General features: G+C 41.9%; 50 protein-coding genes and 5 tRNA genes (2 of these 55 cut by a window edge). 35 read left to right on the forward strand and 20 right to left on the reverse strand.

All coding sequences use genetic code 11. The features are described from left to right. From tssC to MTF70_RS15405, 12 genes are all read left to right on the forward strand, one after another. On the forward strand, nt 1-260 hold the 3' portion of the coding sequence (gene tssC / locus MTF70_RS15350) for a type VI secretion system contractile sheath large subunit (RefSeq protein WP_025767712.1). 1,252 nt of this gene lie to the left of the window's left edge; 260 of the gene's 1,512 nt are visible here — the last part of the coding sequence; its start codon lies beyond the left edge, outside the window; the stop codon is at nt 258-260. A 10-nt stretch (nt 261-270) separates the two neighbouring features. After that, complete coding sequence (locus tag MTF70_RS15355; protein WP_017635622.1) at nt 271-1,065, forward strand: type VI secretion system accessory protein TagJ; 795 nt, start codon at nt 271-273, stop codon at nt 1,063-1,065. A 7-nt stretch (nt 1,066-1,072) separates the two neighbouring features. Then, on the forward strand, nt 1,073-1,537 hold the full coding sequence (tssE, locus tag MTF70_RS15360) for a type VI secretion system baseplate subunit TssE (RefSeq protein WP_017635621.1): 465 nt from the start codon (nt 1,073-1,075) through the stop codon (nt 1,535-1,537). Next, complete coding sequence (gene tssF / locus MTF70_RS15365) at nt 1,534-3,357, forward strand: type VI secretion system baseplate subunit TssF (RefSeq protein ID WP_025767713.1); 1,824 nt, start codon at nt 1,534-1,536, stop codon at nt 3,355-3,357. The genes tssE and tssF overlap by 4 nt, the downstream gene beginning before the upstream one ends. Beyond that, nucleotides 3,354-4,319 (forward strand): type VI secretion system baseplate subunit TssG, encoded by a 966-nt coding sequence (tssG, locus tag MTF70_RS15370; protein WP_025767714.1) that lies wholly within the window; start codon nt 3,354-3,356, stop codon nt 4,317-4,319. Before tssF ends, tssG begins: the two co-directional genes overlap by 4 nt. A gap of 10 nt (nt 4,320-4,329) precedes the next feature. Beyond that, nucleotides 4,330-6,897, forward strand: coding sequence for a type VI secretion system ATPase TssH (gene tssH / locus MTF70_RS15375; RefSeq protein ID WP_017820212.1), 2,568 nt, complete (start codon nt 4,330-4,332; stop codon nt 6,895-6,897). Nucleotides 6,898-7,105: 208 nt separating this feature from the next. Beyond that, entirely contained in the window at nt 7,106-7,585 is a 480-nt protein-coding gene (locus tag MTF70_RS15380) for a type VI secretion system tube protein Hcp (protein ID WP_005375967.1), read from the forward strand. A 49-nt stretch (nt 7,586-7,634) separates the two neighbouring features. Further along, on the forward strand, nt 7,635-9,470 hold the full coding sequence (gene tssI / locus MTF70_RS15385) for a type VI secretion system tip protein TssI/VgrG (protein WP_205460990.1): 1,836 nt from the start codon (nt 7,635-7,637) through the stop codon (nt 9,468-9,470). An 11-nt stretch (nt 9,471-9,481) separates the two neighbouring features. Continuing rightward, nucleotides 9,482-9,772, forward strand: coding sequence for a PAAR domain-containing protein (locus MTF70_RS15390; RefSeq protein WP_005375969.1), 291 nt, complete (start codon nt 9,482-9,484; stop codon nt 9,770-9,772). Next, nucleotides 9,773-10,612, forward strand: coding sequence for a hypothetical protein (locus MTF70_RS15395; protein ID WP_025767716.1), 840 nt, complete (start codon nt 9,773-9,775; stop codon nt 10,610-10,612). A 361-nt stretch (nt 10,613-10,973) separates the two neighbouring features. Further along, on the forward strand, nt 10,974-12,107 hold the full coding sequence (locus MTF70_RS15400; RefSeq protein WP_025767717.1) for an exonuclease SbcCD subunit D: 1,134 nt from the start codon (nt 10,974-10,976) through the stop codon (nt 12,105-12,107). 9 nt (nt 12,108-12,116) lie between these two features. Then, nucleotides 12,117-15,173 (forward strand): SMC family ATPase, encoded by a 3,057-nt coding sequence (locus tag MTF70_RS15405; protein WP_205460991.1) that lies wholly within the window; start codon nt 12,117-12,119, stop codon nt 15,171-15,173. A gap of 59 nt (nt 15,174-15,232) precedes the next feature. Here MTF70_RS15405 and MTF70_RS15410 read toward each other — a convergent pair whose 3' ends face one another. Then, entirely contained in the window at nt 15,233-15,613 is a 381-nt protein-coding gene (locus MTF70_RS15410) for a cystatin domain-containing protein (protein WP_025767719.1), read from the reverse strand. A gap of 307 nt (nt 15,614-15,920) precedes the next feature. Here MTF70_RS15410 and MTF70_RS15415 point away from each other — a divergent pair, with 307 nt between their 5' ends. Next, a complete protein-coding gene (locus tag MTF70_RS15415; protein ID WP_054576742.1) occupies nt 15,921-16,454 on the forward strand; it encodes a lipocalin family protein in 534 nt (177 codons plus the stop codon). A 207-nt stretch (nt 16,455-16,661) separates the two neighbouring features. Here MTF70_RS15415 and MTF70_RS15420 read toward each other — a convergent pair whose 3' ends face one another. The 5 genes from MTF70_RS15420 to MTF70_RS15440 form a co-directional block, all read right to left on the reverse strand. Continuing rightward, on the reverse strand, nt 16,662-17,657 hold the full coding sequence (locus tag MTF70_RS15420) for a succinylglutamate desuccinylase/aspartoacylase family protein (RefSeq protein ID WP_205460992.1): 996 nt from the start codon (nt 17,655-17,657) through the stop codon (nt 16,662-16,664). 110 nt (nt 17,658-17,767) lie between these two features. Further along, nucleotides 17,768-19,300: a putative basic amino acid antiporter YfcC gene (gene yfcC / locus MTF70_RS15425; protein ID WP_205460993.1), complete on the reverse strand. Its 1,533-nt coding sequence runs from the start codon at nt 19,298-19,300 to the stop codon at nt 17,768-17,770. Between the two features lie 212 nt (nt 19,301-19,512). After that, nucleotides 19,513-19,833: a cytochrome c gene (locus MTF70_RS15430; RefSeq protein WP_017633643.1), complete on the reverse strand. Its 321-nt coding sequence runs from the start codon at nt 19,831-19,833 to the stop codon at nt 19,513-19,515. 78 nt (nt 19,834-19,911) lie between these two features. Then, nucleotides 19,912-20,916 carry a low-specificity L-threonine aldolase gene (ltaE, locus tag MTF70_RS15435; RefSeq protein ID WP_205460994.1) on the reverse strand — a complete coding sequence of 335 codons (1,005 nt, stop codon included), beginning with the start codon at nt 20,914-20,916 and terminating at the stop codon, nt 19,912-19,914. Nucleotides 20,917-20,938: 22 nt separating this feature from the next. Beyond that, the gene (locus MTF70_RS15440; protein ID WP_151515526.1) at nt 20,939-21,454 is read right to left on the reverse strand and encodes an NUDIX hydrolase; all 516 of its coding nucleotides are present in this window, start codon (nt 21,452-21,454) and stop codon (nt 20,939-20,941) included. A 269-nt stretch (nt 21,455-21,723) separates the two neighbouring features. Here MTF70_RS15440 and MTF70_RS15445 point away from each other — a divergent pair, with 269 nt between their 5' ends. The 6 genes from MTF70_RS15445 (at nt 21,724) to dld (ending at nt 28,470) form a co-directional block, all read left to right on the forward strand. Continuing rightward, the gene (locus MTF70_RS15445; protein ID WP_054576741.1) at nt 21,724-23,385 is read left to right on the forward strand and encodes an ATPase RavA domain-containing protein; all 1,662 of its coding nucleotides are present in this window, start codon (nt 21,724-21,726) and stop codon (nt 23,383-23,385) included. Between the two features lie 9 nt (nt 23,386-23,394). Further along, nucleotides 23,395-24,849, forward strand: a complete 1,455-nt coding sequence (gene viaA / locus MTF70_RS15450) for an ATPase RavA stimulator ViaA (RefSeq protein WP_033907023.1) — start codon at nt 23,395-23,397, stop codon at nt 24,847-24,849. Nucleotides 24,850-25,052: 203 nt separating this feature from the next. Then, a tRNA-Cys gene (locus MTF70_RS15455) sits at nt 25,053-25,126 on the forward strand. A gap of 37 nt (nt 25,127-25,163) precedes the next feature. Beyond that, nucleotides 25,164-25,239, forward strand: a tRNA-Gly gene (locus MTF70_RS15460). 239 nt (nt 25,240-25,478) lie between these two features. Beyond that, nucleotides 25,479-26,381 carry a LysR family transcriptional regulator gene (locus tag MTF70_RS15465; RefSeq protein WP_047101034.1) on the forward strand — a complete coding sequence of 301 codons (903 nt, stop codon included), beginning with the start codon at nt 25,479-25,481 and terminating at the stop codon, nt 26,379-26,381. Nucleotides 26,382-26,763: 382 nt separating this feature from the next. After that, the gene (gene dld / locus MTF70_RS15470; RefSeq protein WP_042520979.1) at nt 26,764-28,470 is read left to right on the forward strand and encodes a D-lactate dehydrogenase; all 1,707 of its coding nucleotides are present in this window, start codon (nt 26,764-26,766) and stop codon (nt 28,468-28,470) included. 140 nt (nt 28,471-28,610) lie between these two features. Here the strand turns inward: dld and MTF70_RS15475 are convergent, their stop codons facing one another. The 4 genes from MTF70_RS15475 to MTF70_RS15490 all read right to left on the reverse strand — a co-directional run bounded on the left by MTF70_RS15475 (nt 28,611) and on the right by MTF70_RS15490 (nt 33,021). Next, complete coding sequence (locus MTF70_RS15475) at nt 28,611-28,919, reverse strand: AzlD domain-containing protein (protein WP_017820198.1); 309 nt, start codon at nt 28,917-28,919, stop codon at nt 28,611-28,613. Then, nucleotides 28,916-29,647 carry an AzlC family ABC transporter permease gene (locus tag MTF70_RS15480; protein ID WP_054865294.1) on the reverse strand — a complete coding sequence of 244 codons (732 nt, stop codon included), beginning with the start codon at nt 29,645-29,647 and terminating at the stop codon, nt 28,916-28,918. The genes MTF70_RS15475 and MTF70_RS15480 overlap by 4 nt, the downstream gene beginning before the upstream one ends. Before the next feature lie 311 nt (nt 29,648-29,958). After that, nucleotides 29,959-31,188, reverse strand: a complete 1,230-nt coding sequence (alr, locus tag MTF70_RS15485; RefSeq protein WP_205460995.1) for an alanine racemase — start codon at nt 31,186-31,188, stop codon at nt 29,959-29,961. Between the two features lie 201 nt (nt 31,189-31,389). Then, nucleotides 31,390-33,021, reverse strand: a complete 1,632-nt coding sequence (locus tag MTF70_RS15490) for a methyl-accepting chemotaxis protein (protein ID WP_005375988.1) — start codon at nt 33,019-33,021, stop codon at nt 31,390-31,392. Nucleotides 33,022-33,571: 550 nt separating this feature from the next. Here MTF70_RS15490 and MTF70_RS15495 point away from each other — a divergent pair. From MTF70_RS15495 to MTF70_RS15510, 4 genes are all read left to right on the forward strand, one after another. Next, a tRNA-Leu gene (locus MTF70_RS15495) sits at nt 33,572-33,658 on the forward strand. Nucleotides 33,659-33,694: 36 nt separating this feature from the next. Further along, nucleotides 33,695-33,768, forward strand: a tRNA-Cys gene (locus MTF70_RS15500). Between the two features lie 307 nt (nt 33,769-34,075). Further along, nucleotides 34,076-35,599, forward strand: coding sequence for an alpha-amylase (amyS, locus tag MTF70_RS15505; RefSeq protein WP_205460996.1), 1,524 nt, complete (start codon nt 34,076-34,078; stop codon nt 35,597-35,599). A gap of 130 nt (nt 35,600-35,729) precedes the next feature. After that, a complete protein-coding gene (locus tag MTF70_RS15510) occupies nt 35,730-35,984 on the forward strand; it encodes a hypothetical protein (RefSeq protein WP_005375990.1) in 255 nt (84 codons plus the stop codon). A gap of 74 nt (nt 35,985-36,058) precedes the next feature. Here the strand turns inward: MTF70_RS15510 and MTF70_RS15515 are convergent, their stop codons facing one another. Together MTF70_RS15515 and MTF70_RS15520 are read right to left on the reverse strand one after the other, a co-directional pair. Next, nucleotides 36,059-36,847, reverse strand: coding sequence for a lipase (locus MTF70_RS15515; RefSeq protein ID WP_005375991.1), 789 nt, complete (start codon nt 36,845-36,847; stop codon nt 36,059-36,061). A gap of 69 nt (nt 36,848-36,916) precedes the next feature. Next, nucleotides 36,917-37,846, reverse strand: coding sequence for a CHAD domain-containing protein (locus MTF70_RS15520; RefSeq protein WP_025767733.1), 930 nt, complete (start codon nt 37,844-37,846; stop codon nt 36,917-36,919). 305 nt (nt 37,847-38,151) lie between these two features. On the opposite strand from MTF70_RS15520, the gene MTF70_RS15525 reads away from it, so the two are divergent. The 9 genes from MTF70_RS15525 to MTF70_RS15565 all read left to right on the forward strand — a co-directional run bounded on the left by MTF70_RS15525 (nt 38,152) and on the right by MTF70_RS15565 (nt 44,685). Beyond that, a tRNA-Leu gene (locus MTF70_RS15525) sits at nt 38,152-38,231 on the forward strand. 400 nt (nt 38,232-38,631) lie between these two features. Then, a complete protein-coding gene (locus MTF70_RS15530) occupies nt 38,632-39,519 on the forward strand; it encodes an HTH domain-containing protein (RefSeq protein WP_180769564.1) in 888 nt (295 codons plus the stop codon). Between the two features lie 4 nt (nt 39,520-39,523). Next, on the forward strand, nt 39,524-40,381 hold the full coding sequence (locus MTF70_RS15535; RefSeq protein WP_193246494.1) for a hypothetical protein: 858 nt from the start codon (nt 39,524-39,526) through the stop codon (nt 40,379-40,381). Then, on the forward strand, nt 40,344-41,312 hold the full coding sequence (locus tag MTF70_RS15540) for a hypothetical protein (protein ID WP_238959031.1): 969 nt from the start codon (nt 40,344-40,346) through the stop codon (nt 41,310-41,312). The genes MTF70_RS15535 and MTF70_RS15540 overlap by 38 nt, the downstream gene beginning before the upstream one ends. An 8-nt stretch (nt 41,313-41,320) precedes the next feature. Continuing rightward, nucleotides 41,321-41,872 (forward strand): adenylyltransferase/cytidyltransferase family protein, encoded by a 552-nt coding sequence (locus MTF70_RS15545; RefSeq protein ID WP_205460998.1) that lies wholly within the window; start codon nt 41,321-41,323, stop codon nt 41,870-41,872. Nucleotides 41,873-41,953: 81 nt separating this feature from the next. After that, nucleotides 41,954-43,144: a site-specific integrase gene (locus MTF70_RS15550; RefSeq protein ID WP_140139238.1), complete on the forward strand. Its 1,191-nt coding sequence runs from the start codon at nt 41,954-41,956 to the stop codon at nt 43,142-43,144. A 79-nt stretch (nt 43,145-43,223) separates the two neighbouring features. Beyond that, the gene (locus MTF70_RS15555; protein WP_140139237.1) at nt 43,224-43,613 is read left to right on the forward strand and encodes a hypothetical protein; all 390 of its coding nucleotides are present in this window, start codon (nt 43,224-43,226) and stop codon (nt 43,611-43,613) included. A 29-nt stretch (nt 43,614-43,642) separates the two neighbouring features. Continuing rightward, nucleotides 43,643-44,200 carry a hypothetical protein gene (locus tag MTF70_RS15560; protein WP_205460999.1) on the forward strand — a complete coding sequence of 186 codons (558 nt, stop codon included), beginning with the start codon at nt 43,643-43,645 and terminating at the stop codon, nt 44,198-44,200. A 62-nt stretch (nt 44,201-44,262) separates the two neighbouring features. Further along, the gene (locus MTF70_RS15565) at nt 44,263-44,685 is read left to right on the forward strand and encodes a DUF2787 family protein (protein ID WP_205461000.1); all 423 of its coding nucleotides are present in this window, start codon (nt 44,263-44,265) and stop codon (nt 44,683-44,685) included. 802 nt (nt 44,686-45,487) lie between these two features. On the opposite strand, the gene MTF70_RS15570 is transcribed toward MTF70_RS15565, so the two are convergent. After that, entirely contained in the window at nt 45,488-46,369 is an 882-nt protein-coding gene (locus MTF70_RS15570) for a WYL domain-containing protein (protein ID WP_140139243.1), read from the reverse strand. A gap of 267 nt (nt 46,370-46,636) precedes the next feature. On the opposite strand from MTF70_RS15570, the gene MTF70_RS15575 reads away from it, so the two are divergent. Then, nucleotides 46,637-46,891 carry a hypothetical protein gene (locus MTF70_RS15575; RefSeq protein ID WP_140139234.1) on the forward strand — a complete coding sequence of 85 codons (255 nt, stop codon included), beginning with the start codon at nt 46,637-46,639 and terminating at the stop codon, nt 46,889-46,891. 872 nt (nt 46,892-47,763) lie between these two features. Here the strand turns inward: MTF70_RS15575 and MTF70_RS15580 are convergent. The 5 genes from MTF70_RS15580 to MTF70_RS15600 form a co-directional block, all read right to left on the reverse strand. Continuing rightward, nucleotides 47,764-49,455, reverse strand: a complete 1,692-nt coding sequence (locus MTF70_RS15580; RefSeq protein ID WP_140139233.1) for a DUF2326 domain-containing protein — start codon at nt 49,453-49,455, stop codon at nt 47,764-47,766. Then, nucleotides 49,442-49,678 carry an ABC-three component system middle component 6 gene (locus MTF70_RS15585; RefSeq protein WP_010429937.1) on the reverse strand — a complete coding sequence of 79 codons (237 nt, stop codon included), beginning with the start codon at nt 49,676-49,678 and terminating at the stop codon, nt 49,442-49,444. Before MTF70_RS15585 ends, MTF70_RS15580 begins: the two co-directional genes overlap by 14 nt. Beyond that, the gene (locus tag MTF70_RS15590; RefSeq protein WP_205461001.1) at nt 49,665-50,216 is read right to left on the reverse strand and encodes a hypothetical protein; all 552 of its coding nucleotides are present in this window, start codon (nt 50,214-50,216) and stop codon (nt 49,665-49,667) included. Before MTF70_RS15590 ends, MTF70_RS15585 begins: the two co-directional genes overlap by 14 nt. Nucleotides 50,217-50,233: 17 nt before the next feature. After that, on the reverse strand, nt 50,234-50,584 hold the full coding sequence (locus MTF70_RS15595) for a hypothetical protein (RefSeq protein ID WP_140139231.1): 351 nt from the start codon (nt 50,582-50,584) through the stop codon (nt 50,234-50,236). Nucleotides 50,585-50,685: 101 nt separating this feature from the next. After that, nucleotides 50,686-51,960: a phospholipase D family protein gene (locus MTF70_RS15600; RefSeq protein ID WP_205461002.1), complete on the reverse strand. Its 1,275-nt coding sequence runs from the start codon at nt 51,958-51,960 to the stop codon at nt 50,686-50,688. Between the two features lie 181 nt (nt 51,961-52,141). Here MTF70_RS15600 and MTF70_RS15605 point away from each other — a divergent pair, with 181 nt between their 5' ends. Next, nucleotides 52,142-54,184 (forward strand): hypothetical protein, encoded by a 2,043-nt coding sequence (locus MTF70_RS15605; protein ID WP_205461003.1) that lies wholly within the window; start codon nt 52,142-52,144, stop codon nt 54,182-54,184. 375 nt (nt 54,185-54,559) lie between these two features. Here MTF70_RS15605 and MTF70_RS15610 read toward each other — a convergent pair whose 3' ends face one another. Then, nucleotides 54,560-54,979, reverse strand: coding sequence for a DNA polymerase (locus MTF70_RS15610; protein ID WP_238959035.1), 420 nt, complete (start codon nt 54,977-54,979; stop codon nt 54,560-54,562). A gap of 380 nt (nt 54,980-55,359) precedes the next feature. Between MTF70_RS15610 and MTF70_RS15615 the strand changes: the two genes are divergently transcribed. Next, nucleotides 55,360-56,385 (forward strand): hypothetical protein, encoded by a 1,026-nt coding sequence (locus MTF70_RS15615; RefSeq protein WP_205461004.1) that lies wholly within the window; start codon nt 55,360-55,362, stop codon nt 56,383-56,385. Nucleotides 56,386-56,445: 60 nt separating this feature from the next. On the opposite strand, the gene MTF70_RS15620 is transcribed toward MTF70_RS15615, so the two are convergent. Beyond that, nucleotides 56,446-57,671, reverse strand: partial view of a DNA polymerase gene (locus tag MTF70_RS15620; protein ID WP_238959142.1) — the 3' portion only. The gene runs 817 nt beyond the window's last position; only the last 1,226 of its 2,043 coding nucleotides appear in the window; its start codon lies beyond the right edge, outside the window; it ends in the stop codon at nt 56,446-56,448.

Genomic DNA, 57,671 nt, shown 5'->3' on the forward strand with positions numbered 1-57,671 from the left:
TTGGTGGGTATCAAGACGCAGAAAGCCTAGAGCGTGACTTTCAACGCTGGTTACATCAGTACACTACCGCATCAGATGAAGCGTCTGATGAGCTTCGAGCTAAATACCCCCTAAATGAAGCGAAAATTACAGTTCGAGAGAAAAGAGAAACTCCTGGACATTATTACTCAGTTATCCATTTGCGACCGCATTTTCAACTCGATCAAATGGTATCTAGCATTAAATTAATTACCGAATTATCACCAGAGCACATGGTGTAAGGAAATAACAATGACTCAATGGAAAAATGCTTTGTCCCAAGGCCTATTGCAACACGCTCTAGAGCAATTAATTGATGAAATTAAAGCAACCCCTAAAGATGCGAGCTTGAGAAGTTCCTTCATTGAGCTTCTTTGCATTGATGGGGACTTCGAGCGTGCGGACGCTCAGCTCATGCAATCGATTAAATTGTTTCCTGAGTATCTGCCTGGTGCAAGTCAGCTACGACATTTAGTGAAAGCAGCTCAAGCTAGAAAGGATTTTATCAATGGTGCGGCTAGTGCCAAAGTATTAGGTGATGAGGAATTAACTAAAGAGCTTGTTCGATTTAATCTTGCTCTCGGAAATCAAGAGTACGAAGAAGCGTCACGTCTATCGCATCGCATTGAAGAGCATCGTACTATTAAAGGGTTTAACGTAAACGGCACAAACTACGAAGATGCTAGAGATATTGATGATCGTTTAGGTGGTTACATTGAACTGTTTTCTACAGCAGGTAACTATTTTCTTGTACCCATATCGAGCATCCATACGCTAGAAGTTAAAGCACCTACTTCTTTGTTAGAGAGTATTTGGCGACCTGTCGAGTTTGATATCGATGGACTTGGTGAAGGCGAAGGCCATATGCCGTTGACATATGTTGACTCAGAGACCGATGCGCAAAAGTTAGGTCGAGAAACGGATTGGAAGCAGATTGGTGAGCAAGAATCTTTTGTTGGCTTGGGTCAAAAATGTTGGTTAGTCGGTGACTCAGCGCTTCCAATCTGTGATTTGACTACATTATTAGAACAGAAACAAATAGCGTAGAAATATCATGTCGTTAACCGTTTCTCTGCTCGACAAATTGATAGATAGTGATCCTCTCACTCGAGATGAGAAAGACTTCCCTGCAAGCCAGCAACAGATGTTGAGCAGCTTACTTAGAGATCTAGAGTCGATGCTGAATAGTCGTATTGGATGGAAAAACATTCCTGATGATCTTCTAGAGGTTCGTTATTCAATATTGAATTATGGGCTGCCAGATTTTTCCTCAATGCCCTATAGCAGCCAAGAAGGGCAGAATCAGCTTTGCGACATCGTTCATGATGCAATTAAAGAGTTTGAGCCGAGGTTAAGGAACCCTCATGTCCAGATTTCGGACGAGAAAAACGCTATTGATAGGGTATTGAGGTTACAGATAAATGCCACTTGCTTAATTGATAACAGTATTCATGAAGTGCGATTCAATTCTGAAGTAGAGCCGGTAAATTTAGGTATGAAACTGAGTAGAGCAAAATGAGTGAAGAGTTTCTCAAGTACTATAATCGCGAGTTAGCTTATTTGCGTCACAAAGGGCAAGAGTTTGGTGAGCAGTATCCCAAGATTGCCGCGAGACTTCGTATTAGTGAGGAACAGGTTGACGATCCACACGTAGAAAGATTGTTAGAAGGCTGCGCATTCCTAACAGCAAGGATTAGACAAAGCTTAGACAATAGTTACCCTCAATTTACAGAGTCTTTGATGGGACAGTTATATCCTGATTTTCACGCCCCAATCCCGTCAATGTCAGTCATTAAAATGAGCTGTTCTAACTCCACTTCCTCTTATTTTGATGTAGAAGAAGGCGAGCGAGTTGTTATCGGTGCTCCTGGATATCATGAGTGCGAGTTTAGAACTTGTTATCCGGTCAGAATGTATCCTGTTGATGTGACCTCTGGCGTTTTTAAAAATGCGCCTTTCAAGCCAGTTGGCTCACGATGGGAAAGCAATGCTCATTCAGTTTTGAAAGTACAGCTCACGGCTCAAGATGAAGAGACTCCTCTTGGTGAAATGGGGGTAGAACGGCTGCGCTTCTATTTAAACGGTCAATCTCAATTGACTTTTAAGCTCTACCAAATGCTGTTTCAAAACCTAATTGGTTTATCTGTTGTTGTGGATGGCAAAGAAGTTCGTCCTTTAACCAAAAGACATCTTTCTGAAGTGGGATTTTCAGAAGATGAGAAAGTTGTGCCATACAGTAAAAGAAGCTTTTCAGGAGCAAGATTACTTGTTGAGTATTTACACTTTCCTGAGAAGTTTATGTTCTTTGATATCACCGAACTTGGATTATCAGAGCTAGATCTTAGAGAGCAAGTCGAACTGTATTTTTACTTTGATACCAACGATGACTGGCTTCCAAAGCAAGTGGACGAAGAAAGCTTAATGGTAGGCTGTGTGCCTGTGATCAACTTATTTAAAAGTATTATGGAGCCTAAGCGTATTCTACCAACTGAATACGATTACCACTTGTCTCCACAATACCAAGAAGCTGAAAGTAATGAGGTTGTCTCAATTTCTGACGTAACGTTGAGAAACTGGAACAAAACGTACCACAATTTGCCATGTTATCACGCTGGTGAGCACACGCATTATACGAACACTAGTGAGATTTATTGGTTGATGAGACGTGAGGATAAGAACTGGGCTGGTGGGTATGATGAGCCAGGTAGAGAAACTTACATTTCTTTTGTTGATAAAAAACATCAATTGTTCAGCCCGGATAGCCGGGAAAACTGGTTAATGTACGTGGAAGCTGAGTGCTGTAACCGCAACTTAGCGCAGAAACTTCCATTTGGAGGTGGGCTGCCGCAAGTATCTTTACCGGAGGTAAATGACAATTTCGAATCTGTTCGTTGTTTAGTTTCTTTATCAGAAACTATTCGGCCAGAAATGGATGAAAGCACACGATGGCAGTTAACTAAGCTTTTAACTTTAAACCATTTTACCGAGGAAGATGGTTTAGCAACTTTGAAGCAGACCCTTAATCTCTATGCATTTTCTGGGACAGCAGAAACGAAAGCGGTAATCGATGCTTTAACTAAGTTAGAGTTTGAGCCTACTACAGGAAGAATTAGTCAGAAAGGCAAAGTTGGATTTGCGCACGGTATAAAAGTTATTTTGACGGTTTCTGATCAAATTTTACCTAAAGAGCAGATCTTTCTCTTAGGTAGTGTTTTATCTGTTTACTTCTCGCAATATGCTGAAATTAACATTTTTACGCAGTTAGAAATAAGACTTAAGTCCACGGGAAAGTTTTTCCACCTATGGCCCGCATTAACTGGCGATAAGGTGTTGCTATGAGCGCGGAACAATTTTATCGAGAATTAAAGCAACATCCATTGTTTGAAGCGATTCATCTTATTGAACACGAAGTTCTGCAAGCAGAGGCGCAAATAGGAACAGATGCGTTACCGAAGCATGAAAAGCTAAACTTAAAGGTTAATCCATCATTAGGTTTTGAAAATGCTCAGCTTTGTGAACTGAAAAATATAGATGACAGCAAGTTAGAGATTGAGACCAATTTAATAGGCCTAACGGGTGAGCAAGGTGTGCTTCCCCAGCACTATAGTGAATTAGCTTTACATCGCCAAAAAGAAGGCGATACGGCTATGGTGGACTTCTACGATATTTTCAATCATCGCTTATTATCTCTTTATTATCGATGTTGGCAACTGAGTCAGCTGACAGTTCAATCTCGTGCGCATGCGCAGGGCGCGCGTTCGCCGTTAGAAAGCTGTAAATCGGCATTAACTGGGGAAGGGAGTTCACTGTCCCTGCACTATGGTGGTGTGTTTGCTTCACCAATGAGAAGTAAAGGTGGACTAAAAAGTATTCTTGAATGTTTATCTGGATGCCAAGTAAAAGTTCATGAATTTCAAGGACAATGGTTACACCTTACGAAAGAAGAGCAAACACGCCTTGCATCCCGAACTATGCCTGAAGGGCAGTTTGCTCAACTTGGTTTAGGAGCTTCTTTGGGTCCGAAAGCATGGAATATCAACGCGGGGACAACAATAGAATTTCTGCCAAAAGATAAACAGCTAGTTAGTAAATTGCTTCCTAACCAACCCAATATAGAAATCATTAAGAACGCTGCTTATGAGTTGATTGGAAAACATAAACAACTGAAGTGGCAGCTCACCACCAAACATAGTTTGCTACCACAAGCTTGTTTATCGAAACAGCAGGGGCAGTTAGGTATTGGTTCTGTGCTTAAAAAACACGAACGTACAAAAGATCGAACTATAACAATTACTATTTAAAGGAAATGTAATGGCTTCACTCTCACTTTCAGCGTTGGTCGAAAGATTGTCTCCTCAGGCTAAGGAAACACTTGAACAGGCAGCTGCGATGGCAAGCTCCCGAACTCATCACAGTATTGAAATGTCTCACTGGTTAATGATGATTATCCGCCATCCTGACGATATTTACTCTGAAGTTTTTGACGAATTTGATGTCGATAAAATCAAGGTTGAAACCGATATTCAAAAGGCATTAGAAAAATACAAAACAGGATGCCAGTCGGTGCCTGGGCTATCAGCTCATACGGTGACTGTTATGCAAAATGCCTTGTTGTCTGCAACCATTGAATTCAATCAAGAACAGTTGGGGTGCATCCATCTTTTATTTGCCTACTTGTCTGATGATACGTTAGTCAACATGGCTGGTTCGATTAGTCCTGAACTAAACAAGATAGAACCATCTCGCTTATTGAACTTTAAAGAAAGTAATGCGCCTCAATCAAGATCGAATGACTTAGCGCAGTCAAACGCGAATTCCGCCTTGAATCAATTTACAACAGACCTTACTGAGCAAGCTAGGGAAGGTAAAATAGATCCGGTGATTGGTAGAGATAATGAAATTCGCCTAATGATCGATATTTTATTAAGACGCCGACAAAACAACCCGATTCTTACGGGAGAAGCTGGTGTTGGAAAAACAGCCGTTGTTGAAGGTTTGGCGCAAAAGATCATTGATGGCGATGTACCTCCCGCTCTGCAAAATGTGGCAATTAAGTCTCTGGATTTGGCGTTACTGCAAGCCGGCGCAGGCATGAAAGGTGAGTTTGAAAACAGGCTTAAGAACCTTGTTAAGGAAGTAAACGACGCTCCACAGCCTATTATATTGTTCATTGATGAAGCTCATGGCCTAATTGGCGGTGGTGGGCAAGCGGGCCAAGGTGATGCGGCGAATATTCTGAAGCCAGCATTAGCGAGAGGTGAACTCAGAACGATCGCAGCAACAACGTGGGCAGAGTATAAAAAGTATTTTGAAAAAGATGCAGCTTTAACTAGGCGTTTTCAAGTCGTAAAGGTTGATGAGCCTGCCCCTGAACTCGCGATCGAAATGTTACGAGGCTTACTTGATGTAATGGCACAACACCACGATGTTCATATCACTAACCAAGCTCTCAATGCAGCGGTCCAACTGTCAGCTCGATACATTAATGGTCGTCAACTGCCAGATAAAGCGGTTTCTGTTTTGGATACGGCCTGTTCTCGAGTTGCGTTAAGTCAGTCATCTACACCGGGAGGCCTAGATGCGAAAAGAAACAAACTTAAAGCAAAGCAAGCTGAGTATGAGCATCTTAGCCAAGAGAGTCGGCTAGGAGCATCTCTTGATGTGCAGCTGCAAGGTGTCCGAAAAGAGATTGATGCGCTATCTAATGACATTATTGAATTAGAAGTACTTTGGGAAAAAGAAAAAGAATGGGTAAATGAAGCTAAGTCACTTAGAACCCAAATAATCCAGGAGGGTTCTGAAACTGCTAGAGACAAGTTACAAGAGCTTGAAAATAACCTTTCCGCTAACTCACAGCCCTTAGTTTTTTCGCATGTAAATGAAGCGCTAATCGCAGAAGTTATTTCGGATTGGACCGGTATACCGCTAGGTAAACTTCAGGATGATGAAATCCAAGCAGTATTGGGTTTGAAAGAAAGTTTGTGTAAGCGAGTTGTCGGGCAGGATCACGCTTTAGAGCTCATGTCTGAAGTGATAAAAACCGCGAGTGCGCAGCTCACGGATGAGACACGACCAAATGGTGTATTTCTCCTAACCGGACCAAGCGGAGTGGGTAAAACCGAATCGGCTTTGGCGATTGCAGAGAAAGTCTATGGTAGTGAAGAAAATGTCACGACTATCAATATGTCGGAATTTAAGGAAGAGCATAAAGTCTCATTGCTATTAGGTTCTCCTCCTGGTTATGTCGGTTATGGAGAAGGAGGTGTACTGACTGAAGCTGTTAGACGTAAACCTTATAGTGTAATTCTCCTCGATGAAATGGAAAAAGCGCACCCTGGTGTTCAAGATATTTTTTATCAGGTGTTTGATAAAGGCTCAATTAAAGACGGTGAAGGTCGAGATATAGACTTTAAAAACACTATTATTATTATGACCGCGAACACAGGGACCGAAACGACGATGTCTTTGTATTCTGATCCTGATTTATCTCCTGAGCCGTCAGCACTAAAAGATGCTTTACGCGATGATTTGTTGGTCGACTTTAAACCTGCATTTTTAGGGCGTGTGAACGTATTACCTTATTTGCCTCTATCAAGAAAAGTATTGATAGAAATAACAAAATTAAAGTTGGATAAAATTACGACTCGTATTCGTAAGCACTATAACGCTGACCTGTTTTTTGATGAGGAACTAATTAATGATATTGTAGACAATAGCAATGAGTCTGGCAGTGGTGCGCGTGTGGTACAAACAACCATAGAAAATACATTGCTTCCGAAGATTTCTCATGAAATATTGCATGCAATTCTTAATGATAAGACGTTTGATGAAATTATTGTTAAAGGTACAACTAGTGGACTTGATGTCTCAATAGTTTAACATCCTTTACACTCTCAATAATAATTGGGAGTTGGTTCATATTAACTATTATTTTTTATAAAAAACGCTTAAATTAAATCTTATTTAAAGATATAACAGGGCGTATTTAAAATGAAGTTTTTGATACATTAATCACTAATTATCACCAAACGTCAGATAATTAAATTACTACGATATATGTCAATTAATAATGCTATAGGAGATTAGCATGCAGTCTAATACGTATCTTAAATACGCAGATATTAAGGGTGAGGCAACAGCCGAGCAATACAAAGATTTGATTACACTACTATCTGTAGATTGGAGTGTAGGTCGTGAGATCTCATCATACACTGGTACAGCGATGGACCGTGAAGCGAGCGCTACTCGTCTATATGATTTGACTATCACTAAACTTCAAGACCGTTCTTCTCCTGACTTATTTAAAGAAGCGACGATTGGTAAAGGTAAACCAGCAGTTTTCCATATTACTAAGCAGGGTGAGAAGGTTGAAGAGATCATGAAGATCGAACTGACTGATGCGATGATTTCTAACTACTCAGTTTCTATCCAAGACGATCGTCCAGTTGAAACTATCACAATTTCTTACACAGAAATGATGATGACAGTGACTCCTACTGACGATAAGAACAACACTTCTGCTCCATTGGTATACGGCTACAGCGGTGTTAAAGGTCAACAAATGTAATTTTCATGCGGGGGAGTATTCCTCCGCATTTTTTTGAAAGAAGTATTTAATGAAAAGAGCAACTCAAGATAACAATTTCATCCGAATTTCTTCGCCATTCGGTAAAGATGCCATCATACTAAACTCGTTTGAGTATAGAGAAGAGATCTCAGAACTTTTTTCATTGCGTGCTAAAGCTTACTTTAATGATCAACGAAGTGAGTTAAACGAAATTATTGGTAAGGAAGTTACCATTACCCTTGAAAATAATGAGGATGTTTCTTCAAATCCTCGTTATATGCATGGTTATGTTTCTGCTGCAAGATTAGAAGGGAAAAGGGTTTCTAATACACATAAAGGCGAAAATTATAAAAACATAGAATTATTAATAGAGCCTAAATTACGTTTCGCTGAATATCGAAAAAATTGCAGAATATTTCAGCATAAAGATATAAAGGAAATTATCTCTGAAGTACTATCGGAGCATAGTGTTGCCTTTAGTTTTGAGTTAACCAAGTCCTATCCTAAATACACATACAAAGTACAATATGAAGAATCAGATCTTGAATTTGTTCGACGTCTGTTATCGGAGGAGGGGCTATCATTTTGTTTTACACATACTAAGTCTGCCCATACGCTCAATATTTTTGATGACATCAGTTTTTATAAGCCGGGTACTGAGTTTTTAGTCGATTTTGATACAGGTACGGCGAAATCTAGCCACATTTCTTCTTGGCATGAAACGCAAATTCTGACTACTAAAGCGAGTCAAAAGTCAGGCTATAACATGCTCAAGCCTTCTTCGAATCCTAAAAATACTGCAAAGGGTGAAAGTGATTTTTTTACAGTACCTGGAAGCGAGTATTTTGAATACATGGGTGAAATGGAGAGCAATGATCAATACGCACTGAGAAACACGCATGCAATAGAAGCACTACAGCAAAATGCATATTTGTGTCGTGGCGAGGCTACGTGCAGAACATTCAGTGTAGGCAAGTGCTTCAAGTTTAAAAAGCATGAAGATAAATCTCGAGTCGGCAAAGAATATGTACTGTCTTCTGTTTTTTTGTCTGCTGCTGTTTATAACCAGACTGGTCAAGGTGGCACCGGTGCGCAAGGTGTCAAAGTCTCGTTTAGTTGTGTTGACTCAAAGACAATCCTTCGTCCTTCAGTTAACTACCCAAAACCTCAGATGAAAGGTTTGCAAACTGCAGTAGTTACGGGGAACAAAGATGGTGAAATTTACATAGACAAACATGGCCGTATCAAAGTTCAGTTTCACTGGGACCGTGTTGGTAAATACGATGTAAATAGTTCATGTTGGATTCGTGTTGCGCAAAATATCGCAGGTAACGGATGGGGGGCGGTGTTTCACCCTAGAGTCGGACAAGAGGTCATCGTCGAGTTTGTCAACGGAGACCCTGATCAACCAATCGTTACGGGGTCACTATATAACGGTAGTCAACTCCCTCCTTACGCTTTACCAGAGCAAAGTTCTCAGAGTGGTTATAAATCACGCTCTGTACAAAAAGGTACATCCAATTTTAATGAGTTGCGCTTCGATGATAAGCCTGGTGAAGAGCACATTTATCTTCATGCTGAAAAACTGTTCCAAATGCTAGTTGAAGACTGTGTTGATATCGCCGTTGAAAACAGTAAAACCGAAAAAGTGACCAATGATGTTAATCAAGAGGTTGGTCAGAACGCGAGCTTGAAAGTAGGTAAAAACTTTTCGAATGAAACGGGTGAAGTGCTGTCTTTTAATGCAGGAAAGAGCGTCGAGATCAAAGTAGGTGGTGCTTCTATTCAGATGTCTAGCTCTGGAGAAATCAATATCAAAGGTAATAAAATATCCATTAACGGCTCAGCTATTGCTCTTAAAGCTGGGCAAATTTCATTGAACTAAGGTGATTTAAAGTGGGTAAACCAGCCGCAATTTTGGGCAGCTTTCATCTTTGCCCTAAAAAAACAGGAAAGATACCGCATGTCGGTGGTCCCGTCGTTGTTGGTTCACCAAACGTAACGATTGGCGGGATACCTGCGGCAAGACAAGGCGACAAGCTTATTTGTATCGGTCCTCCGGATAGTATCTCAGCAGGTTCTTCTAGCGTAACAATCAACGGTAAACCAGCCGCGAGAGTCGGCGATTCAACGTCTCATGGTGGCAAAATTCTATCTGGTATGCCTACGGTTTTAATCGGAGGCTAGATGCCACTCGCATTTCAAACGCATCTTCTATCCTTTAATGGCCGTTCACACACCGTTCGCGAGATAGCTGATGATTCTTTTAGATTGTCCGAGGAAATCCGACCCCCTGACTTTGCTCAATCAATAGATGAGCATATATTAAGCCTCGTGCGCTCTGAGCGCGAGAGTCTTGAGCAAGCTGATATCAAAGGGAATCTCTGTGTTCTTTTACCCTCTTCGGTAGACAAAAGCTTGCTTAAAGCATTGATAAGCGAGCTTTCTATTTTCGTTGACCAAACTGTCAATACTGAAATTTACTTTTATCCTTATGGCCAAGCTGCATTTTTGATGGCACTAAATCGGATAAATCGTGAAGTTAATGAAACGCAAGCGACTTGGATACTGGCTATAGAGGTTACGAGTGATGTAGAAGGGCATGTCAAACCTCAAAGCTCTATCATTTTAACCAAGTGTTTTTTTCGACATTCAGGTCTTGTGCCTGATGTTGTTCGAATTGACTTAGATGCCAAACAACAACGCATCGCCGTGGACAAGGTGTTTAAGCAATTAGGAGTAAGTTGTGAACATCCACTCAGTCAATTGTATTTATCCGTTAATAAGGAAGAACCGCAATGGTTAAACTCAATGCAATTCTTGTCTCCGTGGGTGACCGATCAAACTCAGTATCAATTTGTTGATATCAAACTTGGCGGATTGGGTGCATGTGGCGGCGTTTTAAAAGCGTTAGTGATTGATGAGCTTCAAAGAAGCAGCCCCTGCCCAGACTTTCACGTGTTGCAAGCGGACATCGAGTCAGATGGCTATGCGGTAGGAGTAATATACAATTGGCGTAGTGAATAGGTCTGGCTATTGCTTTTCCTTCTAGTAGTAGCTGAGGTTTTAGTGATGCAAATGTTATGGGGGATTGACTCGAAACTGGCCCTTTAATGATGTTTGGACAATGACTAGGCGCAGCTTGCTTTTCAAAATAGCTTTGCTCACCGCGTTTTTACAGTGTTCTTCTCGCTTTCTGATTAAATAGCCAGCCCTAGAACACAAACCACATGAAAAGCTGTTCGACTCAAGATATCCTTACCGAAATAAAATAACTTGAGTTTTGGCTTGTTCGAGATCCCACCCGTGACGCATTCCTTTTTATAAACGGTACATGGACTCTGACAGAAGCAAGCCTACTCATAGAATTGGCGGAAAGTGAATTCGAATGAAGTTTATCCACACCTCAGATTGGCATCTTGGTCGACAATTCCACAACGTATCACTACTCGAAGATCAACAAGCAGTACTCGAACAACTGATTAACTATATTGAACGCAACCCCGTCGATGCAGTTGTAGTGGCGGGAGATATCTATGACCGTTCGGTGCCACCAACGGTTGCAATAGAACTGTTAAATCGAGTCGTGAAACGCATTTGTACCGAGTTAGAAACACCAATGATATTGATATCTGGCAACCATGATGGTGCAGAAAGGTTAGGTTTCGGCTCAGAGCAAATGAAAAATGCAGGTCTCCATATTGTTAGCAACTTTGAAGATATGCTCACTCCCATCATCATAAAAACGGACTCTGCGGATGAGGTCGCGTTTTATGGTATGCCTTATAACGACCCTGAACAGGTCAGGTTTGCCTACAAAGCCTCGGTATCCACTCATGATGAGGCTCATCAATTGCTTGTTGAGCAAATTAAAGAGCGCTTTATCTCTACGCAAAAGCGCGTGCTCGTGAGTCATTGTTTTGTTGATGGGGCCATCGAGTCAGACTCTGAACGACCATTATCTATTGGTGGCTCTGATCGCGTGAGTCATGAACACTTCTTAGATTTTGACTACGTCGCACTTGGTCATTTGCATCAGCCTCAAAAGAAAGGCGCAGAGCATATCCGCTACTCTGGCTCACTCATGAAGTATAGCTTTGGTGAACAGAACCAGAGAAAAGGTTTCACGTTAGTTGAACTGGACAAGAAAGGATTTGTTTCTGCAGAGCATATTGATCTTACGGCTCCTCATGAAATGCGCATTGTAGAGGGCGAGCTGGATAAAGTTATTGATCAAGGCAAAACAGACCCTAAGAATGAAGATTATTTGTTAGTTCGTTTGATGGATAAACATGCGATTTTAAACCCAATGGAAAAACTTCGTTCAGTGTATCCAAACGTTTTACACCTTGAGAAACCTGGCATGTTAATTGGGGTAGAGCAGGAAATGGCGCAAGCAAAGTTGGCGCGAAGCGAAATTGATATGTTCCGAGATTTTTTTATTGAGGCGCAAGATAGCCAGTTGTCTAAAGAGCAAGAGCAAGCTGTTACTGACATTATTAAGCAATTATCACAGCAATAGGGACCAAAGATGAAACCAATTAAACTTACCATGCAAGCCTTTGGTCCGTTTGCAAAAACCGAAGTCATTGACTTTGAAAAGCTTGGCCGTAACCCTCTGTTTTTGATTAATGGTCCTACAGGCTCAGGTAAAACGTCGATCTTAGATGCCATTTGCTTCGCCCTTTATGGTGAAACCACAGGTAATGAGCGACAAGGTATTCAGATGCGGTGTGACTTATCCGCGCAAGATTTACCAACCGAAGTAGTTCTCGAATTTTCGTTACACGGCAAACAATACCGAGTTGTTCGATCCCCTGAGCAGGAAGCGCCCAAGGCCCGTGGTGAAGGGATGACGATTAAAAAGCACACTGCGGCTCTTTATGAACTCGGTGAGACTGAAACGCTTATCACCAGCAAGACGACTCAGGTTAAAACTGAAGTTAGCAATATTATTGGCTTGAATGAAACTCAATTTCGTCAAGTTATGGTGTTGCCTCAAGGAAAATTCCGAGAACTGTTGCTTGCTAGCTCTAAAGAGCGTGAAGAAATTTTTGGCCAGCTCTTTCAAACTGACATATATAAAAAAATTGAGTACGCGCTCAAAGATAAAGCGAGTGCAATTAGTAAAGCGAAAGGCGAATTTGATAATCAAATTCGAGGTGCTTTACAAGTTGCAGAAGCGAGTTCTGAACAAGAACTATTACAACAACTGGAACAAGTAACTAAGCAATTAGAGTCTGATAAAAAGAATGAGCAAGCAGCGTTAGATAAGCTCAATACTGCTAAATCTGAATTGCAAAAAGCGGAAACCTTGAATGGAGAGTTTTCGAAACGAGAGCAAGCAGAAAGCGCACTCAAGCTGCATCTAGAACACTCAGATTCGATAAAAGCTCGTCAACAGCAATTAGAAAACGCTAAAAATGCCAATAAGATAGAGTTGCCCTATATCTCATTACAAAATGCAAAAGCTCAAACGCAAGAGCTTAGGCAAAAAATCGTAGCTTTGAAAGAGAGTCTCGAAAAAGCTCATGTCGTTGCGAGAGAACAAGAAAACTTGCAGCAAAGTGCAAAAGAGGCCGCGGCAAAGGTCCCGCAGTTAACGCAACTGCAGTATCAGCTTGAAAGTACGAAAAACAAGTTGGTCGAGAAAGACAATTTGGAAAGTAAAATAACGGCGGGTTATCAACAAAAACAACAATTTGAAGCAACGTTAAAACAGTACATAGAACTAAAAGATAAGTTAACGTTACAGGCCCAGCAGGGACAGAAGGAGCTAGAGAAAGCACGAGTTGATGTTGCGCTTATTGGCAGCATCGATGCGGAAATAAAACAAAAACAACGGCTGCTACAGGATCTAAAAAAGCTGCATGATCTTACTTTAGAGCTCTCTAAACTCAATGCGCTAACTGTAGGTAAGCAGCAGTCACTAAACGAAGCCAGTCAGCGCTATATGCAGTGTCAACAAGCCGCTGATACGATAGAGCTTAAGTGGCACAACGCTCAAGCGGCAGTATTAGCGCAGCGACTAAAAGCAGGTGAAGCATGCCCGGTGTGTGGTAGCGAAACGCATCCTAACCCCGCAACGTTTGTTGAAGAAGCCGTTACAAAAGAGCAAGTTCAGGCGGCTAGAGCGAAAGAGCGAGAAGCTCAAACCTTGTTGAACCAACTAAGCAATCAGCTAGAACAACATAACGTTGTCATTAGTCAGTATCAGAATCAGTGTAACCAGTTGAAAGAGGAGTTGGGTGAGTATGCTACATCTGAGATCTCGACGGTTCAAAATGATTTGCAAGCGATCAATGCTCAACTCCTACGTCTACAAGCTATTGATATTGAAAAGCTAGAAAAGAACGTTGAACAGCTTAATCAACGCTGCGTCGTGGGTGAAAATAAAATTCATGAGCTGCAGAATCAAATGGCGGCAAATGAATCAACCGTTAAAGCGAACCAAGAACAATTGGCTCAATTACAAGCTTCTATTGACCCAAAATACAGTTCCGCTGACTTGCTTGAACGTGAAATTTTGCTGACAAACGAGCAAATTCTGAGTTTGAACACAGGCTTAGAAAAGGCGCAAAACGCTTTGCAGCAAGCGATATTGGAGAAATCAAATGCGGAAAGTCACTTAGCGACGAACAAGCAGTGGTTATCTGAGTCAGAGCAAAAACTTAGCCAAGCAGAATTAGCGTGGAATGAGGCACTACAGGCGAGTAAATTTGAGGATGAAAGCCATTATCTAAGTAGTCGAGTGGGAGATGATGAACTTCAAGCCTGGCAGCAAGAAATAGACAGCTTCAAACAGGCACAAACCAAGCTTGAGCAAACACTACATGATTTAAATCATGCATTAAAAGATCTTGAAAGGCCTAATTTAGAGTCGTTTAACGACAGGCTAACCACTCTGCAGGCGCAATATATTGAAGTAAGGAATCAACTTGATACCACACGCTCAATATTTGAACGCCTTGAAAAGGTTCGTAAAGATATTGCCGTGTTGCATGAGAAAAATAGTAAGTTAGAAGAAGAATACAAAATCTTTGGTACGTTGTACGACGTTGCTAGCGGTAAAACAGGCAGCAGGGTTAGCCTACATCGCTTTGTTCTTGGTGTACTGTTGGATGATGTGCTGATTCAGGCCTCTCAACGTTTAAGCCTTATGAGTAAAGGGCGCTATATTCTTGCTCGAAAAACAGAGGGCTTCAAAGGCGCTGCGGGTCGCGGCTTAGATTTAATGGTTGAAGATGGCTACACAGGAAAAACGCGTGATGTTGCGACACTTTCCGGCGGTGAATCATTTATGGCAGCGCTTGCTCTGGCACTTGGTTTGTCGGATGTTGTGCAATCCTATAGTGGCGGTATCCGTTTAGACACTTTATTTATTGATGAGGGCTTCGGTAGTTTAGACCCAGAGTCTTTAGATCTTGCTATTCAAACGCTAGTGGACCTGCAACAGACTGGGCGCATGATCGGTGTTATTTCTCACGTTTCTGAGCTGAAAGAGCAAATGGCGCAGAGGATTGATGTTGAACCATCAAGACTTGGTTCAACGGTGTCGATTAAATCTCAATGTCGCTTCGCTGTCTAATTCAGTGACTACTGTTAGATCAAAAAGCCCCTATTGTTAGGGGCTTTCTGACTAAGTCGCTACTGTTCGCAAAAGTGGCCTTCTTTTGGTGATTGGGTAATCGCATATTCGCCATCAAGGTTGCGATAAACAATCGTGTTCCAAACAGAGCCATCATCCAATTCAAACTCAATAGCATAGTTGACGCCGCTAACGATTTGCGCGTGAACATTCAGTATTCGTTTAAACGACGCTATTGTGTCCATTTTCTTTAAAACAAAGGCCATTGCCTTTTGTGCATCAGGGGTCGCGTTAAACTCATTCCACCCACCTGGCATGTTTCCTTGTGCATTACATACATCTGCCGAGGTCGTTAATTGTGTCGTTTCGCTCGGCTTTTCCTGCTGACAACCTGCAAGTAACACCAAAAGTGCACAAACTGACACTGTTTTTAATTTCATAACAATAACCTCTGTCTATAACGCAACGTATTATAGGAGGGTGATATGCCTACGAATGTCTATGTTGTGCAAAGTTTCTATATGCATAGGGTTAAATGCTGACAAAATGTACAAGCATGGTCAGCTTGTAAGTCAAAAATAGAGCAATCTTGTTATCGATTTGCAGAGATGACGAGGTTTCGGTGTTCAGCGCGCTATTGATGATGAAGAATTGTGATGTGTACCTATGAGGGCGATGGTGCGGCTTAGTGATCGATTTGTTATCTTCTAGAGTAAAATCAATCACTAATTAAAATTTAGGTGTTGTATGAAATCGATAAAAATATTTTTACTTTTGTCACTTGCAACTTTATTTGGTTGTACCTCGAAGCCGGATGGGGTGGAACCCGTCAATAATTTCGATTTAGAGCCATATCTAGGTAAGTGGTACGAAATTGCACGCCTAGACCATTCATTTGAGCGAGGCTTATCCAACGTTACCGCTGAGTATCAGGTTCGCGAGGATGGTGGGGTTAAGGTGATAAACCGTGGATATTCCGAAGAAGAGCGACAGTGGTCAGAAGCTGAAGGCAAAGCTTATTTTGTTGAAGATAAAACGGTTGGACACTTAAAGGTTTCCTTTTTTGGGCCAATATACTCTTCTTACATTGTTTTTGAGCTAGGTGAAAACTATGACTATGCGTTTGTTTCCGGTTACAACCACGACTATTTGTGGCTATTGTCTAGAACGCCTAACGTTGATGAGAGAGTAGTGGAGCGCTTTAAGTACGTAGCTAAAGAGAAAGGTTTCGCTATCGACGAGCTCATTTTTGTTGAACAAGAGAAACAAAGACAGCTTTAAGTTCATCAGCGTGGCTGAAAAAGCGGACAGAGGGGCAGCTTCCTAATTAAGAGCTCAGTTTGTCATTTCGCTTAACAGTAATTTGTTACCGCGTAACTTAATGTGGTCAAAATGGATATAGCCCCATCATTTGTGATTACTCGTGATGGGGCTTATATAAATTTGAGTGAGCGTCGAAAGGTTGCTCTATCAACAAACGGTTATGGTTTACTTAATCAAACGAACGATCAGGGAACCTGGTGCTCGAATAGATTCAACATTGTGGCTAAGTACTGTGCCGCTTGTTGGGGCGGTGTAGCGTTTAATCTCAGCGCCAAAGCTGTCGTATTGAATCGCAAGAAGTTGGCCTTGCTCGACAAAATTCATCAAACTGACATGAGGCAGTACAAAGCCGCCGTGTGTCGCTTTTACACTGACGATTTCGTTTCCTTCCAAGCATGACGTAATAGGGTCCATATCACCTTCAACAATGTTATGCTTTTTCAGCACATTAAAAATGCCTGTTACAGTTCGACTGATAAGTTCTTGCTCGGTGTATCGCCCCATACCTACTTCAACTGTAATGCTTGGGACATCATGGTTATTCCAAACCGTTTCAAGGACGCCAGCATCTCCAGGATCATTTAAAATCGCATCAGGATTAATGAGACGAGCCATTTCTAATGATTGCTCGATTCGGAAATCTGCAAACACGTAAAGTGGATAGGCCGCACCACTGGTTTGAGTGTGAAGGTCAATGGCTAAATCAGCATTTGGCTTGAGCAAATCATTCCACAATGCATATAAGTAACGTTGGGCCTCATTGCCGTTTTGGTCACCAGGAAAAAAGCGGTTTAAGTTTGCAGGAGACGCGTCAGGGTCTGCGGAATAGAAATCGCGGCTGTGGTTTAGCATACCTGGCATGTTAATGGTTGGAACAATAGTGACAGTACCAGCGACTTCAGTGCCGATGAGCTCTCGAGCAGTTTTCTGCGCTGCTAACACACCATTGTACTCATCACCATGAACCCCTGCGGTAATCATGATCTTCTTGCCAGGTTTTTCACCTTTGAACACTAGCACAGGTAGGTGTTGCCACTGAGAGAGAGCATTCGTTGCGATGCGAAACCAAAACTTATGCTCGCCCGAATTTAGGTCTGCTACATTGAGAGATTGAATCACTTGATGACCCTGAATCATGTCATCGAGAAATTGTGTTGCCATTAAAGTTACCACTCCAAAACCATAAGCTAATCTAAAACCTTAGCGTCGTCATACCATGAATATTAATAAGGCGAGAACATGTCTCGCCTTAATTACCAATTGGTTTCGTTTTACGCAAAACCCATAATATGAGCTGCGATAACGACGATACTTGATAGGGTAAAGAGTAATAGAATAAATCGCCAGCAGAATTTTGCCCAGTCACCCCAGTCGATACGGCAGACACCAAGCGTTGCCATGAGAGATGCCGAAGTAGGGACGATAACGTTAGTAAAGCCATCGCCAAGTTGGAATGACAAAACTGCCACTTGGCGCGTAACGCCTGCAATGTCTGCCAGAGGGGCCAGTAGAGGCATCGTTAGTGCCGCTTGTCCAGAGCCCGAAGTGACGAAGAAGTTGAAGATAGATTGGAATACATACATTAACCATGCTGCAGCTACGTCAGGAAGCCCACTGATCACGCCGCCAGCACTGTTTAGAATTGAGTTCAGTACACTCGCTTCATCAGTTGTACCACCACCAAGGATCAACAATACCCCTTTTGCACAACCCACTAATAGGGCAGGTGCAAGCATAATAGCTGCACCTTCTTTAAATGCATCAGCTGCGCAGTTTAGCGTCATACCGTTTAGGCGGAAAATCGTACCGATGATCGCGACAACAAAGCCCATAGTGAAAAATTGAGAAGCGATTTCTGGGATGTACCATGCGTTAGCGACTACGCCCCAAACGACCCACACCGTGGTCGCAATAACCGTAAGGATAACGAGTGTGTCACCTAGGTTCCAACGAGAATCTTGATTGCCAAGCTCTTGCTGACGGAAATACTGGTCTGTGCGATGGCTGTAAGAAAGTTTAGGATTTGACTTCACACGAGCGGCGTAGATCATTGTGAAAGCGATACCGATTAACGTAAAGCCAGCCCATAACCCCATGCGCACTGTCATGCCGGATAAAACAGGTACACCCGCAATGCCTTGCGCAATAGCGACGGAAAAAGGGTTCATCCAAGAAGTAGCGAAGCCAATTTGAGTCGCAACATAGGTAACCATCACCGTAGTGATACCATCATAACCAAGGCGAACCATAAGCGGCGCGATAATAATCGCAAATGCTACGGCTTCTTCACCCATACCAAATACCGCACCGCCTAGCGAAAACAGCAAAAATAGCACTGGAATGAATAGCGCTTCGTTACCTTTGGTCTTATCGATAAGGCGCAGGATACCGTTATCGATAGTGCCTGTACGCATTACAACGCCGAAAGCACCGCCGATAACCAACATGAACATAATCACGCCGATTGCGCTGCCCCATTTAGAGCCAGAAACTAGACCTTCGAAAGGGAAGTTCATCAGACCAATGCCACCACCAGAAGCAAACAGGCCAACTGTGTTGTAAACCAACTCACCGTTTTCGTCGGTTGCATAAGAGAAAGAAGAAGGATCGATAACTGTGCGAGTTTTTTCTGCACCGTCGACCATGTAGGTCACCTGTTGGCTATCAAAATGACCAGCAGGAATTAAGTAGGTAAGAATCGCAGCAAGAATACCAACAATGAAGATCAAAATGAGGGTATCTGGCATCTGCCACGACTTAGGGGTAGCAACCGAGTCTGCTGGTTGCGCATGTGTGTGAGACATAACTTACTTCACGTCAAATTCAATAAAGCATGAAATATCGATAAAATAGAATAAAAAGTCAATATTAATGCTTATGTTGAACTATAAATTCATCAAATATTTGAAGTGAAGTTAATTTGATTGTTTTGTGGTCAAATGTTGGGTTAATATTTCAATATGCGTTGAGTTTGGATGATTCACGAGCTTTCATAGTACATCTACAGGTGATCTAATCACTTGATTTCTGTCTGTTCTGCATAAAAAGCAGCGACATCACGAAGGTCTTCATCATTTAACATTTTTAACTGTGCTGCCATCATTTCTGCAAGTGGCCCTTTACGCTCACCGGCTTGATAAGATTTCATTGCATTGTAAAGGTACTGAGCATTTTGACCAGCAAGGCTTGGATAGGTGTTGTTCGTTGCGATGCCTGTAACACCGTGACAATAGACACAGCTAGGTGATTTGATTTTACCTTTATCAGCATCACCAAACGGCTCGGCATGGATAGCGGAAGAGAAAATAAAAGAGATTAGAAGTACAAATCTGAGCATGGAGGTTATCTATTCGCTAAAAATCATGCCGATACAATAAAGCTTCCCCTTAGGGGAAGCTCAATGATCAAAATCAAATTAAAGTAGAGATTTTATACTTGATAAGAAAGTGTCGATGCCTTTCGCTGAAATATCTTTATGAGTTACAAAACGAATTGGATTTCCAGGGGTTATCGTGATGTTTTGTTCCTTTAGTTTCGCAGCGATACTTACTATGTCCACTTGAGGAGCAAGCTTCGCGAACACGATGTTCGTTTGAACAAATTCAGGGTTGACTGAAAAACCAGGCAGTTCTGCTAAACCTTCCGCTAAGGTTTTTGCGTTGATGTGATCTTGTTTTAGCTGTTCCACTTGTTCGGTAAGGGCAAGTTTGCCTGCTGCGGCAAGAATACCCGCTTGACGCATACCACCGCCGACCATCTTTCTTAAGCGACGTGCTTTTGCGATGTAGTCTTTGCTACCAAGCAGTAGCGAGCCAACAGGGGCAGCCAGACCTTTCGACAGACAGATCGTCATTGAATCAAAGTACTGACCGATCTCTTTTACCGGAACATCAAGTGCAACGGCTGCGTTAAAAACGCGAGCGCCATCTAGATGCATCTGCAAGTTATGTTTATTCACGAAGTCACGTGCTTCTGCTAAGTAAGACAGAGGTAGTACTTTACCATTAATTGTGTTTTCTAAGCTGAGAAGCTTAGTGCGAGCAAAGTGACAATCATCTGGTTTAATCGCAGCAGCCAGTTTATCAAATGGTAGCGTGCCATCTGGGTTATTTTCGACTGGTTGAGGTTGAATTGATCCCAAAACCGCCGCGCCACCAGCTTCGTATTTGTAGTTATGTGCTTGTTGCCCACATAGATATTCATCTCCCCGCTCGCAATGCGCCATTAAACCGAGCAGATTGGCTTGAGTGCCTGAAGTGGTAAACAAAGCTGCTTCGAAACCAGCAAGCTGCGCAGCAAATTTTTCAAGCTCATTGACCGTAGGGTCATCACCATAAACATCATCCCCAACGGGGGCCTTAAACATGGCTTCTCGCATGGCTTGGGTGGGCTGTGTAACGGTATCTGATCGAAAATCCATGAATGTCTCCTTGGTCAAAGTCCTAAATATATCCGCAAAGGCGCGCTTTGCTTAAGCAAGCGATCGTTTTGGCATCGGTGATCGAGCCATCGACAATCTTTTCTTCGAGTTGCTTGATTGACAAGGTGACGACCTCAATCACTTCGTCTTCATCGCACTCGTAACGGTTTGTTTTGTTGAGCTTTTCGGCAACAAATAGATACTGTATCTCATCACAAAATCCGGCAAGAGGGGTGACTTGGCCGAGAGACGTGAATTTCTCTGCACTAAACCCAGTTTCTTCCTCTAACTCTCTTTTGGCGCAGCAGAGTGGCTCTTCGTTGCCTTCTCTGGTACCAGCAGGAAGTTCCAATAGCCATTTATTAAGTGAAGGCCGAAATTGGTGGACAAGGACAATGTGACCTTCCGCTGTAATAGGGAGAATCACCGCAGCACCCGGATGATGGATTGTGGTGTGCGTAATTGCCTGTCCTGTAGGAAGCACAACGTCTTCTTCAATCAGAGAAATTTGCTTCCATTTATGAATTATCTTGCTCATGCAGTTATGAACCCTAGCTGTTACCGCATTTTTGACGTTTTTCGACATTAACCACAAATGGTGGGAAACAAAAGCAAAAAATACTGCAACACGACGAAAGCGTTTGCACTTTAAGTGAGCAATGTCTCATAAATGGAAACTTTGATTGCTTCGTCAAGAAGGGGAAAAGCATCTGCTATAAGGGGAATTCGACAAAATACATTTGTAACAAAGTTATAACAAGTGTATAAAAATGTTAACGCAATACCACTTCAGTAGCCGGAGAACGTATGACACAAACCTTATTTGCCTCAAATGCCGAAAAAGCGCTTCTCTCAGAACGCATCAATAAATTGGCGAAAGCGTTAACGGATGGCGTTTATGAGCGTGAACATACGATCAAGCTCTGCCTTCTTGCTGCACTTGCTGGTGAAAGTGTTTTTCTTTTAGGCCCCCCTGGTATTGCAAAAAGCTTAATTGCCAAACGACTCATCCAAGCGTTCGATAACAGCAGTTACTTCGAATACCTGATGACGCGCTTCTCAACCCCTGAAGAGGTGTTTGGGCCACTGAGTATCCAAGAGCTAAAAGACAACGGCCGTTATGTTCGCTTAACTAAAGGGTATTTGCCAACTGCACAAGTCGTATTTTTGGATGAAATCTGGAAGGCGGGGCCTGCAATTCTTAACACATTGCTGACAGTGGTTAATGAGAAAACATTCAAAAATGGCAGCGATATCGAGCGTGTGCCAATGCGCCTGTTGGTATCGGCTTCCAATGAATTACCCGATGAAGATAGTGGATTGGATGCCCTCTACGACCGCATGTTGGTGCGTGTGTTTGTGAATCGAATTCAGAATAAACAAAACTTTAAGTCGATGTTGACTGTGGGCACATCGCAAGAGGCACAAGTACCAGAAGGCCTAGCGATAACTGATGAAGAATATCATCAATGGCAACAACAGCTCGACAAATTGACGCTAACCGATAATGCATTCGAAAAGCTTTTCCAGCTTAAAACGATGTTAGAAAGCAAAGTTGAAGCTCAGTTTGGTGATGTGGCCAATACCGACATGTATGTCTCTGACCGCCGCTGGAAGAAAGCCGTGAAGTTGTTAAAAGCGAGCGCGTTTTTTAATGGTCGCGATGAAATCAATCCGCTTGACCTTCTACTGCTGCAAGATTGTTTATGGAACAGTCCTGAATCGCGAGATGTGGTACGTGAAGTGGTTCAAGAGTTCGCCTTAAAACATGCATTTGATCAACAAGACGCGGAGCAGGAAATCGAGTACTGCCGTGAGTCTTTGGTTGATGTTCAACATGAACTTGAAGATGCCTACCGCATGACGTTAACGTCTGAAGCGGCAACGGGTATTTTGCGCAAAGAAACCATGCGCTTTGATACCTCTAAAGCCAAGATGTACAAAGTTGGCGCAGCCGTTAACTTAGTTAAATTGGTGGTCTTGCAAAGCAACATGTCGGTTTCAGAATCAGAAAAAGGTGATAGCCGCTGGGTTTATGTACCCAAAGATGAGTTAGATCGAGTCATTAAAGAGGGAAGCGGTGATGTGTATGGTTACGTCAATCAAAACACCAACATGTGCCGTTTACGATTTGACGTTGACGCGGCGAATAACCTAGTTATCCGTGATATCGCGAACCGAGGCATTCTGGTTAGCCTAGTGACTCAAGAGGGCTTGGATGTAGAGCTTTACCAAAAGTGGTTAACGCAGAGCGAAAAAGCCGTAAATCAGCTTAGTGAGGCAGAACACCATATGCGTAAGGTGAAAGCGAACTTTCATGATGCGCTTCCGCATAGCTTTGTTGATCCTGAATTACCCCGCCTAATGGAGTCGAGTCTGCAACAGGTCAGTCAGAGGCTTGAATCAATCCAAGCAGAAAGTGAAAAAGTTATCCAACGCTTTAAAAACTTAAATCAGTTTTTCTCATAAGGAGACGACATGCTAGGTGCAGACGGACTTAACCTCGCGCTGATGGTGGCCGACTCCGGCATCATCGATAGCGCAGTTAATGATTTGATGGCTCGTTCACAAGTCATGATGATGGCAGAAAACCGAGGTGTTAAATCTTCGGTCAAAGGTCACTTGTTAAAGTGGCGAGGCAGCGTTAAAAAACGGATCACCAAGGTATGTGAGACAGAGCGTTTCCAACAAGAGCTGTCTTTATATCAAGAGGTTATTCATTGGGATGAAGAGGCGTTTTTTGAAAACATCGAAGATGTGATTAAAAAGCTGGAATGGCACTCTGCGTTTTACATGCAAGCTCGCCGAATGATGGAAAAGAACAAAGGGATGAATAACCCTATGTTCCCACATTACTTTTGTGACCAATGGTACCAAAGCCTCACCGATGCAATAAAACAAGCGCAAGTAAGCGAGCTTGAAGCCAATAAAGAAAAGGTGCTGAATGACCTGTATCAACGTATGGAAACCATGCGTAATATGGATAAAGTCACGGAGTCGGGTGATGCTGAAAGTGTAGGGCGCCTGTGGGATATGGCATCTGCCAAGTTGAGTAAAACAGACTTAACGGTGATGAAGCGCCATGCTGAGTTTCTGAAGAAGCACCAAGGCTTGCAAGAAATTGCGGAGCAACTCGGTCGTATGGCGGGGCAAGTAAATGATCCTGAACTAAATCGTGCGCCCACTGAAGAACTTCAATTGGTCGAAGAGAAAAGTGATGAGGCGACGGATGATATTGTTGGTATTCACGAAAGCGATGATCTAAATAAGCTACTTCCCAACGAAACGATGTTTTTGGCGTATCCTGAACTTGAAGTTGTATTCTATAAACACTTAGTTGATAAAAGGCTCATGAACTATCGTACACAAGGCAAATCGCGCACGTTACGTAAAGTTAAAGCTCACCGACCTGACCATAAAGCGGTAGATATCGAAAAAGGCCCCTTCATTGTTTGTGTGGACGCGTCCGGTTCCATGAGTGGCTTTCCTGAGCAATGCGCCAAAGCCATGGCTTATGCTCTGATGCAAATCGCACTAGCGGAGCAACGTGATTGCTATGTCATTATTTTTTCTACGGAACACATTACCTACGAACTAACCAAACAAGATGGTTTGCGCGAGGCGGCGGACTTTCTAACTTATAGCTTCCATGGTGGTACAGACTTAGAGCCAACTTTGATTAAATCTATCGACTTGATGAGCGGTGATAAATATAAAAACGCAGACATGGTAGTCATTTCCGACTTTATCGCGCCAAAACAACAAGACGAGTTACTGGCCAAAGTGGATGCGCTCAAAGCGAAGAAAAACCGTTTTCACGCGATTAGCTTATCGAAATACGGAAATCCTGCATTAATGTCGATGTTTGATCACACTTGGTCTTATCACCCTAATGTTGTGGGAAGATTGCTAAAAAGGGTCAGCAACTATTAAACGCCTTAATGTTTCATGGGACAAAACGAACTGAAAGCTAGATTTATATTGCTTCGTTTTAAGCCAATAAGATCGAACTTTGGTCGAATTGACTTAAAAGAAATCAAACAAACAGAAAATGAAATATTTTTGTTTGACTATCTTCTCTCAATCCGTAAAGTAGCCACCAACGCAACGGGGTAGAGCCCTGAAGCGTAATAAAAGGCGCCTTGGCAGAGTGGCTATGCAGCGGATTGCAAATCCGTGGACCTCGGTTCGACTCCGGGAGGCGCCTCCATTATTCTTTTGAGAGCGAATGGCTTTCGAGAATAAATGCGACACTAGCTCAGTTGGTAGAGCGCAACCTTGCCAAGGTTGAGGTCACGAGTTCGAACCTCGTGTGTCGCTCCAAATTATTCAGATATGGCCATGGCGGTATCTCGATGCCAAGTGCATCAACTTAAAACCAGCGAAAGCTGGTTTTTTTGTATCTGAAGACTGATAAATTCACACCATCTCTTTTTCATTACCTGTGAGCTTAGCAACCCCATCTCTGTCACGAGTTTCTGATATTAAGTGTGATCCGATGTTTCGCACCTCAGCCAATTTCAGTTTACAATACGGGCTTCCAAAGGATTTGACGAAGACGCATGAGAAATACCGACGATTACATCATTTTTTATCACTTGATCGAGCAAGGTTCATTCAGTGCTGCCGCGAGACATATGTCACTGACTAAATCGGTCGTCAGTAAACGCATTGCTAAGCTTGAACAAGAGCTTGGTGTACAGCTTCTCTACCGAACAACGCGAACGCTAACGTTGACTGAAGCAGGACGAGCGTTTTTTACTCATGCAAAAGCGGTTTATCAAGCGGTGGCAACGGCGGAAGAATCCATTGTGGGTTTAGGTAAAAACTTATCTGGAAACATTAAAATTTCGGTGCCTACTATCTCTGGTGAATTAATTCTTCCTCAAGTGATTAATGAATTTAATCAGAAATACCCAGACATCAATATCGATATGGATCTAGATAATCGTTTCGTCGATATCGTGAATGAACGTTTTGATTTGGCAATTAGAACGGGTGTGTTGCCAGATTCTAGTCTGATTGCAAGAAAGCTGGTGGATGCGAATTGGATCATTTGCGCGTCACCCCAATACCTAGCTAAACATGGCATACCTAAACAACCTCAAGCCTTGGCTAAACACAATTGTTTAGTCTATTCCTACCAAGAAACCGGAGCGCATGAGTGGGCGTTTAAAGATGGAGACGAGGTATATCAAATCACCGTCGACGGTAACCTCTGTACCAACAATTCTTCTGTATTGAGAAATGTAGCGCTGTTAGGGCAGGGAATCATCTATGTACCGCGTGTATTGGTTTATGAAGACTTAAAACAAGGCAGTCTGATTCAGTTATTTAAAGACGAAACAGCCAAATGTTTGGGTATTTATGCGGTGTATCCCTACACTCGTCAGCAACCAGAAAAAATTAAGATCTTTATCGATCATCTATACTCAAGCTTTCAAAGTCAAAACCATCGATTTTAAGCCAATAACTCAACACCGATCGTTATATTGGTGTTGAGCTTATGTTTCCATCTTCATTTCTAAGAATCCTCTTAAATTTAGGGGCTTACGCTTCTCCTCGTTTTCTTCACTAATATTGATAACAAGATACCCCGCACAACTGTTAACAAATGGTTTTGCTATTGTTTCTTTTAAGAAACGGTCTGTTTCTTACATTAAATTTCTCAAATGTGAAAGATAAGTGACAGAAAAATAAAGAATTATTTTGTTTGTTGTTTATTGATTACGTATTGTTCGTCCGCCTGACATAGACGCAGAGAAATGGACTGCTTATAGTGGCTCAAACGCCATGCCTGCCGCTAAGCGGTGTTGTGAGCGAAGTACAATAACTAGAGATACGGATATGAAACAAAAGCAGCTGATTGAAGAATTTAAAACCATCGTGGGGGAAGAAAATGTTCTAACCGACGAGGTTAAAACGAAATATTACCGCTCGGGGTTTCGTTCGGGTAGTGGTAATGCGCTTGCTATCGTGTTTCCTAACACTCTTCTAGAACAATGGAAGATTATTAAACAGTGTGTTGAAGCAAACTGCATCATTATCATGCAGGCGGCTAAAACAGGTTTAACAGAGGGCTCAGCTCCGAGTGGTAATGATTATGATCGCGATGTGGTTGTGATCAATATTACCAAAATCAAGAAGATTCACTTATTAGATGGTGGTAAGCAGGCGGTTTGCTTGCCTGGTGCGAGCTTACACTCTTTGGAGAAAGAGTTGAAGGCAGTGAACCGAGCACCGCATTCTATCATCGGTTCTTCATCGCTAGGTGCAACTGTGGTCGGTGGTATCGCTAATAACTCAGGCGGTGCGCTAGTTAAGCGTGGTCCTGCTTATACGGAACTGGCGATCTACGCGCAGGTGGATAAGCAAGGCCAGTTACATTTGGTGAACCACCTTGGTATTGAAGGATTAGGTGAAACGCCAGAAGAAATTCTTACAAACCTGCAAGAAGGGAACTTTGACCCAGCGAAGATCATTCATGATGAGCGAATGGCATCAGACAAAGAATACGATGAACGTGTTCGAGACGTGACTTCTGACATTCCTTCTCGCTTTAATGCCGATGAACGCCGATTATTTGAAGCCAGTGGCTGCGCTGGTAAGTTGGGGGTTTTTGCCGTTCGGGTTGACAGCTACCCAGTCCCCGAAAAAGAGCAGGTTTTTTACCTTGGCACCAATGACCCTGCGAAACTAACGAAGTTGCGAAAAGACTTCTTATCTACGTTTGATAACTTGCCTGAGATGGGAGAATACTTGCATCGAGATATCTTCAACATGGCAGAGAAGTACGGCAAGGATGTGTTCTTATCCATCGACTTGTTAGGCACAGATAAGCTGCCAAAAATGTTCGCACTTAAAGCTAAGGTAGAAAACTTCTTAGAGCGCATCCCGTTTGTCAGTAAATATCTGCCAGACACCATTCTGTACTACGCGAGCAAGTTGTTCCCACAACATTTACCAGAGCGAATGCTGGATTTCCGTGACAAGTATGAGCATCACCTGGTATTGAAAATGAGTGATGGTGGTATTGCTGAAGCACAAAAATACCTCAAAGAAGTTTGGGCTGTTGAAGACGACTGTGATTTCTTCGAGTGTACGCCGGAAGAGGGTAAAAAAGCTTATTTACATCGCTTTGCAGCAGCAGGTGCAGCAATTCGTTACGAGACGATTCACCGAAAAGACGTAGAAGACATCGTTGCACTTGATATCGCTTTGCGACGTAATGATGAAGAGTGGCTAGAAACTTTGCCTGAAGAGGTAAGTAAGAACCTTGTTCAAGCGCTCTATTATGGTCACTTTATGTGTTACGTCTTCCATCAAGATTACATTTTCAAAAAAGGGACTGACACGAAGTTGATGAAAAAGCTGATGCTTGAGCACCTCAATAGCCGTGGTGCCAAATACCCAGCAGAACATAACGTGGGTCACTTGTATGAAGCCGAAAACTCGTTGCAGAAGTTTTACCACGAATTAGACCCAACCAATACCTTTAACCCTGGTATTGGCAAAATGGACAAATATAAGCGCAATTGTAACTGCTGTGCATAATGTGCTGCATCACCATGATTAATAATCGTTGTTCATCGTTAAAATGATGAGCATAAGATAAGCCCTGATGACACTTGTGACATCAGGGCTTTGTGTTTTGGGTCTTTTATTGATGATTGGTATCGGCTTTGAAACAACGACTAAAGAGCACGTACTGCAGCGGCAGCGATGATGCCTGCTGCGATTGCGGGTAGAGGCTTTTTCACGATGAACATGACAACGGCAGTAGAAAACAGTGCTGCTCTAGCACCATTATCACCCTCTACTGCTAGCGGAGCTAAAAGCGCAACCAGTACGGAACCTGACATCGCAGTAATGAAACGTTGAACCCGTTCGCTAATTGGAATGAATGACATAACATACACACCGCCCCAGCGGGTTATGAGCGTGACTAACGCCATAGCGATAATGATAAGCAGTGTGCCACCTAAGGTTGTTTCGATGTTCATGCTTTCTTCTCCTTCCAACAAGCACCCAAGACTCCGCCAGTAATGGCGCCAACCACTACGTGGCTATTCTCTGGCAAATACCAATACGCCAACATAGAAGAGGCTGCTGCTATGGCCCAAATTGCAAAGATTCTTAAGTCTTTCGGCCCAGCCACCACCATAGACAGCAGGAAGCATCCCATAACCATATCGAGCCCGAGGCCCACCGGATCTTTGATTGCGCTACCAAAATAAATGCCGATCCAGGTGCCCACAATCCAAAAAGACCACATCGCTAAGCCGCCACCAACAAGCAAGCCAAAGCCTGGTTCTTTTCTACCAAATGCATTGAGCGCCATTGCCCAGTTAGCGTCTGATGCTACCAGCATTACACCGTAACGTTTTGTTGGTGGGAGTTGTCGTAACCATGGATAAAGTGTGGCTCCCATCAAGAGGTGACGAGCATTAATAGCAAATACAGTAATAAGTACTGGAATGAGAGGGACTTCTGCTCCCCACATTTCTAACGTGGCAAATTGTGAAGCACCGGCGAAGACCAGTGTGCTCATCAACATAGTGGGAAATACATCTAGTCCAGTCTGTACCGCAGCAACACCGAAAGCGAGGCCAAATATGACCACGAACATAGAGAGGGGTAAAAGTTGGGTGAATCCGTTCCAGACGTCAAGCCGATTAAATTCGTGCAACTCAGCGGAGGAGCGTTGAAGATGTTGAGTATTTTCTGTCATAGAGATACCTAGCTAGCAGGCAAAGGGGCAGTGCCATACGAGTGTGTTTGTTATTCTTTTGTAAACTTCATGTTTAACATCAATTAGAGGGGCTTTCAAACACTAAGTGCTATATAAAATTGAGCCATCCAAGCGGCTTTAAGAAACAGAGTGTAGAGAGTCGCACTTGGTAGTGCTAAAGGAGATTAAAACAACAGAAATGGTAAGCTCTGTTTAATTGATAGAATCACGAGCTAGTACAGATTAGTAAATAAGAAAGAAAGCGAGCACGAGGCTCGCTTTTTCGCTCTGTTACGAATAACTGAATAGGTTTATTTTACGTAGACACGAGGGTTCGCGCTTCCCCAAACCGTGTATAGTTCAGGGAAGATGACTTCTGCGTGTTTTTCCATCTCAGCAGCTGAAATCGTTTTGCCTTGTTGGGAGCCAAACAAAACAACTTCAGAACCAGGCTCAACATCTTTGATACCTGTAACATCTACCATTGTAGTGTTCATTGAAGCAACGCCCGCAACTTTTGCACGTTGGCCATTGATCAGAACTTCTGCCGCATTCCCCATTTTTCGTGGGTAACCATCAGAGTAACCAACAGGAATGTTCGCCATTAAGCTTTCTTTGCTTGTTGTGTAGCTACTGTCGTAACCGACTGTGCTATTTTTTGGCAGGTGGTGAACGGATGCCACGCGTGTTTTGAAAGACACGATAGAAGGGTACTCAGGGTTAGTCGGTAGGTCTCCGTATAAAACGCCACCAGGGCGAACCATATCAAGCTGCGCCTCTGGAACATTAAGCGCGGTGTAAGAGTTAGCTACGTGCAGTAAAATGTTGTCGCGTTTTAGATTCGCTTCTTTAATCAGCCATGCAGAACTGTCTTTGAATGAAGCTAACTTTTGGCGCACGTCGTCTGCATTGTAGTTAGGGAAATGAGTCATGATACCAACAATACTAACGCCAGCTTGTTGAGCGATTTCTAGCGCTTCTTTCTTGCCCGCTTCTGTCGTCATATCAACACCATTACGTCCCATACCACCGTCGTTCAGAGCAAGGTGAACTTTGATTTCTTTACCAGCTTTCTCGGCTAGTTTAGACAGTGCTTTAGCTTGCTCTGCTGTGCCTATCAACTCTTCGACATTTAGGTCGATTGCGGCTTCAATCTCGCCAATATCCGCTGAGCGTACACGCATAAGTTGGCCTTTAAAGCCACTGTCGCGAACAGTTTGTGCTTCGGCGTTACTTGCAACGGCAACACAAGGAATTTGTTGTTCGATAATAGTCGGCATCAGGCCTGCGATACCATTGCCGTATGCGTCGGCTTTCATCACGGCACAAATTTTCGTTTTGCCATCCATGTGCGATTTAAACTGCTCAATATTATCGCGGAACTGACCTAAGTTTATTTCTAGCCAAGCGTTAGCACCTTGAACTTGCTCTGCTTTTGCTGCTGTATTGCTAATTTGAAGAGGAGCAGCAGTAGCTTGCATTACAGGAACCGCGATTGCAGCAGCGATAGTCAGTGATAGTAAGGTTTTATTTAAGCGCATAAAGTCTCCGTACGCGTTTTTTGTATTGGTTATGTTATTGAGTACTTGGGGAAAGTACCTGACGAAGTAAAACGCTCCAAGTGGTGCTTTGGAGCGTTTGTTAAGATAGTGATTTAATATATACCTAAATATACCTCAGTGATGACATTCAATTTAAGCAAATCGGGATTGATTTGATATCTACTAAGGTACCCACTGAGTTTAACTCAGTTTAAAGCGGCTCATTACATCTTTAAGAGAAATGGATAGCTGGCTTAGTTCGCGGCACGCCTGTGCGGTTTGCTCCGAGCCTTGCGAGACCTCTTGAGATGCTAAATGTATGTTTTCAATGCTGCGGTTAAGCTCTTCCGCAACGGAGTCTTGCTGGTTACAAGCCGTGGCGATTTGGGTACCCATGTCTGAGATGTCCGAAATCGAATGCTCAATGTCGCTCATCAGCTGTTTTGATTGAATGCCTTGTTCTGCACATTCTGAGATACTGGTTCTAGAAAGTTCAGTGGCTGATTTTGCGTCTTTTGCAAGTGATTGTAGCTGCTCAATGATCGAAGTGATTTCACTCGTTGAATCTTGCGTACGGCCGGCAAGAGTTCGAACTTCGTCTGCAACGACGGCAAAGCCACGACCAGACTCACCAGCACGCGCCGCTTCAATGGCTGCATTAAGTGCAAGTAGGTTGGTTTGATCGGCGATGTCGCGGATAACATCCACGATCACGTTAATTTTATTCGATTGCTGTTCAAGCTCAGCTACGGTATCGCCTGCAGCGCCAATTACGTTTGAAACTTCTTGAATCGCGTCAACCATACCTTGGGTTTCACGAACACCGTGTTGTGTGCGGCGGTTTGCTTCGTTAGCTTGGTTCGCTGAGTCTTCAGTGTTACGAGCAACATCGGCTACGGCCGCTTTCATTTCTGTCATTGCTGTTGCGATGTGCGTAATTTGCAGCTGTTGATCTTTCATACCAGACGCAGAAATATCGGAGATTTGGTTCATCTCTTCGACAGCGCTGCTTAACTGAGTAACTGCAGCAATCACGTTATCGATAACTTGGCGTAAGTCATCTTGCATCTTAGTGGTCGCGTCTGCCAGTTCACCAAGCTCATCATTGCCGATTGCTTTACGGTCAATGTCACTTGATAGATCACCTGTTGCGATAGCATTTGCTTGCTCAACAACAAGTTTAAGTGGGCCACAAATTAGGCGAGTCAGCACGTATGTCATGCCTACCATGATCAGTAGAATAATCACGTTACTTGCAATTGAAGAATTACTCAATCCATTTACAGAGGACAGGATATGAGTTTTGTTGCTGTCCATAGCTTCTTTAAGGAGACGGATTAGTTCGCCTAACTCTGAGTCAACCGCTTCGAAAGCAGACAAAGAGTTCGCCAAAATAGGGTGGGCCTTGCTTTTGTCGTTAGCTAGCATCGCTTCATTGTACTGGTCCATAGTAACCAAGTACTTTTTCCATTGACGCATAAGACGCTGGTAAGTTTGCTGCTCTTCGCCAGGCCAGATAGTTTCACCGTAAGCGTTGAGCTCTCTAGTGATCTTTTCGCGTTCTCTAATATTGTTAGAAATTTTAGTTTTGACTTGGTCTGCGTCTTCATAAGTGTACGCAGCAAATTGAGCTCGGCGCCAGCGAGACAAATGATCTCGAATCGAATCGACCCTTTCCATTGCAGGAAGCGTATCATCGGTATAGTTTAAAAGCTCAGATTTGATGCTTTTGAGCTCTGTAGATAAAAACACGCCAAATGCAATGTTGACGATGGCAATGAGTAAAAACGATAGCGATATCTTTTTCGCTATAGAAAGATTCTTGATAGACATTAGTGATATACCTTGTTTTTCTTATGTTGTGTCGCCAAAGTAAACCACATCCTTATATGTGATATATGTCCATTAAATTACTGCAACTCGTGTAACGTACCATTATTTATTGATATTTTCGATAATGAATTGAGCTTTGTTTGAAAATAAAAAAAGTCAATGATTTTATAAAGGTACGACCACATTCGATATAAAGTTATCAGTAACAAAATATGATGTTCTGTACGCAATCGTGCCAAGAGTAGGGAATTAAATTGTTACAGATGTTACAGCGGTGAAAAGATCAGCGTTCATAACGTGATAGTCGCGTGTTTACCTCGAAGCAGTTACGGACACTAGTATGCGTATGACTTCAGGGCTAATGAAAGGGAACGGGTGCTTATTGGTCTAATTGAATGCCAAATGTACTAGTCAGATCGCTTTTTAAGCACTTAAATAAAAAAGATAAAATTTATTGTTGACCAGATAAATTAATCCGTTAAAGTACGCCTCGTTCTCACGGCAAAGGTCGCTGAGACAGATGGTGTCTAACCCATCGCATAATTGCGTTGCCCTGGTGGTGGAATTGGTAGACACAAGGGATTTAAAATCCCTCGGCGTTCGCGCTGTGCCGGTTCAAGTCCGGCCCGGGGCACCATCAAAATCTTTGGTGACAGAGATACAATATCAGAAAGGCGCCTTGGCAGAGTGGCTATGCAGCGGATTGCAAATCCGTGGACCTCGGTTCGACTCCGGGAGGCGCCTCCACTATTTCGAAAGCCAGTCTTAAATGACTGGCTTTTTTCGTTTTTAGTCCGCCTTTTCGTAACCCTTCGCGCTTTCCTAAAGTCTCCCATGTTTTGATCACCATTCAATATTTTTAATGCGCTAATCATTGATTTTATAAATGTTAGACAACTCAATAATTGTATAGTGTGATTGGTGATAGTTTCTCTTCGATTGTAATCCGAACTTTTTGTATTACAGGCAGCAACCTAGCTAGCGTCATAGTTAGTATCGCTTGGTGCGTATATGCAGAAAGGAGGATTCTAGTCCTTAACGTGAGAGAAAAATAATGAAAACATTCAACCTTAAACCTACACTTTTACCCTTAACTTTGCTGCTCAGTTCGCCTGTAATGGCGGCACAAAATGGCACCATGATGCAGTATTTCCATTGGTATGTGCCAAATGACGGTGCACTCTGGACACAAGTTGAAAACAACGCGTCGGCACTATCTGATAACGGCTTTACTGCGTTATGGTTACCACCCGCCTATAAAGGTGCTGGTGGTAGCAACGACGTCGGTTATGGCGTTTATGATATGTACGATTTGGGAGAGTTTGATCAAAAAGGTTCGGTGCGCACCAAGTATGGCACCAAAGATCAGTACCTAAGCGCCATCAATGCTGCCCATAAAAACAATATCAAGATTTATGGCGATGTGGTGTTCAACCATCGCGGTGGTGCGGATGGAAAGTCTTGGGTTGATACCAAGCGAGTAGATTGGAACAACCGAAATATTGAACTTGGTGATAAATGGATTGAAGCGTGGGTAGAGTTTGATTTCCCTGGGCGCAACGACAAGTACTCAAACTTTCATTGGACGTGGTACCACTTTGATGGCGTGGATTGGGACGATGCTGGCGAAGAAAAAGCTATCTTCAAATTCAAAGGTGAGGGTAAGGTATGGGATTGGGAAGTTAGCTCGGAAAAAGGCAACTACGATTACCTTATGTACGCTGATCTAGACATGGATCACCCTGAAGTGAAGCAAGAGCTGAAAGACTGGGGCGAGTGGTATATCAACATGACGGGTGTGGATGGGTTTAGAATGGACGCGGTGAAGCACATCAAATATCAATACCTGCAAGAATGGATTGATCACCTACGTTGGAAAACAGGGAAAGAACTATTCACGGTCGGAGAGTACTGGAACTACGATGTTAATCAGTTGCATAACTTTATCACCAAAACTTCTGGCAGCATGTCTCTATTCGACGCACCGTTACATATGAACTTCTACAATGCGTCTAAATCGGGTGGTAGCTACGATATGCGTCAAATCATGGATGGTACGCTGATGAAGGACAATTCAGTCAAAGCGGTAACCTTAGTAGAAAACCATGACACTCAACCTTTGCAGGCTTTGGAGTCGACGGTTGATTGGTGGTTTAAGCCGCTCGCTTACGCGTTTATCTTATTGCGTGAAGAAGGCTATCCATCCGTGTTTTATGCAGATTACTACGGCGCGCAGTACAGTGATAAAGGGCATGACATCAATATGGTCAAAGTGCCTTACATTGAAGAGCTAGTAACACTGCGTAAAGACTATGCGTATGGCAAACAACATTCTTATCTCGACCACTGGGACGTAATTGGTTGGACTCGAGAAGGTGATGCAAAGCATCCACATTCAATGGCCGTGATCATGAGTGATGGACCTGGCGGCTCGAAGTGGATGTATACGGGTAAACCAAGTGCTCGCTACGTAGACAAGTTGGGTCTCCGAACTGAAGAAGTTTGGACTGATGCGAATGGTTGGGCTGAGTTCCCAGTAAACGGCGGATCTGTCTCGGTTTGGGTTGGCGTTGAATAATCCATTCCTGTGATTTTGATACAGAGTAGGCAATTCTTGATAAAACTCTTCAATGAATCAATGTGTTATTTGATATTCATTCGACAAATGAGTAACTTATAGTTGAGCATAATCTAGAGGAAGATAAAGAATGGAATCTATTGCTGATGTATTGGTTGTGGCTATTGTGTTCGGTGCCATATTTGGGGGCGGGATAATAAAGTTAATCTTGAACCATCGTAAAGAAGTAAGAGCGTTGGAGATATCTGAACGTAATACGATGAGCCGAGAAGAACAAGATAACCTTAACAAGCAAATTGGTGACTTGAAGCGACGTGTTGAAGTGTTAGAGCGAATTGTCACAGATAACAAATATCAACTTGAAAAAGAAATCGCCTCTCTGTAGATCACCACTTAATCGTAAAGCCGGCGAAGTCCGGCTTTTTGGTGTCTGTACGTCATACCTTTCGGATGTTTAACTCAGCGTTCATCAAAAAAGTCTTTGTCGCGAATGTATTTACTCATAAAGTGATAAGAGAACGGTCGCATTAACCAACTAAATAAGGAGCGCCCAAGCCGTATGAGCGTTGGGGTGTTCTCGTATATTCTCCCGTTATATAACCATAGCATTTTGCCTACATGCCAATACAAAAAAGGTACGGGCGGCATAAAGGTCACGATGTCGATGTCGCAACAAATCCTGTATGTTTTGTGCCCCAAACGGTAGCGTTTCTTAAACGTCCAATCTCCGACAGCGGGCTGTCCGAAAGTGACCACGCGTTTAATGCTTTTGGGGTATTTTTTCTCAATATAGTCAGCAAAAACACTGCCAATCGCGCCACCTGAAGAGTGGCCAGTAATAGTGATTCTTTTTCCCCTGAGAATAAGTGGTACAACGATACCTTCGAGGCGTTCGATCACGGTCAACCCTAACCGATCTTCATTCCGGCTCGGTAAACTTTCTTGGAACAACAGATGATAGAAACCCGCGTGAATGCGATAGTTTAGTCCCAACCTTCGACAACTTCTCGTCCACATCGCGAAGTTCAACAACCAATCACTGATACTGTGTGAGCCTTTAATCACTACGACCACTTCACTCTGTTTTTTACTCCAGAGCACGCGAATCATAATCTTACCGTGTTCATTTCTAATGACTCGTTGCCCATTAGGATCGAATCCATATTGAGTTTGTCTGAAGACGCGAGGGTAGGCGAGATTACAAAGCACCGCATAGCGCTCGTATTGGTATCGTTTTAATGGTTTCACGTTATCTTTCTTAGTGGAGCCCAACGATTGACTGTAATTAATGAATATTAAGAATACGTGAACCTTGATTTAGGGTCGGTAGAGATTTTGTGTATTGGAATCGCGAATGAAAGACTCAAACTGGCTTAAATGCGTCAAGATGGTTTGGCGAGAGAGTTCATGATGTTCGCTAAGTACGTTAATTAGCTTTTTCAAAGCCTTACGATCTTGTTTATTGAGATTTGCTGTTTCTTTGAGTTGTGCGAAAAATTCAATTTGACTTGAAGTGTCGTTAAAGTCACCGAGCTTGTCTTGCAATAGTTTTAGTTGTTTCACGTTGTTTTTGTGCTGTTGGGAAGGATAGAGCGTGGAAAATCCTTCTAACAAATAACGAAGCGCTTTGCACTTTATCCGCATCGAATGAATCACGCTGTCACGACTTTTGTCCGAGATTTTGCGTCGTGCTTTATCAACTTTTTTAAATTGAACGGAGATTTTTTGGCTTGCGAAAAGTAACGCAGGTACGTTGCTATCCACTGGTTCGTGTTGCGTACTTCGCAACATACTATTCCTGATCAAAGTGCAGTGCGTTGTGTATTCTTGTGTAGCTAGCCAACGCGTAACTTTTGCTTGTTCGTAAGCACGTTCAGATTCTATAAAGCAAAAAAGTTGCTCAAGAGACGATTTGTGATTTGGGAGCATTTCAATGTATTGGTTTTTGTCCAAGATAAATACGTCCAAATCACGCAGCTTGTTTGTTTTCTTCATCATTATTCTTAAATGAGGTTTCAAAATACGCTGTTCAAAAGGAGGGATCAGTTCGCGAAGTAGTGAGCATAGTGAGCGTATGCGCCTCAGTGTGACGCGATATTGGTGTGTATATTCAGGATCCAAGTCGTCGATGACTCCCTGCTCCAGAGAGCGTGCATAATCAAATTCAGTAAGGAAGAAGTGGGGCACTACGAAGTCGAGTTCGGAGTCGGCATGTAAGGGTAAGTGAAATGATGGTTTTCGAAACATGATGAGCGCTATTTTGTTCTCTGAAATACACGTTAAGTTTATACCCATACTGTTAACTTGCGCGATTTGTTGGCTCTTCATTGATATAAAATGAGAAGGTTAAAAGGCACGAAAGCAAAGCGTATTGATGATCAAATAAGCAAAATGATCGCCCTTTGTTCGTTAGAGTCGTCTTTTTAACCATTTGAATAAAAAAGACTAATTTTTTGTTGACCAGATAAATTAATCCGTTAAAGTACGCCTCGTTCTCACGGCAAAGGTCGCGAGATAGATGGTGTCTAACCCATCGCATGATTGCGTTGCCCTGGTGGTGGAATTGGTAGACACAAGGGATTTAAAATCCCTCGGCGTTCGCGCTGTGCCGGTTCAAGTCCGGATTTATCAAGCCAGCTTAATGCTGGTTTTTTTGTGCCTGAAATTCAGATAAACCTCTCCTCAGAATCTTTTCTCCTGTCTATCTCCTGTTCCCTGTGCAGATTTCCTGCGCAAGTTAAGTGCCAAGAATCTCCTGTGCTGAAGAGCTGTGCGTGAATTCCGTGCCAGCATACTCAAGGCTAAATTCCCGTGTTTCTCTTGTCTTAGTCCGGTCTGGTGGGGCGTGATGAAGCGGACGCGAAACCTAGTAAAAGTTTTTATGTAAGGGCTAGTGTCCACTGCCGGAATTTACTTTGGTCACGGACAATGCAAAAAGTATGATATCAACGATCTTTCAGTACTTTTGTTCGGCCTGATCTTGTCTGATGTGTTATGAATATAGTTGCTATAAAGAAAACAAGGACAAAAGTATGACGCTTCTTGAAAATATTTATGAGGTATTGGAGTCCGCTGACGTAGCCTTAACGGATAAACAAATAGAGGCGAAGTTGCGTGAACAAGAAGAATATAGGTCAAAGTCATCAAATTTGGTAACCCAGATAAGGGCCCGTTTGTATACGGATATCAAAGAAAAGCCCGTTAGTAAATTTGCTGTGCTTGCCCCGAATACATTTGGCTTAAGCTCTTGGCTAGATAGAAAGAACTATGAGCAATACGAGCCTAGGGAAAAGGAAATACACAAATCCCACCTAGATGAAGTCATTGCCGTCTTTGAGAGGAGTTTATTAAGTGAGTTGTTGCCTGGCAATGGACTAAGAACGATGGAACCTCCATTAGCTTGGTTTGCTTCAAACTGTCAGCCAATGTTACGAAGAGATGCAGAGCAATCTACTGAATATATTCAATTAGTAAGTTCATTTGTTATCACCAGTGGTTCGTCTATGTTCACTCACGTTAGATCTGGCCGAGCTCCAGAATCAAGGTTGAAGGGAGAAAAATCAATATTACTAGGGGGACATATTGAGTATGACGAAGTGATGCAGTTAAGTAGCGATATAAATTTCGATCTCTTTGAGCAAGCAAAATTATTTACAAGAGAATTAGAAGAAGAAGTAGAGCTAAAAACTAATAGCAATATGAAATTTATAGGTTGTATGTATGACGATAGCCGAACAGTAAGCTCTCAGCATTTATCTTTGTTACACCACGTCGAATTAAAAAGTCAAGATGTGATTGTTAAAGAAAAAGGATATCACATAAATCCAGAATGGATACCAATTGAAGAACTGAAAATAAAACGTGATGAGTTTGAAAACTGGTCTTCAGTTGTCATAAAAACAATATTTGATGTGGAATGAAAATATGATTGAAAGTATATTAAATATCAGAATTAGTATTAATAAATGGACGAGAGATAACCCTGTAGATTGGTATATCATTACGCTGTTATCTGCAGGTTTAATTTATTTTTTTAAAGATAGTGATTTTTCTATATCAATTAAATATTCTGATGTTGATTACAATGTTGAAAAATGGATTTTGATAACATTGTTAATTGTGGTTGTGTTTTTATTGTTTATAATTTTTAAAACTATCAATAATAGGTTTGTGAAAAAGTATAAAGATACACTTTGCGAAAAGGAAGGAATAATTAAAGATTTTCAAGAGGTTGGGTTGGTTAAAGCAGATCAGAGCATAGAGACTGGTATGGATGCTAAAACAATGCTTTCTAACGTCAATAGTAATTTTATGTTTTTAGGGACAGGTGCTAATAAGCTTACTTCACATCCCGAGCAGTTTAATGAACTTCTAAAGTGTGGGAGTGTGAAGTTTTTGGTTTGTGATCCAGAAAGTAAAGCGCTTGAGAAAATAAGCTCCAGAGCTAAAACTGATTATATAAACACTGTAAAAGCATCAGTGGAACGATTAAAGGAGTATGTTGATGATGGCCACGATTTGGAACTTAGACTTTATAAAGCTGATTTAATCGAACAAATGCCTATTTTTAGATTGGCTTTTTTTAATAAGAATCAATGCTTGTGTTCCTACAATTTCTTTAGTCCAGATACTAAAGATGGGACACAACTTCCACAATTGCATATTGTTCATCCTGAAAATTCAAAAAATCCAGAAAGCTTTTACTTCGCGTTTAATAAGTATTTTGAACGACTTTGGGAGCTAAATGAATGTAATACTTATACAGGTAAAAATAAAGAATAATATGTTAGACTATGATTTTACTTACTTAGGTTGTGGTAATAAAATTTCCGCTAAAAATCTTATAAATTTAGGTTTTATAGAAAATTACTCTAAACTTGAAAATGATTCTGAGTTTGCAAGATTATATGATAAAGATGTGGCTGTTTCGGTTGATACTGTTATGCCAATATCAAATTCTATTAAGTTGTATGTAGAATCGACATTTTATCATTGCGCAAATGATTTGTATTCATATGGAGTTATTCCTAAATATTGTACAATATCATTTGGATTTTATTTTGGTTTATCGGATTTAGAAAAGAAAGACATCGTCGAAGAGATGAATAAAGTTTTACGACTAGAGTCAGTTAGATGTGTTAATTTTCATTCTTATTTGTCAGATCAAACGTCTATTACTATGACTATTTTTGGAGAAAAAGACCTTGATGTTTTAGATTGCTCTAAGATAAATTCTGGAATGAAAATAATTTTAACAAAGCCAATACTTGATTATGGACTGGATCATGACTCTAGCGATAGTTGGGTACTAAGTACCTCCAATAAAATAGTTGTAGAATTGAAAAAAAGATATAATGTTATTTGTAAAGATGTTTCAGGTTTTGGACTTATTGGAAGTATTTTCCCCTTTCTATACGATAGCTCTTGTGGAGTAAAATTATATAAACATTCTGAATTTTATATTGGAGACAATAAAGAAGAACATTGTTCCTTTAGGCGAAATATTGAGTCTTTCTCTGATTATGTTTCAAGTGAAATTAGAGATGACTTTATGTTTAATAAAATGTTTATTGGTCAAACTAACGGTCCTGTGGTTATTTTTACTAATGACTGTGAACAAGTTCTTTCCTATCTATCTTTACATGACCTATGCCCAATCTTGATAGGGGAGGTAGTAACTAGTGGCAGTGATATCAAGATTGATTTTAAGTGAGGATTAAAATGGATTTTGCGTGTATTCATGGCAGGTTTCAACCCTTTCATAATGAACATCTTGAATATTTAATGATGGCTAAGTCTAAATGTGAACATATTATCATTGGAATAACTCAGCCTGATATAACTTCATTAAGTTCAATTTATGGGATTAGAAAGAGAGTATCTTCTATTGATAATCCGTTAACTTATAATCAGAGGGTTGAAATGATTACTAGAGTATTGGATTATTTTAAAGTTGAGAAAAACTCGTATAGTTTTATTATGTTTGATATTGATGACCCAGAAAAAATAAAAGAAAATTTGAATCTTAGTTGTAAATGCTATACAACGATTCGAGAAGAATGGAACAATAAAAAGATACAGACATTAATGTCTTTGGGGTATCAGGTTGAAGTGTTGAAAGAAGATTATTCACCAACTAGAATTACGTCGACTAATATCAGGGAAAAAGTTTTGAATGGAGATGAAAGTTGGAAGGATGATGTTCCTAAAGGATGTTCTGACTACTTGGAAGAAATCGATTTCGTTTCAGTTTTGAATAAAAATCTTTCATAGAATTAAATGAACAAAATCCGTATTGAATGCAATCTATAACATATATTAATATTATAAGTTATATTGTAAATGGTATGCAGTATGGATAAAAGGTTTAAATTCACTACGGCTAAGATCACTAGCTTACCTTCCAATGACCTTAATTCTCGGTCCACTGAAGCAGAGTATTCCTGTTCCGAATTATCGGGCTTCAAGGTTCTGGTTGGTAAAAATGGGCGAAAGAAGTGGTTGGTTCGATATACCTTAAATGGTAAAAAAGGCTCTTTATCTCTTGGTACGTTTCCAGAAGTTTCCTTGGCGGATGCAAGGAAGAAGGCGCAACGTATTAAGCTAATGGTTGCTGAAGGAATAGATCCAAAAAACTCAACCGTCAAACCAGACATACCTACTGTATCTGAATACTTCAACAATCACTTCATTAAAATTTCTAAGTCACGCAAGAAAAGCTGGCGACATGATATAGCAAGATTTAACCACTGTGTTGATATTTGGGATATCAGTTATGACCAGCTTAAAGTTTCACACATACAGTCCATGGTCGCAGGATTGATGGATAAGGTTCATTTACGTGGTAAGAAGCTAAGTCGTTCAACAATTAACCGTGTGTTATGTTTGCTCAAGCTAATGGGACGCATGATAGAAGAAGAGTACTCCATTCCCAACGTTGCGGCTCGTGTTAAGTTGTTTCCAGAAACAGGAGCTAGGGAGCGATGGCTATCGCCTCAGGAGATAAAACGGATTTTCGAAGAGCTAAGAAAACCGGATTATTGTCCTATTCGTAGCCGGTTTATTATTCTGCTTTTCATGCTGGGATGCAGAGAACGCAGTCTCAGGGCTGCTCGTTGGCCAAATATTGACCTTGAAAATGGTGTGATGCGTATACCAAGGGAAGACTCAAAGAATGGGTTTCAACACCAGATCCAGCTTACGCCCCAGGCGATTCAAGAGTTTCGGTTTTTGCTAAGGCTCAAGAAGAAGGGGAACCCATATGTATTTCCAGGGCAAAAAGAAAAGTCACACATCAGCCAACCTCGACATTTATTCAACAAGATCAAAAAAGAATTGATGCTTAAGGAACCCGATCAGATCGTTTTTCATACAGCACGTCACTCTTATGCATCATCACTTATATCTGCAGGCGTTGATGTTGGTGTGCTAAAGCAACTTCTCGGCCATAAATCCATTAGTAGCACAATGCGTTATGCGAGAGCTGGGAATGAGTCTCTTCGTCAATCTTCGCAAGTTCTAATCCAATTAATCGACGAAGCCTAATCGCTTCGATATTAAATCAACATATCAAGCCCGAACCCAACGAATGAGTTCGGGCTTTCTTATATATGGAGTTTTGAAAATGAAAATAATCACACAATTCAATGAGCTTGATTCTCTACCGTTATCGGAAGAGACAATAGCAGCTTTACGACACCACATGACTGAACCATTCGAATTTGATGATGTAATTACTGCTGAATTCTGGCAAGAGGTTAGCACTAGCCTGATATTAATCGAAGAGTCAGATACGGATGAATCCATTAATCAGCAACCAGAGAGTGTTCAGCATCTTATTCGTTTTGTACAAAACTACCCCGAAACGGTTTACCTAATTAACAGTACCGACACGGACTTTATCATTGCCCTTGCCATCGTCACCTCAGCAGGGGGCGGCGTTTATTTAGTTAGTCCAACATCAAATACGTCTCACCCTGTACGGATTTTGTTACCGCACGCAGAGTCGTTATAACTCAAGCCAAACAATAAGGATAAGTATCTATGTCCCGCAAAATCGCCAGTAATAAAAATAAAGCCGATAGCGAAGTAGAAGTTATGGAAGAAAACTTACAGACAGGAGTGGAACCGGAGAAAGCACAAGAGACGCAAGACCAAGATAATCAGGAAGCAATAGAGTGTGAGGGTACTGCCACCCTGCTATCAGGGAAAGCTAAAAAGCTTAGTCCAAAGAGCGAAAGTTACATTTATTTCGACTTGGTCAAAGCAACAGAAGATGAAGAATTGTATCTAAAGCTAACGGGCAATGATAGTGGGGGCTTATTTACCAAAGAACTCATTCCAATAAGAAAATTGATAAATATTCTTAAGGAGTACAAAGATAAATCATTTAAAAGTACAGTGCTAAAACCAGCAATAATCGGCGGAAGTGCTAATAATCCCTCGTTTACAGCTAGTGCACTGAGATCTGATACGATTGGACTAATAAAGGCTGCGCCGAATAGTCTGTTTCTTCACGTTCTGTCGACAAATTTTGATGAACGTTGCGATGAACTGATAGCATTAGTGAGCACTAAATCTACCACGAAAGCCACTGCATAAATACCTTTCATACTGCGCACAAACCAAGAGCGCAACACACGTAAAATCAAAGAGCAATTATTATGAAACTGACCTATAGCGAAAAGCTAGGGCTCCCCGTGTCTGACGCTTTTAAACAACTAATCAATGATGAAGTCAGCAAACATCAAATTAGCGATGACGTTACCGCAATTACGCTTAATTACAGTGATAGTTTATATTCCACTGAAGATGGAGGATTCCACCCAATCGAGCTACGTTTTGAAAAGAAAGGTGACTGCTGGCATCTGGCTTACCTAACTGACTTTTCCTATGCTGGCCTTTACTCCGAACTTGAGAAAGACATTGATTTCGATGTGACTCACAGTGTCGTTTTCATTAGGTTCATGGGCGAAGTACCACTAAGTAGGCCGGATGTGCAGGACTTCTTTAAGACCTACCAGGCTAGCTTTATCAGCTATGTAGAAATGGATGTTTACGATGACGTTAAGCTAACAGCTGACTGAAACCAAGTACCAGAGCGGGACAAGAAATGAACAGGAGAAAATTTCCAGTTGTTCTGGTCTGTGAATTGGACAAGCCATCATGTCAGTGAAATCAAGGTGTGATGGCTTTTACCTTTTCATTACTGGTTACTAAGCCAAGGGATTAGAAAATCCTTGAACTTCAAAGCCAAAGGAGGAGATCTGAATGATCTTGTGTCAAATCAGTAGTTGGAACTGTCAGGGAAAATTCCCGAGAAAGTTAGCGTTCGACTCATGGCTACATGTAAAAGTAAGGGCTGAAAACAGGTGCGTTGTGTTTGTGGAAGGTCAAAGCGGCCACGGAGCCTAAATCACATTGTTATAAGGTGAACTGGCCGGTTGATGGGGGACGGATTAGTAATCGGCTATTCCGGCCCCATTACCATTACTGGCAATGAGGAAGGGTAATGGATCGCCAAACGGACAATTTTCGTTAAACGTGATGCACTCTAACGATAGCCAGAGGTGATTGAATCTGTAATTTCAATAGCTATATATTATTAACAATTCGGCCCCTAGCGGGTTATTTATTAGTTTATTAGGATGTACTAAAAAATAGCAACGTTTTAAGTTTTCCCTTATTCGGTATCAGTCTACGATTCCATCAAGTCAAGGGCTTTGCATGCGGAGCATGGAAAGACAAGAAAATGGCTCATACTGGAATGTTCAAGGCTAGGGCCGAGGCGTTGGGTAAGTCGCGGCTTGATTATGTAGCGGGGTGTCTACGACGGAGATGCCAGCCAACACCAAGATTTAGACGGTGATTGACTAGGAACTGTGGCTTTTACATGACGGTGTTCAGGTAGATCTGAAGTTCTTGCTTCAACTGGTACCGTAACCAGTCGGGTGACAATACCTCTGCATCAGGAAGCCACGCCTTTAGCTGACGAAGCAAGTGTGGAATGTTATTGGTTTGGTTACAGGCTAATACGTCTCCGGAATCCAGTACTTTCAACACTCGAAAATCATGGTCGGTGCTTTCATTGAAGAAGGCATCGGCAATGCGTCCCCGAATCTGTATAACCACGTCAACAGGAGTTATTAACTCAACATCTGATCGCCAACCAGTGATGATCTGCTCGACGTTAGTATCGGGAGAGTATTTGTCCTCATATCGGACTAACTCGGAAATTCTGGCAACTCTGAGTAAATCTAGGCGGTTTCTGTGTGCTCCGGCGAGATACCAGAGTCCTCTATCGTTCACCAACCGGTATGGGTGGAACTGATCATAGGCCTGTCCATCGCAGACAAAGCTGATTACGTGCCGTAGTTGAACCGATTCGATAAGTTTCTGGAACATAGAAGCGTTTTCGCTGATGTCTTCAATCCGTGGGTTCTTGAATAGAAACGGCGGCGTCGATTTGTTGTTAAGCACTCCGTTACTCAGGTAGTGCTTGCCTGAAAACAGGGTGTCGAGTCCCATGTTGGCAAGTAATGTTGATATTTCGTGGCTAGTCTGCTTACCCAAGACTTTTGGATCAAGAAAATAACATGCACCTTCGCGTTGAATAGGGAGGTAATTTAATCGCTCATTGAAATCCCGCTGCAGGGTTCTTTCACTCACACCGAACTCTCGCCTCAATTCTTCCAGACATAGCCGTTCTCCCGTATTCAAACGGGTCAAAATAATACCAAGTCTTTTCGCTAGGGTGTCGTGTTCTTTCATGCTACGCATTTTAGATAGACCACTCGTCAGGGCATGTCGTGCTTTGAGAGAATCCGATTATTTCTAGCGAAACTTCATAAGGTTACTGATATTGCTATAGCTTTTATTGGTCGCCAAAGCGTATGTCTGACAAGGCATATGTAACTTGAGTGAAATTGATTCACTCGTCTCGACACTACCTGTCGATCACCCTCTTTAAACTATTAACCATTCTCGCTTTCGGTGCCTTTACCGATGGCGTCATGACGTATTCAAGGAAACAACACAATGAAAAAATCAATCATCCTGCTAGGTCTAACGTGTCTATTCGTTACCACATCATCATTCGCTGGCGGTACGCTCGGCGGTAATCCGGCTGACATTTCGAAGATAGAAAAATCCTGGAATGGGAAAGCAGGTAAACAAGTTTACTCTCAGTCTGGCCAACGTATTGAGTGGTATGCCGATGCCTGTGGAACCATGAATGGCAAAGTCATGGATGCGGCGAAATGCGGTCTAGATACCCCTAAAGGTAAAGCATAATAAGTTTCTTTGCGGAGCTTGGCTCAAGGTACATCGGTTTCGAATCGGATTCTCTAGGCCGAGGTATCAATGAGCTTCGCAACACCCTATTACTTCATCCAATAAACAATAAGGAGTCTTTATATGACGATTAAATCAATCACAACCCTAGTAACAACCTGTCCGGCATGCGGTGAGCGTTCTTATGATGATGGTAGCTGTCAGGTGTGTGGTCACTCTCACTAAGCAGTGTTACAAAAAAAATTAGAGGACCATGTTCTTGACTGAGCATGGTCCTTTTTCATATATAAAAGAGGCAAACATGCAAAGCAGAACCTTTTCACAATCGTCATCCCAATCCAAAAAGAACACAGGTATTCGTGCAGCGAAAATAGGTGCAGCTCTCGGAGCTAGGTACTATGGGGCCTACGGTGCTTTAGCTGGTGGAGTTGCTGGGTTTTTAATCGGTATTGTCGCCGACGAGGTTATAGATGATTGACTGAGCGCCAGAAGAGCAGGGGAGACCCTCTGCTTTTTTTGTTAAAGGGTCATGAGGTCGATAAAGCGGACGCATTTCCTTAATAAGTGATTCATTAAGGGATGTCGTCCACTTTCGTTCACGCAGTGATTGGACTTGAATTTTTTGAGTTCTGAGTGTCTCCAAATTATTTTTGGACATAAATGAGCCAGCGAGTTCACTACATTAGCAAAAGATGGATTAACTCAAGCATGGAAAGCTGCGATAGACAAAAAGCAAGCCCTTGCTGCTTCAGCGTCACTCTGACTCACCATTCCCCAAAGTATGTCCAGTAACATTCAAACAAGACTCGTCCGAGAGTCAATCAGTTCTATAATATCGCCACTAAAAGGCCGCCTAACTGACAACCTTTCGATCATATATTGAAGAATTTATTATCTTGAGAAAGTTCTAGAATGATGTAGTTCTTGTACTTTTTGTAATCCTGCTCTTCAAGCTTATCAGACAACATAGAAACAATGTGTTGTCCTGATAGTTGAATTGATTCATCAAACATTTTACGAACGTGCTGTATATCGATTTCATCAATCGAATCATGTAGGACAAAGTTAGGTCTTAATGCTTGTTGGTCACAAACAGTCTTGATGTATGCTAAGTCAAATGTAACAACTTCCAGTCTTTTTAATCCACCCTCGTTGTTTGATTCTACGTCGTCGACATGTGGCGAGCATTCACCCTTTTCTTGATCTAAATGGAGACTGAAGTTGTACTCAACTCCGTAGAAATTGCGAGTGTAGTCTTTGAAGTTTTCAATATACTTTTCTTCAAAAGAGGTTACATTGTTTAGCTCAGTTTCAAGCTCACCAGCTAATTCAGTTAAGCTTTGTCTCTCAAGTATTAGCTTTGAGTCGATATCATCCTTTTTGTCGATTATGGCTGTTAGTTTGGCTAACTCTTTATCAAGCTTACCAATTTCCTTCATCGTGTCAGATATCTCTTCCATTTTCTTTTTCGATTTTAGTTCATCGAATAGGCTTTGCTTCTGAATTTTTAACTGGCCGAATTTGATAGTTGCTTTTTCATGCTGCTGTTGCAGTTTATCTAGTCCATGCGACACAAACTCTCGTTTAGTGCTCAACAGATGATCATGGAAAGCGAGTGCTCGCTGATAATCCTCAAGAGTAGATTCTATCTTTACAGAAGCATACTCGTAGATAGTACGCAGTTCATCGAGCAAATGATGCTGTTCACTAGTCTTTAGTATTTCATTGGTCTTAATAATGTTTTTAATTTTTAAATCTAAAGAAAGAACCTGGTCAGAAAGTGAATTCTGCTCGTCATCTATCTTGTTGATTTTTGATACGATTTCTAGCTTATCAATGCCTTTTTCAGACGATAATAAAGACTTTTCTAACTTAGCGATTTCTTTCTTTATTTTAGAGACTGAACCGACAATCTTGTCTTGAGAAATGACACTATTAAAGGCTTTGAGATTTTTTTCATAACCCTTGATGGTGGTCTTTAGTCTGTGGATTTTACTGAGTATCTCAGTGTCATCAAAGTTGAACAGATACAGAAAAACCGTGTTGATATCGGATTTACTAACGTTCCTACCGTTGTCAAAGTTAACAGTCTTTGTCATACGGTGTTGTGTTGTTCTAAAGAACTTCGGAGCAAGTTTTCTGATCGTTGGTTTAGCAGAGTAGACGTTGAAAATACTGCCCATAATGTGCGCGATGTATTCTTTGCTTGTTACTTCTTGCCCGTTCAAAATGTAGTTTTGCAGTGTAGTATCGGTAGATAGTCTGCGCTTAATAACACTGTACTGATTGTTTAGACCAAGGTACTCAAGCGATACGTATACTTCACTGTTTGTGAAAAGCTGTTCAATCTCTTGCTTTGGTGTTTGAAACTCATCATCAATGTAAATTGGGCTAATTGAGCCGTCAAACAAGTAGTCGAGGATTCGACCTAAAGTTGACTTACCAACGCTGTTACCAGGTGCGTCAGATTTCTTTTTACTCGTGATGATGTTTAAGTTGTCTAAAAACGGTATCTCTCGTGTTTCTACACCGTCGATCTCTAAGAGAAATCTAAGTAGCTTCATTGATAAAAACCTCTTTGCTATCGTAGCCAATAGCAGAAATGATATACAGCCAATCCAACGCTAGAATTATGTGGTCCACGGACACAGAAAGCTCTTTAGTGCCGACTTTCATTAGCTGTGTGATCGTCATACGCTGTCTTTTGCGCTCATGAAGCTTTTGCAAGATAAAGCCACCAATGTAGAGCACATTCATCTCTGGGTGAGAGCCTTTAGTTGGTAGCATTGTTAGGATTCTCCAGTACGCAGCATTCAACAAAACCATGTGCAACAACAACGTTTAGCCCAATTTCTACTTGTTCTTTGTAATGAGTTACATTAGCTGAGCTATACACAAACTTTCTGAGCTGTTTGATAACATCGCTTATGATGTCGTCTGCGTGCTGCCGTACTTGCTCTATGTCGGGTTCAAATGAGTCAATGCCATACTTATCTAATGAATTGCAGTACATTTCATTAAGCAATTCCATTGCCGTTTGTTTTCCATTGATTATGTGTTGTTCTGCAAGAGTGTAGGCTGTTTCAATATGGGATGAATACGATTTATACTGCAAGACAATTCGACGCTTAGTCTTGAGCATGTTGTGGTTTATCTTCGTAGTAACATTTGCGGGAAACGACCGATCAGTTCGATCGATTCTTACGTTGGCAGATGCAATATCACCAATGATAACGTTAATAATGGAGTCAACGTTATTTTCTGGAGACTCTACGTTGTAGAAGTCACCTTCAATGTTTTGAATATCAAATCTTGTTTCACACATAGACAAGCTTAGAACTCTTATTTGTTGTAAACAAAGTCGCCTTTAATTACACCTTGGTTAAAGTTGGTCTGGCCGTTTTGATGCACTTCTTGATAGTTATCGTGGATATCGTTCTTTTCTATTTCGACGATCTTCTGTTCTAGAGAAGTGTTTTGAACTTGTAATGCATTGTATGAAACTTCCAAAGATTCGAACTTTTGTTGCAGCGTACTGTTTTCGACCTTTAGTTCTTTGTGATGAATGCTTAGATTATCGAATTTTTGCGTAATTTTGGTCACGTTGCTTTTTTGAACAAAAGCATAAACACAGCTAACAACGGTACAGATCCAAGCGATAGCTACGAAAAGTGGGGTAGCAAAGATTTCCATTTTTATCTCAACATCTAGGCATATGAACCGTGTACAGTTCATATGCATTATGTACCACTAAAAGGTGTGTAACTTACTAATAAGTATCAAATAGTCATATTTTAGTCACCAAGCTGTTTAACTTCGAAACCAAAATATCTCAGCACTTTGGTCGTTCGACCGTTGATAACGGGAAGATTTTCTTTGTTGATCCAACCTATAAGCTCTTGGACATTGGCTGGTCCAAACTCGTTTAGTTCATACTCTGAGTCGTGGATGCAGTTCGACATGCGAGTCACTATATCGCCTGTACCGTAAAGCAGATAACAAAGAGTTTTCTTAACTTGTGATTCGTCATTAGCTTCAATGAAAGCCGACTTCAAGGTGGGTAGCCCACCTTTATAGAATCTAAATCTGTCATGGAATGAGTGCAGAACACATAGTGCTTCCACAATGTCATGCATTGACGCAGTTTTAATAGATTGTACCGAGCCAAAAACTCGAAGAATTAGTGGATAGTTGATTGGTACGATCGTGTCTTCAAAGTGTTTCCAATGAATAGTTAGCCATTCGTCGATTAGAACTTTGATATGGAGTTTTTGGCTTTCAGTCCACCCAATAGGCTGTCTTTTCCAGATATCTGTAGTCGCGTGCTTATCTCGAACAAAGCTAAAGAATGAATCGATTTCAAGTCTCAATGGGATGTTACTTTCATCGATTTTTCGTTCAAAGGTGCTGTAGACTTCTTCAATACAGCGAAACGCATAAACGGACTCTTGATAAGACTTGTAGTAAGTGTCTTGGAAGATTGATTTTCGGTTGGTTTTTTTCTTTCCACGGCTAATGTTTGAAAAGTTTTTGTCGCCGAGAGTGTCAGTAACGCTGTCGTCTAGCTGCTTTACTAAGGAGTCCAATTTCCCGAATTTGTTATAGATGCTTCGATAGTCTCTAATCGTATCTTTGGTTAAAACAGATGCTTCTTCCCAGTAATCTGAGAACAATGATTTTAGTTCATCAAATCTATGATCGTCAGATTGAAGACCGACCATTACTTCTTGGTTTGATAAAAGTGCTGAGCGGGTAAGGTTAGCTGAGCCAATCAGTACTTTCTTGTCACCAAAGATATAGAACTTAGGATGAAACGAATTACTGGTGAAAAATCGAGCTTCTACGTTGTCGTGACTGAGTAGCTTTTCTAGGGCAGCTGGTAGCGTTGGAAAACCCAGTCGAACAACAATCCTGATATGACATTCTTTTTGTACCAGCTCATCGATAACACTTGATTCAGTAAAGAAAGCAGAAGCTATAAACACGTCCATACCGTTTTCAACACTCGTGATGAGTCCATTTCGAATGAAGTCCTGTTTCGAGCTACTGTTAGTGTATAAGTCCGCCATAATCCCTCCCTTAAATATCTTTCAAATCATGCCATTAAACTAAATCTAGATCTCTGGTTTGAATCAATGAAATACCAATGTACATATACCATGACGGAGAGTCTGTTTACGTAACTATCTGATATGAAGCAGGCTAATCCACTGGTATCATATGCCTTATGAAAAATAAGGAATTGATCCAATGGCTGATGAAGTAAAAGACCTGTTTGTTGAAAAAATAATCAAGAACAAAATTAAACCGCCAACTAGACATGACTTTAAGCTGGAGAAGTGGAGTCAAGAGTGGGCAAAAGTTGAAGCAGATGCATCAGAGCGAGACAAAAGAGTTTATAAAGCTGGTGTCATTATCGATAGCGTCTTAAGTGAAGTTCGTTCAACATTAGATGACCTATACAAAAAGGCTCCGAAAACATCTTATGAACGACTAATGCTGTCATATGTTGCTTCTGCTAACAGAACAATTGCCGTTGCACTTAAATTGGCAAAACAGCAGAACATAACGAACACTCAATCAGTTCTATTAGACACAAATATAACGGGTAACAAGCATGAGTTGGCAGAATTAGCACATGGTGCTGTCGATGGTGTTCAACTTGCTATACGAAGCTGTCTATACAAGATTTCTCAAGGAAAGAAAATAGAGGTTTCTGAAGAGCCCCTTGATGAAATCTCTTTTGTGATGCAAGAATCTTGGTTGTCCCAGTTGTACTGGACTTATACACACTTATGGCAATGTGTTATTTGGTCAGATTTTGATTTGGTCGAGATGGACAAAGAGCAGAAGTTCTTCTCAATTAAACAGCCATCCTCGGCAAATGAGCTTGCGTTTTTAAATAGTGCTAATCGAAAAGCTAGATTATCTGGTCATAGCACGTTGATGGCTACGCAAGGTGGTAATAAAGCTAAGTTTCTGGACGATAAATTCCCCGTAATTAGAAGACAGAATAAAAAACGGATTGCGCTAGTAATATCCATTAAAGATGGTGGGGACGATCTCATTACGTGGAATACGCAATGGAGAATTAGAGAGTTTGATCTGCAATCTCACTATCCAGAAAAGTGGTTAACTGACGATTATGGAAAAGGCTTTTCTATATCCGAAGCACTTGAAGTAATGCGATCTTTAATGCTTATGGCAAATGATGCTCAGCGTAAGTTTCCAGACGATGATAGCGCTTTCAACATAAACAAGTTGTGTGAGTTCTGTCCAACAGTGCAGGCGTTTTCTCTGAAGCGTGCGCTGACTGACTCTACGGGTGTAGATGCACTAAAAGTTGAAAAGATTGTAGATTTCCTAACCATAAAACCATCCCCAACTAGCGACCTATGGTGCCAACCACTAGTTAAAACTAGCAAAGGTGAGTACGCATTAATGACAAGCGCATTAGGTGCTCCATCAGTGTTTAGACTTGTTGAGAGGTGGGCTGATGAATTTGGCATTGATCTTCGTGAAAAAGGTTACACCTATGAAGAAACAATCATAGAAGAACTTAATGACGCTCTTGATAGCAATGAGTTTATCGATGACTACGATAAAGGGTTATCGAGACGAATAAAACTAGGTGCGGGCAAAGAAGAAGAGTTTGATTTGTTGGCAAGAATTGATGACCTGATCATAGTAGGCGAGGCCAAGTCTATTGTTACAACAGATTCGGAAATTTCGAAATATCGTACTTCAGAAATTTTGCAGCATGCTGGTGAACAAGTGATTAGGAAAACCGCGTTCTTGCAAGACAACATTGAAGAGGTTTTTGAATGTTTAGATTGGACTTACGATAAGAACAAAGACTACCAATTTGCTCAGTGCATATTAAACAGTAGTAGCATTTTTGTAGGTCATCGGTTTGCAAATGTTCCAGTTGTCGATGAGCGTATTTTAAGAGCTTATTTCTTATCTAATAAAGTGAAACTAATGACAGTCTCGTCTGGAATTGGTTTAAAAACAATAGCATGGAATAAGTTGTACGATAACTTAGATGAGCTGAAAGCCAATCTGTCAAAATACTTGTCGAGTCCGCCCCAGCTCAATGACCCTAGAGATGCCTACGAGTATAACGATGTTGGATTTCCATACATAACGGAAGATTCATATAAATTAGCAAAGAGTTATCTGATACTTAAAGAATCGAATCCAATGTCCGTGATGGAGCGAGTACATAATTTTCCAGTAATTAAGTCGGATGATTATGAAGCCGAAATTGCTCAGATCAAAGTAGTGATGTAATTCGAGGTTTAATTTATGGTAAGTTTTGCAGACATAAACATTAACAAGCAATAGCTTTTGTGTTGGAAAAACTCTTATGATTACAATGGAGGGATTACCGGGGCGAGTCTTGTCTTTTGCTTATCCATTAGATCATGTATGGCAAAACAATGGGCTAAATATTCCTCGTTCATGAGAGCTAACACGAAAAGGGGCATAAGTGTGCTAGGGTATTGGTACCTATCCTGCATTGGTGCCTATCTAATCAACTAAGTATCGATTACCCCGCCATGATTTGAGACCCAGAAAAGCGGCCACAAAACCTTAGTACTAAATCTATTAGGCTTTGTGTCCACTTCTGGTCATTTAGCCAGCCATACATCGAGAGTGTTCGGGTCACCATCTTTGGCCCAAATCTGGTGGGCTTATGTTGATATCGGCTCTTATCTTCAACTGGGGATACATTTCCTGCACCACTTGGGTCGTGACCTGTGCAGTTAACTGGCTGGCTTCGCTCAGATGTTCTTTAGGTACTTCGAAAACAAAGGCATCGTGCATCGCAACGATCGATGTTGCATTGTAACTTTTATACAATTGATGAAGTCGATTTCCGGCTGCTTTGAACAGTGCCGCAGCTGTACCTTGTACTGGCATGTTCACCATCCAGTTTTTCTCAGTATGGCCGCGCTTAGCATCCAATTGGCGGTATCGGTGCAATCCCGTTGCAGTGCTTACATGGCCTCGTAGAGCGCCATACTGGGGCGTTTTATCAATTGCTTTTTGCAGTTCGGGGAACATCGATAGAAATTTATCCATCAGTTCCGTGGCATTGTTGACCCTGATATTGAGTTTTTTTTCGCTATTCCAAAGCTGGTGATACCGTAAATTAGGCCAAGTGTGAATTACTTCATGACCGCTCGTTTCTCTGGATATTTTTCTTTGAAGGCCGACGAATCGCAGCTGCGGTATTCTGATTCTAACTCATTACAAAAAGAACTCTTGCGCCATGGCTGTGTAAAGATCGCCTTGGTTATACATCTTGACTAAGTTTGAGTCACCATACACGCCAGCAGCAATCGCCACGGAGCCGGAGAGACCACGTGGTTAAGAGTCTTTTAAAGCATGTAATAGGATTGGTGGCCACCTTCAATTGCTGTACTATGCGCCTTTGATTTGGCTGGAAAAAGAGAGAGGCGATGGGTTACAAAATCAGTAGCAGCGATCCAGATATTATTACTATGAAAAAGTTGTACGGAGATGAGCTGGACGTATTCCATCCAAAACATAAAAGAACACATTTACCTGGAACAGAAACGTACGGCTGGTCTCAGTTAGATCTGTTTTATGGACCCTTGATGAAGCTTTATCTTCGCCACTGTACTGAGCATTGCAAATTTTTGCTGAATGTGAGTGAGAGAAACTTCTCGATCGTGATGAATGTTCTTCCGAGACTTGTTGAGCATAGCCAGCAAGATGAGCAGCTGTATGAGCTGATAGGCAAAGCGTTGCGAAGCATCGATGACTTAATATCAGATATAGTATCGAGTATTGAGTTTTCAGAAATACTGGCGCTTATTGACGAAGATGAACCGACAAAGCCATTTGTGCCGCCATATGAGCTTGCTTTAGAGAGAAGTAAAGAAAGTTGGTTTGAATTGACGCAGTACTGTGTTGATAAAGGGGCCGTATCGGAGGTGACCAAAGATCTTACGTCTGGTACGAAAATCCGAGAACACCATGTTTTGGCAGTACTGGCGCTCAACTTAACTCAATTACTAAAAGAACATGAATCGTTATGGACCTTAAATCAAGCTAAGCGCTTGCTCCCCCTGATTTACTCTTTGATAGAGAAAGCTGAAGAAGAGCAAGTGCAGGAAAGATCAACGAAGAAGAAAAGACAGGTAAAGTGTCCCGATCTTTTCTTAGCTAACCAGCTTGGTAAGGCTGGGCGTAAAAAGAAGGCAGAGAGCAAGACAGACAAACAAGACATGGAAAAAGTCTACCTGTCTCAGGAAACAGTTAAGCTGGTGTTCTTAAAAGGCTGGCTCTACCACATGACCAACGACGAAAAAGAGTATGCGCAGACACAGTTAGTGTATGAAATCATCGATAAATTTAATTTGTCAGATGGTCAGGGTGATAAATCAAAATCGGTAAATCGTTGGCTCAGCAAGATCAAAAAGCCAGGTGAATTACTAAAAGATTACGCGGGTTCTGAATAGTCGTAATCAGATGCTAAAGGCTGATTGTGGGGGTAGCATTGCTAACCCCTCCATATACTGTTAACGCTCTGCAATCCAACGTTCAACACTGCCTGCATCCCCATCTTTAGTCCAGCACTGAGGCGCTGAGTCATTCAGGTCGATGCGTGGCTTGAGTTCAGGGAAGAGTTCAACCACAGTCTGAATCATCACATCGGTTGTTAGTCGTCCAACCTCTTGCATCTTGTCTAATGGTGCTTCGAAGATAAAGGCATCATGCATAGCCAGGATCAGTTTAGCACCATAGGGTTTGTACAGTTGGTAGAGTCGATTCCCCGCGATCTTAAACAGAGCGGCAGCTGTTCCCTGCACAGGCATATTCACCATCCAGTTTGTCTCGTGGCGGCTTAGTGCACCGCTATTAGAACGGTGGCGATGTAATCCGGTACTGGTGCTCACATAACCCCGATATGCTGCTTGTTGTGGCGCGGTTTCCATCATGTGTTTCAGGGTAGGAAACATAGCTAGGAAGCGATTCATCAACTGTTTGGCTTCGAGTTCTGATATCTCAAGACGGCTACCCAGTCCGAAGGGGGATAGGCCGTACAGAATACCGAGTACACATGTTTTCATGATATCCCGCTTGTCTTTGTGCTTATGCTTGAAAGTGCCGGAATCGCATTGCCGATCTTCGTCATCCAGTTCGTTGGCATAGAACTCCTGAGCCATGACTGTGTAGATATCCCCCGCGTTGAACTTAGCAATCAGGTTTTTATCGCTGTAGACCGCAGCTGTGATGGCGACTTCAATCTGGGAATAGTCCGCTTCACCGATGCCATTTCCTTTCTTCGGGATGATGAGTGGGCGCATTGCGCCAGGTAGTCCGAGCAGGTTCGGGCTGGCACAAGATTGTCTCCCGGTTACGACTTCCAGCTGTTTGTGCTCTGGGTGCACGCGACTATCGGAACCGATAATAGTAGGCCGAAGCAGTATATCTCTCTCAATGGCTTGAACCTTGCTAAATTCAGCCAGTAGGCCGATGGCAGGGTGGATATGGGCCAGATCTTTCAATAGTTGCAACTTGAAGCTGTACTTGCCGCCCTTGTTAAAATGATCGAGTAAGTTGAGTTTACGGAAAAACGTTTCTTTTTGTTGGTGACTATTGGGATTGTCTAACCCCATTTGTGCCAGCTGACTTCTGAGCGCTTTCAGCTTAGGCGTACTGGCATTGAGCACAGCGTTGCATTTTTCCCGATCAACACTCACCCCATGCCACTCCATGGCTGCATTGGTGATGGTCCAGGGCA

It is taken from the genome of Vibrio sp. 2CM40D, assembly GCF_023161825.1.
In the GTDB taxonomy this organism is placed as follows: Bacteria; Pseudomonadota; Gammaproteobacteria; order Enterobacterales; family Vibrionaceae; genus Vibrio; species Vibrio alginolyticus.

Excerpts from the sequence above, each read along its gene's own strand:
- MTF70_RS15355 (WP_017635622.1), top strand. The coding sequence starts at position 271 with ATGACTCAATGGAAAAATGCTTTGTCCCAAGGCCTATTGCAACACGCT.
- tssE (WP_017635621.1), top strand. The coding sequence starts at position 1,073 with ATGTCGTTAACCGTTTCTCTGCTCGACAAATTGATAGATAGTGATCCT.
- tssF (WP_025767713.1), top strand. The coding sequence starts at position 1,534 with ATGAGTGAAGAGTTTCTCAAGTACTATAATCGCGAGTTAGCTTATTTG.
- tssG (WP_025767714.1), top strand. The coding sequence starts at position 3,354 with ATGAGCGCGGAACAATTTTATCGAGAATTAAAGCAACATCCATTGTTT.
- tssH (WP_017820212.1), top strand. The coding sequence starts at position 4,330 with ATGGCTTCACTCTCACTTTCAGCGTTGGTCGAAAGATTGTCTCCTCAG.
- MTF70_RS15380 (WP_005375967.1), top strand. The coding sequence starts at position 7,106 with ATGCAGTCTAATACGTATCTTAAATACGCAGATATTAAGGGTGAGGCA.
- tssI (WP_205460990.1), top strand. The coding sequence starts at position 7,635 with ATGAAAAGAGCAACTCAAGATAACAATTTCATCCGAATTTCTTCGCCA.
- MTF70_RS15395 (WP_025767716.1), top strand. The coding sequence starts at position 9,773 with ATGCCACTCGCATTTCAAACGCATCTTCTATCCTTTAATGGCCGTTCA.
- MTF70_RS15400 (WP_025767717.1), top strand. The coding sequence starts at position 10,974 with ATGAAGTTTATCCACACCTCAGATTGGCATCTTGGTCGACAATTCCAC.
- MTF70_RS15405 (WP_205460991.1), top strand. The coding sequence starts at position 12,117 with ATGAAACCAATTAAACTTACCATGCAAGCCTTTGGTCCGTTTGCAAAA.
- MTF70_RS15410 (WP_025767719.1), bottom strand. The coding sequence starts at position 15,613 with ATGAAATTAAAAACAGTGTCAGTTTGTGCACTTTTGGTGTTACTTGCA.
- MTF70_RS15415 (WP_054576742.1), top strand. The coding sequence starts at position 15,921 with ATGAAATCGATAAAAATATTTTTACTTTTGTCACTTGCAACTTTATTT.
- MTF70_RS15420 (WP_205460992.1), bottom strand. The coding sequence starts at position 17,657 with ATGGCAACACAATTTCTCGATGACATGATTCAGGGTCATCAAGTGATT.
- yfcC (WP_205460993.1), bottom strand. The coding sequence starts at position 19,300 with ATGTCTCACACACATGCGCAACCAGCAGACTCGGTTGCTACCCCTAAG.
- MTF70_RS15430 (WP_017633643.1), bottom strand. The coding sequence starts at position 19,833 with ATGCTCAGATTTGTACTTCTAATCTCTTTTATTTTCTCTTCCGCTATC.
- ltaE (WP_205460994.1), bottom strand. The coding sequence starts at position 20,916 with ATGGATTTTCGATCAGATACCGTTACACAGCCCACCCAAGCCATGCGA.
- MTF70_RS15440 (WP_151515526.1), bottom strand. The coding sequence starts at position 21,454 with ATGAGCAAGATAATTCATAAATGGAAGCAAATTTCTCTGATTGAAGAA.
- MTF70_RS15445 (WP_054576741.1), top strand. The coding sequence starts at position 21,724 with ATGACACAAACCTTATTTGCCTCAAATGCCGAAAAAGCGCTTCTCTCA.
- viaA (WP_033907023.1), top strand. The coding sequence starts at position 23,395 with ATGCTAGGTGCAGACGGACTTAACCTCGCGCTGATGGTGGCCGACTCC.
- MTF70_RS15465 (WP_047101034.1), top strand. The coding sequence starts at position 25,479 with ATGAGAAATACCGACGATTACATCATTTTTTATCACTTGATCGAGCAA.
- dld (WP_042520979.1), top strand. The coding sequence starts at position 26,764 with ATGAAACAAAAGCAGCTGATTGAAGAATTTAAAACCATCGTGGGGGAA.
- MTF70_RS15475 (WP_017820198.1), bottom strand. The coding sequence starts at position 28,919 with ATGAACATCGAAACAACCTTAGGTGGCACACTGCTTATCATTATCGCT.
- MTF70_RS15480 (WP_054865294.1), bottom strand. The coding sequence starts at position 29,647 with ATGACAGAAAATACTCAACATCTTCAACGCTCCTCCGCTGAGTTGCAC.
- alr (WP_205460995.1), bottom strand. The coding sequence starts at position 31,188 with ATGCGCTTAAATAAAACCTTACTATCACTGACTATCGCTGCTGCAATC.
- MTF70_RS15490 (WP_005375988.1), bottom strand. The coding sequence starts at position 33,021 with ATGTCTATCAAGAATCTTTCTATAGCGAAAAAGATATCGCTATCGTTT.
- amyS (WP_205460996.1), top strand. The coding sequence starts at position 34,076 with ATGAAAACATTCAACCTTAAACCTACACTTTTACCCTTAACTTTGCTG.
- MTF70_RS15510 (WP_005375990.1), top strand. The coding sequence starts at position 35,730 with ATGGAATCTATTGCTGATGTATTGGTTGTGGCTATTGTGTTCGGTGCC.
- MTF70_RS15520 (WP_025767733.1), bottom strand. The coding sequence starts at position 37,846 with ATGTTTCGAAAACCATCATTTCACTTACCCTTACATGCCGACTCCGAA.
- MTF70_RS15530 (WP_180769564.1), top strand. The coding sequence starts at position 38,632 with ATGACGCTTCTTGAAAATATTTATGAGGTATTGGAGTCCGCTGACGTA.
- MTF70_RS15535 (WP_193246494.1), top strand. The coding sequence starts at position 39,524 with ATGATTGAAAGTATATTAAATATCAGAATTAGTATTAATAAATGGACG.
- MTF70_RS15540 (WP_238959031.1), top strand. The coding sequence starts at position 40,344 with ATGAATGTAATACTTATACAGGTAAAAATAAAGAATAATATGTTAGAC.
- MTF70_RS15545 (WP_205460998.1), top strand. The coding sequence starts at position 41,321 with ATGGATTTTGCGTGTATTCATGGCAGGTTTCAACCCTTTCATAATGAA.
- MTF70_RS15550 (WP_140139238.1), top strand. The coding sequence starts at position 41,954 with ATGGATAAAAGGTTTAAATTCACTACGGCTAAGATCACTAGCTTACCT.
- MTF70_RS15555 (WP_140139237.1), top strand. The coding sequence starts at position 43,224 with ATGAAAATAATCACACAATTCAATGAGCTTGATTCTCTACCGTTATCG.
- MTF70_RS15560 (WP_205460999.1), top strand. The coding sequence starts at position 43,643 with ATGTCCCGCAAAATCGCCAGTAATAAAAATAAAGCCGATAGCGAAGTA.
- MTF70_RS15565 (WP_205461000.1), top strand. The coding sequence starts at position 44,263 with ATGAAACTGACCTATAGCGAAAAGCTAGGGCTCCCCGTGTCTGACGCT.
- MTF70_RS15570 (WP_140139243.1), bottom strand. The coding sequence starts at position 46,369 with ATGAAAGAACACGACACCCTAGCGAAAAGACTTGGTATTATTTTGACC.
- MTF70_RS15575 (WP_140139234.1), top strand. The coding sequence starts at position 46,637 with ATGAAAAAATCAATCATCCTGCTAGGTCTAACGTGTCTATTCGTTACC.
- MTF70_RS15580 (WP_140139233.1), bottom strand. The coding sequence starts at position 49,455 with ATGAAGCTACTTAGATTTCTCTTAGAGATCGACGGTGTAGAAACACGA.
- MTF70_RS15585 (WP_010429937.1), bottom strand. The coding sequence starts at position 49,678 with ATGCTACCAACTAAAGGCTCTCACCCAGAGATGAATGTGCTCTACATT.
- MTF70_RS15590 (WP_205461001.1), bottom strand. The coding sequence starts at position 50,216 with ATGTGTGAAACAAGATTTGATATTCAAAACATTGAAGGTGACTTCTAC.
- MTF70_RS15595 (WP_140139231.1), bottom strand. The coding sequence starts at position 50,584 with ATGGAAATCTTTGCTACCCCACTTTTCGTAGCTATCGCTTGGATCTGT.
- MTF70_RS15600 (WP_205461002.1), bottom strand. The coding sequence starts at position 51,960 with ATGGCGGACTTATACACTAACAGTAGCTCGAAACAGGACTTCATTCGA.
- MTF70_RS15605 (WP_205461003.1), top strand. The coding sequence starts at position 52,142 with ATGGCTGATGAAGTAAAAGACCTGTTTGTTGAAAAAATAATCAAGAAC.
- MTF70_RS15610 (WP_238959035.1), bottom strand. The coding sequence starts at position 54,979 with ATGGATAAATTTCTATCGATGTTCCCCGAACTGCAAAAAGCAATTGAT.
- MTF70_RS15615 (WP_205461004.1), top strand. The coding sequence starts at position 55,360 with ATGGGTTACAAAATCAGTAGCAGCGATCCAGATATTATTACTATGAAA.